53 protein-coding genes and 1 pseudogene (1 of these 54 cut by a window edge) are annotated in these 56,443 nt (G+C 71.8%); 25 read left to right on the top strand and 29 right to left on the bottom strand.

The window, feature by feature from the left end; genetic code table 11:
- The 3 genes in view from ACWF79_RS27410 to ACWF79_RS27400 are tightly spaced (at most 37 nt apart) and all read right to left on the bottom strand, a layout consistent with a single transcriptional unit that may run on beyond the window.
- On the bottom strand, positions 1-334 hold the 5' portion of the coding sequence (locus ACWF79_RS27410) for a dihydrofolate reductase family protein (protein WP_453730826.1). Its footprint begins 239 nt before the window's first position; the window shows 334 of its 573 coding nt (coding positions 1-334); the start codon lies at positions 332-334; the stop codon falls past the left edge of the window.
- 37 nt (positions 335-371) lie between these two features.
- On the bottom strand, positions 372-1,109 hold the full coding sequence (locus ACWF79_RS27405) for an SRPBCC family protein (protein ID WP_453730825.1): 738 nt from the start codon (positions 1,107-1,109) through the stop codon (positions 372-374).
- The gene (locus ACWF79_RS27400; protein ID WP_453730824.1) at positions 1,106-1,744 is read right to left on the bottom strand and encodes an ArsR/SmtB family transcription factor; all 639 of its coding nucleotides are present in this window, start codon (positions 1,742-1,744) and stop codon (positions 1,106-1,108) included. Before ACWF79_RS27400 ends, ACWF79_RS27405 begins: the two co-directional genes overlap by 4 nt.
- 228 nt (positions 1,745-1,972) lie before the next feature.
- Here ACWF79_RS27400 and ACWF79_RS27395 point away from each other — a divergent pair, with 228 nt between their 5' ends.
- Together ACWF79_RS27395 and ACWF79_RS27390 are read left to right on the top strand one after the other, a co-directional pair.
- On the top strand, positions 1,973-3,364 hold the full coding sequence (locus ACWF79_RS27395) for a (2,3-dihydroxybenzoyl)adenylate synthase (protein ID WP_453730823.1): 1,392 nt from the start codon (positions 1,973-1,975) through the stop codon (positions 3,362-3,364).
- Between the two features lie 92 nt (positions 3,365-3,456).
- Positions 3,457-3,657, top strand: coding sequence for a DUF5988 family protein (locus ACWF79_RS27390; RefSeq protein WP_453730822.1), 201 nt, complete (start codon positions 3,457-3,459; stop codon positions 3,655-3,657).
- 65 nt (positions 3,658-3,722) lie between these two features.
- Here the strand turns inward: ACWF79_RS27390 and ACWF79_RS27385 are convergent, their stop codons facing one another.
- A complete protein-coding gene (locus ACWF79_RS27385; RefSeq protein ID WP_453730821.1) occupies positions 3,723-4,019 on the bottom strand; it encodes a hypothetical protein in 297 nt (98 codons plus the stop codon).
- Between the two features lie 263 nt (positions 4,020-4,282).
- Between ACWF79_RS27385 and ACWF79_RS27380 the strand changes: the two genes are divergently transcribed.
- Positions 4,283-5,209, top strand: coding sequence for an ankyrin repeat domain-containing protein (locus tag ACWF79_RS27380; RefSeq protein WP_453730820.1), 927 nt, complete (start codon positions 4,283-4,285; stop codon positions 5,207-5,209).
- Positions 5,210-5,267: 58 nt separating this feature from the next.
- On the opposite strand, the gene ACWF79_RS27375 is transcribed toward ACWF79_RS27380, so the two are convergent.
- From ACWF79_RS27375 to ACWF79_RS27365, 3 genes are all read right to left on the bottom strand, one after another.
- Positions 5,268-6,674 (bottom strand): M1 family metallopeptidase, encoded by a 1,407-nt coding sequence (locus tag ACWF79_RS27375; protein ID WP_453730819.1) that lies wholly within the window; start codon positions 6,672-6,674, stop codon positions 5,268-5,270.
- Between the two features lie 44 nt (positions 6,675-6,718).
- Complete coding sequence (locus ACWF79_RS27370) at positions 6,719-10,624, bottom strand: Pls/PosA family non-ribosomal peptide synthetase (RefSeq protein ID WP_453730818.1); 3,906 nt, start codon at positions 10,622-10,624, stop codon at positions 6,719-6,721.
- A 187-nt stretch (positions 10,625-10,811) separates the two neighbouring features.
- Positions 10,812-12,650 carry a glycoside hydrolase family 15 protein gene (locus ACWF79_RS27365; RefSeq protein ID WP_453730830.1) on the bottom strand — a complete coding sequence of 613 codons (1,839 nt, stop codon included), beginning with the start codon at positions 12,648-12,650 and terminating at the stop codon, positions 10,812-10,814.
- 346 nt (positions 12,651-12,996) lie between these two features.
- On the opposite strand from ACWF79_RS27365, the gene ACWF79_RS27360 reads away from it, so the two are divergent.
- The 3 genes from ACWF79_RS27360 to ACWF79_RS27350 all read left to right on the top strand — a co-directional run bounded on the left by ACWF79_RS27360 (position 12,997) and on the right by ACWF79_RS27350 (position 16,927).
- Positions 12,997-14,181: a serine hydrolase domain-containing protein gene (locus ACWF79_RS27360; RefSeq protein WP_453730817.1), complete on the top strand. Its 1,185-nt coding sequence runs from the start codon at positions 12,997-12,999 to the stop codon at positions 14,179-14,181.
- Between the two features lie 203 nt (positions 14,182-14,384).
- Entirely contained in the window at positions 14,385-15,773 is a 1,389-nt protein-coding gene (locus ACWF79_RS27355) for an FAD-binding protein (protein WP_453730816.1), read from the top strand.
- An 80-nt stretch (positions 15,774-15,853) separates the two neighbouring features.
- On the top strand, positions 15,854-16,927 hold the full coding sequence (locus ACWF79_RS27350; protein ID WP_453730815.1) for a LacI family DNA-binding transcriptional regulator: 1,074 nt from the start codon (positions 15,854-15,856) through the stop codon (positions 16,925-16,927).
- A 77-nt stretch (positions 16,928-17,004) separates the two neighbouring features.
- On the opposite strand, the gene ACWF79_RS27345 is transcribed toward ACWF79_RS27350, so the two are convergent.
- From ACWF79_RS27345 to ACWF79_RS27335, 3 genes are read right to left on the bottom strand one after another with little or no spacing between them, the layout of a single operon-like run.
- Positions 17,005-17,715, bottom strand: a complete 711-nt coding sequence (locus tag ACWF79_RS27345) for a sulfite exporter TauE/SafE family protein (protein WP_453730814.1) — start codon at positions 17,713-17,715, stop codon at positions 17,005-17,007.
- Positions 17,712-19,103, bottom strand: a complete 1,392-nt coding sequence (locus ACWF79_RS27340) for an amidohydrolase family protein (protein WP_453730813.1) — start codon at positions 19,101-19,103, stop codon at positions 17,712-17,714. Before ACWF79_RS27340 ends, ACWF79_RS27345 begins: the two co-directional genes overlap by 4 nt.
- Positions 19,100-20,410 carry a uracil-xanthine permease family protein gene (locus ACWF79_RS27335; protein WP_453730829.1) on the bottom strand — a complete coding sequence of 437 codons (1,311 nt, stop codon included), beginning with the start codon at positions 20,408-20,410 and terminating at the stop codon, positions 19,100-19,102. Before ACWF79_RS27335 ends, ACWF79_RS27340 begins: the two co-directional genes overlap by 4 nt.
- A 351-nt stretch (positions 20,411-20,761) precedes the next feature.
- Between ACWF79_RS27335 and ACWF79_RS27330 the strand changes: the two genes are divergently transcribed.
- Positions 20,762-21,457: a 4'-phosphopantetheinyl transferase family protein gene (locus tag ACWF79_RS27330; protein WP_453730812.1), complete on the top strand. Its 696-nt coding sequence runs from the start codon at positions 20,762-20,764 to the stop codon at positions 21,455-21,457.
- Positions 21,458-21,504: 47 nt separating this feature from the next.
- On the opposite strand, the gene ACWF79_RS27325 is transcribed toward ACWF79_RS27330, so the two are convergent.
- The 3 genes from ACWF79_RS27325 to ACWF79_RS27315 all read right to left on the bottom strand — a co-directional run bounded on the left by ACWF79_RS27325 (position 21,505) and on the right by ACWF79_RS27315 (position 23,429).
- Positions 21,505-21,903 (bottom strand): VOC family protein, encoded by a 399-nt coding sequence (locus tag ACWF79_RS27325; protein ID WP_453730811.1) that lies wholly within the window; start codon positions 21,901-21,903, stop codon positions 21,505-21,507.
- Positions 21,900-22,421, bottom strand: coding sequence for a cupin domain-containing protein (locus tag ACWF79_RS27320; protein WP_453730810.1), 522 nt, complete (start codon positions 22,419-22,421; stop codon positions 21,900-21,902). The genes ACWF79_RS27325 and ACWF79_RS27320 overlap by 4 nt, the downstream gene beginning before the upstream one ends.
- Before the next feature lie 258 nt (positions 22,422-22,679).
- Positions 22,680-23,429 carry a helix-turn-helix domain-containing protein gene (locus ACWF79_RS27315; protein ID WP_453730809.1) on the bottom strand — a complete coding sequence of 250 codons (750 nt, stop codon included), beginning with the start codon at positions 23,427-23,429 and terminating at the stop codon, positions 22,680-22,682.
- Positions 23,430-23,435: 6 nt separating this feature from the next.
- On the opposite strand from ACWF79_RS27315, the gene ACWF79_RS27310 reads away from it, so the two are divergent.
- Entirely contained in the window at positions 23,436-23,807 is a 372-nt protein-coding gene (locus tag ACWF79_RS27310; protein ID WP_453730808.1) for a MauE/DoxX family redox-associated membrane protein, read from the top strand.
- Positions 23,808-23,881: 74 nt separating this feature from the next.
- A complete protein-coding gene (locus ACWF79_RS27305; protein WP_453730807.1) occupies positions 23,882-25,009 on the top strand; it encodes an NAD(P)/FAD-dependent oxidoreductase in 1,128 nt (375 codons plus the stop codon).
- Between the two features lie 135 nt (positions 25,010-25,144).
- Here ACWF79_RS27305 and ACWF79_RS27300 read toward each other — a convergent pair.
- Positions 25,145-25,300 (bottom strand): annotated as a pseudogene (locus ACWF79_RS27300) (e9imm peptide); the annotation flags it as partial.
- A gap of 323 nt (positions 25,301-25,623) precedes the next feature.
- Here ACWF79_RS27300 and ACWF79_RS27295 point away from each other — a divergent pair.
- From ACWF79_RS27295 to ACWF79_RS27270, 6 genes are all read left to right on the top strand, one after another.
- Entirely contained in the window at positions 25,624-26,793 is a 1,170-nt protein-coding gene (locus ACWF79_RS27295; RefSeq protein WP_453730806.1) for an ATP-binding protein, read from the top strand.
- The gene (locus ACWF79_RS27290; RefSeq protein WP_361955569.1) at positions 26,790-27,191 is read left to right on the top strand and encodes a roadblock/LC7 domain-containing protein; all 402 of its coding nucleotides are present in this window, start codon (positions 26,790-26,792) and stop codon (positions 27,189-27,191) included. Before ACWF79_RS27295 ends, ACWF79_RS27290 begins: the two co-directional genes overlap by 4 nt.
- Positions 27,188-27,565, top strand: a complete 378-nt coding sequence (locus tag ACWF79_RS27285) for a DUF742 domain-containing protein (RefSeq protein ID WP_453730805.1) — start codon at positions 27,188-27,190, stop codon at positions 27,563-27,565. Before ACWF79_RS27290 ends, ACWF79_RS27285 begins: the two co-directional genes overlap by 4 nt.
- Positions 27,540-28,133 (top strand): GTP-binding protein, encoded by a 594-nt coding sequence (locus ACWF79_RS27280; RefSeq protein ID WP_453730804.1) that lies wholly within the window; start codon positions 27,540-27,542, stop codon positions 28,131-28,133. The genes ACWF79_RS27285 and ACWF79_RS27280 overlap by 26 nt, the downstream gene beginning before the upstream one ends.
- 15 nt (positions 28,134-28,148) lie before the next feature.
- The gene (locus tag ACWF79_RS27275) at positions 28,149-29,483 is read left to right on the top strand and encodes a cytochrome P450 (protein WP_453730803.1); all 1,335 of its coding nucleotides are present in this window, start codon (positions 28,149-28,151) and stop codon (positions 29,481-29,483) included.
- A 104-nt stretch (positions 29,484-29,587) separates the two neighbouring features.
- Positions 29,588-30,808 (top strand): tryptophan dimethylallyltransferase family protein, encoded by a 1,221-nt coding sequence (locus tag ACWF79_RS27270; RefSeq protein ID WP_453730802.1) that lies wholly within the window; start codon positions 29,588-29,590, stop codon positions 30,806-30,808.
- Between the two features lie 36 nt (positions 30,809-30,844).
- On the opposite strand, the gene ACWF79_RS27265 is transcribed toward ACWF79_RS27270, so the two are convergent.
- Positions 30,845-32,182 carry a flavin-containing monooxygenase gene (locus ACWF79_RS27265; protein ID WP_453730801.1) on the bottom strand — a complete coding sequence of 446 codons (1,338 nt, stop codon included), beginning with the start codon at positions 32,180-32,182 and terminating at the stop codon, positions 30,845-30,847.
- Between the two features lie 307 nt (positions 32,183-32,489).
- On the opposite strand from ACWF79_RS27265, the gene ACWF79_RS27260 reads away from it, so the two are divergent.
- Both ACWF79_RS27260 and ACWF79_RS27255 read left to right on the top strand, forming a co-directional pair.
- A complete protein-coding gene (locus ACWF79_RS27260; protein ID WP_453730800.1) occupies positions 32,490-33,293 on the top strand; it encodes an endonuclease I family protein in 804 nt (267 codons plus the stop codon).
- A gap of 168 nt (positions 33,294-33,461) precedes the next feature.
- Positions 33,462-33,860, top strand: coding sequence for a hypothetical protein (locus ACWF79_RS27255; RefSeq protein ID WP_453730799.1), 399 nt, complete (start codon positions 33,462-33,464; stop codon positions 33,858-33,860).
- Here ACWF79_RS27255 and ACWF79_RS27250 read toward each other — a convergent pair.
- The 9 genes from ACWF79_RS27250 to hisD are packed head-to-tail and all read right to left on the bottom strand — an operon-like array spanning position 33,857 to position 40,833.
- Positions 33,857-35,047 (bottom strand): MFS transporter, encoded by a 1,191-nt coding sequence (locus ACWF79_RS27250; RefSeq protein WP_453730828.1) that lies wholly within the window; start codon positions 35,045-35,047, stop codon positions 33,857-33,859. The two genes, ACWF79_RS27255 and ACWF79_RS27250, sit on opposite strands and share 4 nt — an antisense overlap.
- A 43-nt stretch (positions 35,048-35,090) precedes the next feature.
- Complete coding sequence (gene hisF / locus ACWF79_RS27245; protein ID WP_453730798.1) at positions 35,091-35,846, bottom strand: imidazole glycerol phosphate synthase subunit HisF; 756 nt, start codon at positions 35,844-35,846, stop codon at positions 35,091-35,093.
- Entirely contained in the window at positions 35,843-36,241 is a 399-nt protein-coding gene (locus ACWF79_RS27240) for a RidA family protein (RefSeq protein ID WP_453730797.1), read from the bottom strand. The genes hisF and ACWF79_RS27240 overlap by 4 nt, the downstream gene beginning before the upstream one ends.
- Complete coding sequence (gene priA, locus ACWF79_RS27235) at positions 36,238-36,975, bottom strand: bifunctional 1-(5-phosphoribosyl)-5-((5-phosphoribosylamino)methylideneamino)imidazole-4-carboxamide isomerase/phosphoribosylanthranilate isomerase PriA (protein WP_453730796.1); 738 nt, start codon at positions 36,973-36,975, stop codon at positions 36,238-36,240. The genes ACWF79_RS27240 and priA overlap by 4 nt, the downstream gene beginning before the upstream one ends.
- Positions 36,976-36,977: 2 nt before the next feature.
- Positions 36,978-37,628: an imidazole glycerol phosphate synthase subunit HisH gene (gene hisH, locus ACWF79_RS27230; protein WP_453730795.1), complete on the bottom strand. Its 651-nt coding sequence runs from the start codon at positions 37,626-37,628 to the stop codon at positions 36,978-36,980.
- A gap of 5 nt (positions 37,629-37,633) precedes the next feature.
- Positions 37,634-37,801: a hypothetical protein gene (locus ACWF79_RS27225; RefSeq protein WP_260228758.1), complete on the bottom strand. Its 168-nt coding sequence runs from the start codon at positions 37,799-37,801 to the stop codon at positions 37,634-37,636.
- 4 nt (positions 37,802-37,805) lie between these two features.
- Positions 37,806-38,399: an imidazoleglycerol-phosphate dehydratase HisB gene (gene hisB / locus ACWF79_RS27220; RefSeq protein ID WP_158986436.1), complete on the bottom strand. Its 594-nt coding sequence runs from the start codon at positions 38,397-38,399 to the stop codon at positions 37,806-37,808.
- Positions 38,396-39,511 (bottom strand): histidinol-phosphate transaminase, encoded by a 1,116-nt coding sequence (locus tag ACWF79_RS27215; RefSeq protein WP_453730794.1) that lies wholly within the window; start codon positions 39,509-39,511, stop codon positions 38,396-38,398. The genes hisB and ACWF79_RS27215 overlap by 4 nt, the downstream gene beginning before the upstream one ends.
- Positions 39,508-40,833 (bottom strand): histidinol dehydrogenase, encoded by a 1,326-nt coding sequence (gene hisD, locus ACWF79_RS27210; protein ID WP_453730793.1) that lies wholly within the window; start codon positions 40,831-40,833, stop codon positions 39,508-39,510. The genes ACWF79_RS27215 and hisD overlap by 4 nt, the downstream gene beginning before the upstream one ends.
- A 174-nt stretch (positions 40,834-41,007) precedes the next feature.
- Between hisD and ACWF79_RS27205 the strand changes: the two genes are divergently transcribed.
- From ACWF79_RS27205 to ybaK, 4 genes are all read left to right on the top strand, one after another.
- Positions 41,008-42,609 carry an oxidoreductase gene (locus tag ACWF79_RS27205; protein WP_453730792.1) on the top strand — a complete coding sequence of 534 codons (1,602 nt, stop codon included), beginning with the start codon at positions 41,008-41,010 and terminating at the stop codon, positions 42,607-42,609.
- Positions 42,610-42,781: 172 nt separating this feature from the next.
- Positions 42,782-43,867: a hypothetical protein gene (locus ACWF79_RS27200; protein WP_453730791.1), complete on the top strand. Its 1,086-nt coding sequence runs from the start codon at positions 42,782-42,784 to the stop codon at positions 43,865-43,867.
- 5 nt (positions 43,868-43,872) lie between these two features.
- Entirely contained in the window at positions 43,873-44,610 is a 738-nt protein-coding gene (locus tag ACWF79_RS27195; RefSeq protein WP_453730790.1) for an LON peptidase substrate-binding domain-containing protein, read from the top strand.
- Between the two features lie 12 nt (positions 44,611-44,622).
- Positions 44,623-45,120 carry a Cys-tRNA(Pro) deacylase gene (gene ybaK, locus ACWF79_RS27190; protein WP_453730789.1) on the top strand — a complete coding sequence of 166 codons (498 nt, stop codon included), beginning with the start codon at positions 44,623-44,625 and terminating at the stop codon, positions 45,118-45,120.
- A 121-nt stretch (positions 45,121-45,241) separates the two neighbouring features.
- Here the strand turns inward: ybaK and ACWF79_RS27185 are convergent, their stop codons facing one another.
- The 4 genes from ACWF79_RS27185 to ACWF79_RS27170 all read right to left on the bottom strand — a co-directional run bounded on the left by ACWF79_RS27185 (position 45,242) and on the right by ACWF79_RS27170 (position 49,192).
- Positions 45,242-45,853: a DUF2567 domain-containing protein gene (locus ACWF79_RS27185; RefSeq protein WP_453730788.1), complete on the bottom strand. Its 612-nt coding sequence runs from the start codon at positions 45,851-45,853 to the stop codon at positions 45,242-45,244.
- An 88-nt stretch (positions 45,854-45,941) separates the two neighbouring features.
- Positions 45,942-46,754 (bottom strand): ABC transporter permease, encoded by an 813-nt coding sequence (locus ACWF79_RS27180; protein ID WP_453730787.1) that lies wholly within the window; start codon positions 46,752-46,754, stop codon positions 45,942-45,944.
- A gap of 97 nt (positions 46,755-46,851) precedes the next feature.
- Positions 46,852-47,817, bottom strand: coding sequence for an ABC transporter ATP-binding protein (locus ACWF79_RS27175; protein ID WP_453730827.1), 966 nt, complete (start codon positions 47,815-47,817; stop codon positions 46,852-46,854).
- A gap of 43 nt (positions 47,818-47,860) precedes the next feature.
- Positions 47,861-49,192 (bottom strand): NYN domain-containing protein, encoded by a 1,332-nt coding sequence (locus ACWF79_RS27170; protein ID WP_453730786.1) that lies wholly within the window; start codon positions 49,190-49,192, stop codon positions 47,861-47,863.
- 226 nt (positions 49,193-49,418) lie between these two features.
- Here ACWF79_RS27170 and ACWF79_RS27165 point away from each other — a divergent pair, with 226 nt between their 5' ends.
- Complete coding sequence (locus ACWF79_RS27165; protein ID WP_453730785.1) at positions 49,419-49,592, top strand: hypothetical protein; 174 nt, start codon at positions 49,419-49,421, stop codon at positions 49,590-49,592.
- Between the two features lie 85 nt (positions 49,593-49,677).
- On the opposite strand, the gene dnaE is transcribed toward ACWF79_RS27165, so the two are convergent.
- Complete coding sequence (gene dnaE / locus ACWF79_RS27160) at positions 49,678-53,220, bottom strand: DNA polymerase III subunit alpha (protein ID WP_453730784.1); 3,543 nt, start codon at positions 53,218-53,220, stop codon at positions 49,678-49,680.
- 177 nt (positions 53,221-53,397) lie between these two features.
- Between dnaE and ACWF79_RS27155 the strand changes: the two genes are divergently transcribed.
- The 3 genes from ACWF79_RS27155 to ACWF79_RS27145 all read left to right on the top strand — a co-directional run bounded on the left by ACWF79_RS27155 (position 53,398) and on the right by ACWF79_RS27145 (position 56,353).
- Positions 53,398-54,723 carry a DUF2252 domain-containing protein gene (locus ACWF79_RS27155; RefSeq protein WP_453730783.1) on the top strand — a complete coding sequence of 442 codons (1,326 nt, stop codon included), beginning with the start codon at positions 53,398-53,400 and terminating at the stop codon, positions 54,721-54,723.
- 62 nt (positions 54,724-54,785) lie between these two features.
- Entirely contained in the window at positions 54,786-55,472 is a 687-nt protein-coding gene (locus ACWF79_RS27150) for a hypothetical protein (protein WP_453730782.1), read from the top strand.
- 65 nt (positions 55,473-55,537) lie between these two features.
- Positions 55,538-56,353, top strand: coding sequence for a DsbA family protein (locus ACWF79_RS27145; RefSeq protein WP_453730781.1), 816 nt, complete (start codon positions 55,538-55,540; stop codon positions 56,351-56,353).
- Positions 56,354-56,443 lie beyond the last annotated feature (90 nt).

Raw genomic sequence — 56,443 nt, 5'->3', positions numbered from 1 at the left:
CCACGTCGTCGAGGGAGCGCAGGATCGTCGTCTCGCCCCAGTTGGAGACCAGCTGGTCGTCCGTGAGGGTGGTGGAGACGACGTACTTCGGCATCGTCTTGTAGTCGGCGAAGTCCTCCATGTCGGGCCACACCTGACTGAACGCCTCGTAGCTGACGCGTCCCAGCAGCATGGCCGCGGCTTCCTTCTGCTCGCGCCCCTTGATCTCGAAGGACTCGGGGACGAACTCGGTGTGCTTGAAGGTCCAGCCGGTGTTGCGGTAGCCGGGCTCGCCGCCCGGGCCTTCCACGACACCGTCGAGCGAGACGAAGGCCGTGCTGATCAGCGTACGCATGAGAGATCCCCTTGTGTGTGGCGTGTGCGGTCAGTGTTCAGGCGACGAGGCCGGTCAGCCAGCGTTGCCAGGCGGCTTGGGCTCCGTCGGTGTCCGGGGCGAAGAGGTGGTGGAACATCACCACCACACCGCGTCCGTGGTGGAAGGTGTAGATCCCGTCGGCGCCACGGACCTCGAAGCGCTCGTCGTCGGCCCAGGTCACCTCGCCGTCCATCGGCGGCAGCCCCGCCGGCTCGGCGTGCGCCCGGGCGCCCACGGAGACCGGTGTCTCCAGGGCGAGGCCACGGGCCAGGGCCTGACGGATCCGCTGCGCGGACAGCTCGCCCGACGGTGCCAGGGCGAAGACAGGGGCTCCGGTACGCCCCGGGAAGTGGGCCAGGTACTCGCGGAGCGTGTGGAGGTGGAAGGGCCAGCCGCGGCGCAGCGCGTCGTACTCGTCCTCCCAGTCGTCGCCGAGCAGGCCGCTGTGGACGACACGGAGCACCGTACTGCCGCCGTCGCGCCCCTCGACGAGGTACTCGATGGCCATGAACCGGCCGTCCTCGGCGTCCGGCGTGCGGACGGCGAAGCGCTTGCCGGGCTCGAAGGCGGTGATCACCGACTCCTCCCGGTGGCCGCCGGTGTCCATGGCGGCCGTACCGCCTTCGCGCGGCTCGACCTCGTTGCGGCCCATGAACCAGGAGTCGATTCCCGGGCCGGTGGCGATCGCGTCCCAGACCTGCTCCGGGCCGGCCGGGAGCACCGTCTCCAGCTCGATCTCGAAGGGGTGCGTCATGGCGCGTGCTCCTGTCGTGGTTCGGCTTCGGCCGTCTGCGCGGCCTCGTCCGCCTGCGCGGCGGGGATCTGGTGGAGCCCGACGACCACCCGGTGGCTGCGGCCCCCGGGCGCGAACTCGTCGTGGTAGCGGCCGACGAGAGTCGAGACGGCCTGGGCCAGTTCGTCGGCGAAGGCCGTACGGTCGGCCGCGGAGGCGAACCGCACCTCGGCGTCGATTCCGAAGGTGGCGAGCCCCTGCCGGGCCCGGGACGCGCCCGTCAGCAGGGTGCCGACCTCCTGCACCAGCCGGGACCCGAGGGCCAGCAGCCAGCGCGCGGAGAGCTGGTCCGGGGAGCGGGAGGGGTCCGGGCTGACGGCGGCCAGGGCGCTCGGGGAGATCACGTAGGACGCGGCGACGGCCTGGAAGATCCGCTCCGTGACGTTGCCCTTGCGCCGCTCCTCGGCCAGCTCGACGAGCCCGTGCCGCTCCAGCTCCTTCAGGTGGTAGTTCACCTTCTGCCGTGGCAGCCCGAGGCGGGCGGCCAGCATGGTGGCCGAGCCGGGCTCGGCGAGGGCGGCAAGGACCCGGGACCGGATCGGGTCCAAGGACGCCTCGGCCGCAGCGGGTTCTTCGATGACAGCTACGTCCAGCACCCCTCCAGGATTGCTCCGACGAATTTCCTTGTCAAGGAAATATTTCCTGTCGGTTCGAGGTCGGCGCATCCCTCCTGGTCAGTGGCGCCACTTTGGATCTTCCGCCGAGGGAGTGGGGCGTCCATGGTCGGGACGGCGCATTGCCCGCGCCGGGCTGCACCGTTTGGATGGCGGGATCAGGAGGGAACGCGCGAGTTCCGGTTCGGAAGTTGGCACGGAAAGAAGCGAATGGCATCCATGCTCGACGGCTGCACGCCCTGGCCCGAGGAGTTCGTCGACCGCTATTGGGCGGTCGGGCACTGGCGCGGCAACACGCTGGACAACCTCATGCGTGGTTGGGCCCTTCAGTACGGCCCTCGGACCGCGCTCGTCCACCGTGAAACCCGCCTCACGTACGCGGCCCTGAACCGGCGCGTGGACCGGATGGCCGCCGGTTTCCGGCTGCGGGGACTCAGGCCCGGGCAGCGGGTGGTCGTCCAGCTGCCGAACGTTCCCGAGTTCGTCACCACCGTCTTCGCGCTGATGCGCGCCGGCGCGGTCCCCGTGCTCTGCCCGCTCTCGCACCCCGCGTCCGGGGTGGCCGAGCTCGTACGGGTCACCCAGGCCGTCGGCTACGTCGCGTCCGCGACCCACCAGGGCTTCGACCCCACGGCGCTCGCGGCGGACATCGCGGCCCGATGGCCCTTCCTCCGGCGGGTGTTCACCCTTGAGGCGCCGGGGGCCGCGTCCCCGTACGGCGGGCTGACGACCGACCCGTCGGGCTGCCAGTACAGCCCGCTGGGCTCCATCGACGCCGCGCCCGAGCCGGCGCTCGCGCAGAGCGCCGACCAGGTGGCGTTCTTCCTGCTGTCCGGCGGCGGTCGCACCGCGGCGCCCCAGCTCGTTCCGCGCACCCACAACGACTTCGCCTATCAGGCGCGGGCCGCCGCCGAGCTGGTGTCGCTCACCGAGGACGACGTGTATCTCGCCGCGCTGCCCGCCGAGTCCGCCTTCGCCCTCGGCTCCCCCGGCATCGTCGGCACCCTTTCGGTCGGCGGCACCGTGGTCCTGGTCGAGGGCGCGGAGCCCTCCGAGTGCCTTCCGGTCGTCGAACAGGAGCGGGTCACCGTCACGTCGGTGTCGCCCGACGTCGCCCAGCTCTGGCTCGACGCCTCTCCCGCGGTCCAGGCCGACATGGGCTCACTGCGACTGCTGCAGATCGACGGCGCGCGCCTGAACCGGGAGACCGCCGAGCGGATCAGCTCCGCATGGGGCTGCCGTCCGCAGCGGGTCTTCGGCATGGCCGAAGGACTGCTCCTCCTCACCCGGCCCACCGATCCGGACGAGACCGTGCTCACCACGCAGGGCCGCCCGCTGTCGCCGGACGACCAGATCCGCGTCGTCGACGCCGACGGCAGGAACGTGCCCGACGGGGAGCCCGGGGAACTCCTCGTCCGTGGCCCGTACACCCCGCGTGGCTACTACCGTGCGCCCGAGCAGAACGCACGCTCCTTCACGCCCGACGGCTACTTCCGCACCGGCCACCTCGCGCGGCGCACGGCAGACGGCAACCTGGTGATGACGGGCCGCCTCACGGACGTACGGCAGCGGGCGGACGAGGAGGATCGGCCGGGCCGCTGAGGAGGCGGGACGGGCGCTCGGCCCTTCACCGACCGGCCCTGGGCGGCGCTCCCCGGCATGCGAGGCTCGGCGGAAGTCGGGAGACTGGTCCCATGGCGCACAAGGCACTCCTGGAGGGCGGCCCGGCCGACCTGTCGGCCCGGATCGTCCCGATCGAGACCCCCGGCGAGGACCTGAAGATCCGACACCGCGGCGGCTACGAACACTTCAAGGAGACCCCCCGCCGCGAGGACACGGCGGAGGGCACCCTACGGGTGTACGAGTGGTGGGAGCGCACGGAGATCGCCGAGTAGCGTTCCCTGCCGTGGTCGGCCGGGCAGACCCGTGAGCCGGCCTGCGGCGCCGATGTTCCAACGCCTCAGGCCACCGCGTGGAAAACCGCCAGGGTCAGGGTGACACCGGCCGCCCCGCCCAACAGCAGAGCGGTGATGGCCGCGGTCCGGCCGACACCCTGCTCGAACGGGACACTCGGCACGACCTTGTGCAGCACAGGCGCCACCACCGCGACGAGACCGAAGCCGATGCCAAGGCGCCAGAACGTGCCGCCCGCGCACGCGGCCTGGAAGCGACCTCCGCAACCGCCCGGTTCCACGGCGAAGCCCGTCACGACCAGGAACAACGCGCCGGCATACAGCGCGCCGAGCAGCATCGTCACGCCGAAGTCGACACGCCGCGCTCTGCCGGCGCTGTTGCCGCCAGCTGCCACGTCGCCCCCCAAGCGCGCTGAACCAAGAGAGTGGAGTCTACTGCGTCGGTGCCTTTTGCCCCGGGGGTCCTCCATCCCTCCCGCGATGACGACACTCAACTGCCGATCCGCACTGTCAGACCCGCGTGCGAGTGTGGGGTGTGGAGCTCGCCGGGGCTTCGGGGATCGGTCGTGGGGGCGTGGTGGTTGTGGGCAGTGGTGGGTGGGACGGTATGGGGTGGGACTGGACGGATGTGGACGACATCCGTCGGCGGCTGGAGCACGGGGCTGATCCGGAGGCGTGGAGCGGCGGGCGGCCGTTGCATCGGGCGGCGCTGTTCGGATCTCCGGAGGTGGTCGCGGAGTTGGCTCGGCGGGTCGCGGACGTGGACGCGTCGGAGGGCGGGGTGACGGCGTTGTGGGAGGCCGTCGTGTACCGCAAGCCGGAGAACGCACGGGCGCTCGTCGCCGCCGGAGCCGATCCCTGGCGGCCGTCGCTCGGTGGCTGGTCGCCGGGGCGGCTGAGTCTGGCCGGGCCGACACCGGAGCTGTTCACCGTGCCGGACGGCGTCGGGCTGTCCGAGGCCGAGCGCGCGGCCGCCGAGGAGGCCAGGCGGCTCGTCGAAGCGCTGGGCGGGTCTCACGACGAGGGCTTGGGCCTGGCGTGCGTGGCCGGCATCGGCGCGGCCGAAGCGGTACGGCGCCTGGAGGCGACGCCCGTGGGGGACGAGGTCATCGACGACGTGCTCGACGACCCGTACGCGTACGACGTGGACGAGACGCTGCTTCTCGTCGGCGTGACGTCGGTGCCCGGCGGCTGCATGGTGACCCAACCGTGGGGGTACGCGCCGCAGATGCCGGGTGTGCTGCGACGGCTCTCCCCCGGGACCGTGTGCTACGGCCTGTACGCCAACCCCAAGAGCGGGAACCAGGGGATGATCGCCCGCGACGGGTCCATCAAAGGCGGGGACCTGCACCCGGGCGGTGGCCCGTACGAGCACGACACCGCCGAGGAGATCCTGGCCTCCTACCTCTACCACGGCAACGCCGTGGCCTATTCGTGCGCCCACGTGGGGTTGCGCCCGTCCGACGCGCGCGGGGTCGTCGGGCCTCCCGACCGGTGGGTCCAGCTGCCGGAGCGTGACTACTGGCACGGGTGACGCACGCCGACCCCGGCTCGAGCCCTGCTGGGGCCGCACCCGCCGTGACGCCTGACCGCTACGCGGACGTCGTTCCCCGGGCCGCCGGGCCGCCGTTCGTCGGCGGGTAGCCGGGGCGGGCCGGGATCGGCGGCGCGCCGTGTGGGGAGGGCAGGGGCGGGAGGGACGGCTCGTACAGCCAGGCCTTCAGCAGGTCGTCCACCGGCTCGGTGGCGTACCGGGACACGTGGGCGGTGAAGCCGCTCGTGGTGACGACACCGTGGCGGTGGACGGTCGCCCAGTCGCGCAGCATCCGGAAGAACGCGCCCTCGCCCAGGGCGCAGCGGATCGCGTGCACGGCGAGACCGCCGCGTTCGTAGAGGCGGTCGTCGAACATCAGCTTGCGGCCCGGGTCGGCGAGTATCAGGTCCTGCGGGCGGCTGGAGAGCAGCCGGTGGGCGGCGGCGGCCAGGTCCTGCGCCGGCCGGCCGCCGGAGCGCTCCGACCAGAGCCACTCGGCGTACTTGGCCAGGCCCTCGTTCAGCCAGATGTGCCGCCAGTCGGCGATGGTCACGCTGTTGCCGAACCACTGGTGCGCCAGCTCGTGGGCGACGAGCCGCTCCGAACCCCGAACGCCGTCCACGTGGTTGGTGCCGAAGAGGGAGAGGCCCTGCGCCTCCACGGGGACGTCCAGCTCCTCGTCCGCGACGACGACCGCGTACTCGCCGAAGGGATACGGCCCGAACAGCTCCTCGAACAGCTGCATCATCGCGGGCTGCCGGGCGAAGTCCCGGGAGAAGGCCGGCAGGACGTGCGCCGGCACGTGCGCCGTCTGCGGAACACCGCCGAGCCCCGGGTCGCCGAGCAGCACCGTCTGGTGCATGCCGATGGCGAGGCCGACGAGGTAGCTGGGGGTCGGCGCGGACTGCTCGTACACCCAGGTGGTCGTGGAGGCCTTGGTGGTACGGGTGAGCAGCCGGCCGCCCGCCACCACGGTGTACGCGGACGGGGTGTTGACCGAGATCTGGTACGAGGCCTTGTCGGCCGGCCGGTCGTTGCAGGGGTACCAGGACGGCGCGCCGACGGGCTGGCTGGCCACCAGGGCGCCGTCGGTCAGCTCCTCCCAGCCGAGGCCGCCCCAGGGGCTGCGCACCGGCTTGGGGTTGCCCGCGTAGTGCACCTCGACGGTGAAGGCGGCGCCCGCGGGCAGCGGCTTGGCGGGCCGGAGGCGGAGCTTGCCGGCGCGGTGGGTGTAGTGCGGCGCGCGGCCGTCCACGAGGATCCGGCCGACCTTGAACTCGCCGAGGTTCAGGTGGAACTCGCTGAGGGGGGCCCGTCCCGCTATGGCGCTGATGCGGGCCGTCCCGGCCAGCCGGTTGGGGCCGGGACGGTATTCCAGCGCGAGTTCGTACCGGTGCACGCGGTACCGGGAGTCGCCGTTGGCCGGAAAGTACGGGTCCGACGCCGTTGTCTGCTGGCCGCTCACTGCCGCTTACGCTCCCTGCCCTGTGCTGTGCTGGTACTGCCCGTTCAGGGCCGCCACGCCTCGATCGGATTGCCCAGCCAGCGGGTGTCGGCAGGGACGGATTCCCCGGCCATCACGAGAGAGGCGGGGCCCAGGGTGCTGCGGGCCCCGACAGAACTGCCGGGCAGGACGATTCCGCCCGGGCCCAGGGTGGCGCCCTCGCGGAGGACCACAGTATCCGTCCTCAAGATCCGGTCGTGGAAGAGGTGGGTCTGCAATACGCAGCCCCGGTTCACGCTGACCGCGTCGCCGAGAACGACCAGGTCCGTCTCGGGCAGCCAGTAGCTCTCGCACCACACGCCCCGGCCGATCCGCGCACCGAGCCCGCGCAGCCACAGGGACATGACGGGCGTGCCGGGCACCGCGCCGACGAGCCACGGGACGGCCAGTACCTCGACGAAGGTGTCGGCCAGTTCGTTGCGCCAGACGAAGCCGCACCAGAGCGGGTGCTCGCCCGTGCGGTGCCGGCCGACCAGCAGCCACTTCGCCGTCACGGAGACCAGGCACGCGGCGACGCCCGCGGTGAGGAGGACCGCCCCGGAGAGCGGTGCGGCGCCCAGGATCCCGAGACCGCTCGCCGTCATCAGGGCGCAGAACGCCGCCACGGTGAGGACCGCGAGCGCGGCCGAGCAGAAGACCGGGAGGAGCCGGCACAGCTCCACCAGACCCCGCGCCCAGAGCAGCCGCGCGGGCGGGTCGTAGGTGCGGCTCTGGTCGGCGTCGGCGGCGGAGCGCGGCAGCTTGACCGGCGGCAGGCCCAGGTACGAGCTGCCCTTCTTGGCCTTCTTCGGGGTCGCGGACAACACGCCGACCAGGCCGTCGTCCGGCACGGTGCGGCCGGGCGCGGTCATGCCGGAGTTGCCGAGGAACGCCCGGCGGCCGATCTCGGAAGGGCCGATGCGCACCCAGCCGCCGCCCAGTTCGTACGGCGCGGTCAGGGTGTCGTCGGCGAGGAAGGCGCCCTCGCCGACAGTGGTCAGGCTCGGCAGGGCGAGCACCGTGGACACCTCGGCGCCCCGGCCGATCTTCATGCCGAGCAGGCGCAGCCAGACCGGGGTGATCAGCCCGGCGTAGAGCGGGAAGAGCGTCTCCCGCGCCAGGTCCATGAGCTGGGTGACGGTCCAGGCCTGCCAGGCGACCCGGCTGTGCGTCGGGTGGCTTCCGGTGCGCAGCCCGAGGCTGAGCAGCCGGACGGAGACCAGGACGAGCGCCGCGTACGCGAACCCGTAGGCGAGCGCGCCGGGCACCACGGCGAGCAGGGCGCCCTTCAGGGCCTCGGCGAGGCCGGCGTCGGCGGGCACGAAGAGGCTGACGACGAGCAGCGCGGGCAGGGCTGCGAGCACGGGCAGCGCGGTGAGGCAGAAGCCGGTCGCGCCGTATATGGCGCGCCAGGGGACGGCGCGCGGCGGTCGTTCCTTGGGCCAGTTGCGCTTGGCCTTGCCGAGCTTGACGGCCGGGGCTCCGGCCCAGCGCTGGCCGGTCGGGATGGTGCCCGCCACGGCGGAGCCGGGGGCCACCTCGGACCGCTTGCCGACCCGGGCGCCGGGGAAGAGCATGCTGCGGGTGCCGACGAGGGCGCCCGCGCCGACCTTGACCGGGCCGATCTCCAGCCGGTCGCCGTCCAGCCAGTATCCGGAGAGGTCCACCTCGGACTCGACGGCGCAGCCGCGGCCGAGCTTGAGCATGCCGGTGACCGGGGGCAGCGAGTGCAGGTCCACGTCGGGGCCGACCTTGGCGCCGAGGGCGCGGGCGTAACGTTCCAGCCAGGAGCCGGTGAGGGAGGTCGCGCCGACGCATTCGGCGAGCCGCTCGGCCGTCCAGAGCCGCAGGTGGACGCTGCCGCCGCGCGGGTGGCGCCCCGCCTTCACGCCGCGCAGCAGCAGCCGTGCGCCGCCCGCCGCGATCGCGAGCCGGCCGGGCGGGCTGAAGAGCAGGGCGGCTCCGGCGGCGACGAGCCACCAGGAGACGGTCGGCGCCCACGGATAGGCGCCGAACCAGTGCAGGACGTTCCCGAGCGCCAGCAGCGCGACCGTCCAGCGCAGACCGATGACGGTGAACAGCGGGAGCAGCAGGACCGTCTGCGTGATCTTGGCCCGGAGCGGGACCGGGGGGATGGTCCGGGCCGCGCCGTCGTCCTGGACGGACTTCTCCAGGCGCCGGGCCAGCTTGCGCAGGGTGGGCTGCTGGTAGATGTCGAGGACGGCGGCGCTCGGGTAGCGGGTGCGCAGCCGGGTGGTGAGCTGGGCGGCGGCGAGGCTGTTGCCGCCGATGGCGAAGAAGTCGTCGGTGGCGGCGGAGACGGCCACGCCGAGGGTCTCGCTCCACTGCTCGGCGAGCCAGGCCTCGGTGCCGTAGAGCTGCTCGGTCGGGCCGGGCGTCTCCAGCTCGGGCAGCGGCCAGGGCAGCGCGTCCCGGTCGACCTTGCCGGAGGTACGGGTCGGCAGCTCGGCGACGGGCGCGAGGAGGGGGACGAGTGCGGCGGGCAGCTCGGCGCGCAGCCGCTCGACGGCCGCCGCGTGGTCCCAGCCGTCCTGGGTGACGAGGTAGCCGACGAGCAGCTGGTTGCCGCTGCGCGCGGTGCGGACGGCGGCGGCCGCGCCGGCGACGCCGGGCAGGGCCTGCAGGGCGGCGTCGACCTCACCCAATTCGATCCGGCGTCCGCCGAGCTTGATCTGCTCGTCGCCACGGCCCAGGAAGACCAGACCCTCCGGTTCCGCGCGGACGAGGTCGCCGCTGCGGTAGGCGCGCTCCCAGCCGAGGGACTGCAGCGGGGCGTACTTCTCGGCGTCCTTCTCGGGGTCGAGGTAGCGGGCGAGGCCCACGCCGCCGATCACGAGCTGGCCGCTGCCGCCCATCGGCACCGGCTCGCCGGACTCGTCCACGACGGCCAGTTCCCAGCCGTTCAGCGGGAGGCCGATGCGAATCGGTTCTTCACCGGTCATGAGGGAGGCGCAGGCGACGACGGTGGCCTCGGTGGGGCCGTAGGTGTTCCAGACCTCGCGGCCCTCGGTGACGAGGCGCTGGGTCAGTTCGGGCGGGCAGGCCTCGCCGCCGAAGATCAGCAGCCGGACCTCGTCCAGGGTCTCCGGCTCCCAGAGCGCGGCGAGGGTCGGCACGGTCGAGACGACGGTGATCTCCTGCTCCACCAGCCAGGGGCCGAGGTCGGCGCCGCTGCGCACCTGGGAGCGCGGGACGGGCACGAGGCAGGCGCCGTAGCGCCAGGCCAGCCACATCTCCTCGCAGGAGGCGTCGAAGGCGACGGAGAGCCCGGCCATGACCCGGTCGCCGGGCCCGATCGGCTCCTCGACGAGGAAGAGCGCGGCCTCGGCGTCCACGAAGGCGGCGGCGCTGCGGTGGCTGACGGCGACGCCCTTGGGCTTGCCGGTGGAGCCGGAGGTGAAGATGATCCAGGCGTCCTGCTCGGGTCCGGGCCGCGCGGCGAGGGCACGCTCGTCGCCGCCACCGGTGACCTCGATGCGTCGGCCGGCACCGAGGATCGCCCGTACGCCCGCCTCGCCGAAGACGAGTTCGGCCCGCTCGTCCGGGTCCTCGGCGTCGACCGGCACATAGGCTGCGCCCGCGGCGAGGACGGCGAGGATCGCGGCGTACAGCTCGTTGGTCCCGGACGGCACGCGGACGCCGACCCGGTCGCCGAGGCCGACCCCGGCGGCCACCAGGTCCCGCCGCCTGCGCTCGACCTCCGTGGCCAGGGCCCGGTAGGTCAGCCGGGTCGCGCCGTCGTCCAGAGCCAGCTCGTCGGGGTGGGCCCGCACGGACTCCTCGAAGATGTCGATCAGGGTGCGCGGGGGCGCGGCGGGCCCGGCCGAGAACCGGGCGGCCTTGCCGGAATCGTCGCGCGTGTCCGCGTCGTCGAGGAGAGTGAGCTCACCGCTCTGAGGTGTGGCTGCCATCGGCCCTCGCGTCTCGTTCCCGGCGTCATCCGGGTCGTCGGCGGAGCCCGGGTCTGCCCGGGTTGTTCCGTTCCGACGCCAAACAGCCCGCCAGTCTAGTCCGTCAGGGAGGAATTTCTGGCCGACGCCTTGCGCGTGGCCGGGAAGGAGCGGTATTGGGGACGCGCCGTCATCCGCGTCGTGTCGGTCATCGCGGTGGGTTCCATGCGTCGGCGGCCTTGTCGAGTTCCTCGTCGAGGGCCATGGCCGCCGTGATCAGGGCGAGGTGGGTGAAGGCCTGCGGGAAGTTGCCCAGTTGCTCGCCGGACGGGCCGATCTCCTCGGCGAAGAGCCCGACATGGTTGGCGTACGTGAGCATCTTGTCCATCGCGTACCGGGCCTGGTCGAGGCGGCCCGCGCGGGCCAGCGCCTCGACGTAGAGGAAGCTGCAGAGGGAGAAGGTGCCCTCGGAGCCGCGCAGGCCGTCGGGAGAGGCTTCGGGGTTGTAGCGGTAGACCAGGCTGTCCGTGACAAGTTCGCGGTCCATCGCGTCGAGGGTGGTCAGCCATGAGGGAGCCTTCGGCGAGATGAAGCCGACCAGGGGCATGAGCAGCAGGGACGCGTCGAGGACGTCGCTGCCGTAATGCTGGACGAACGCCTGCCGCTCGGCGTTCCAGCCGCGTTCCATCACCTGGGTGAGGATCGCGTCCCGCTCCGCGGTCCAGCGTGGCAGGTCGGCGGGGCGGGCGTACTGGGTGGCGAGACGGACGCCCCGGTCGAGGGCGACCCAGCACATCATCCGGCTGTACGTGAAGTTTTTGCGGCCGCCGCGGGTCTCCCAGATGCCCTCGTCGGGTCGGTCCCAGTTGCCGGCGAGCCAGTCGAGGAGTGCGGCGAACCCCTTCCACGCCTCGTATCCGGCGAGTTCGGCGAGGTCCGGGGAGTGGGTCATCGCGTAGGCGAACTCGCCGTAGATGTCGAGCTGGAGCTGGTCGGCCGCCCCGTTCCCGGCCCGGACGGGGGCGGAGTCGCGGTAGCCGGAGAGGTGGTCCAGGATCTCCTCGGGCAGCCGGGGGTCGCCGTCGATCCGGTACATGATCTGCATCGGTTCGCCGCCGGGCGGCCGGGGCCCGCGGAAGCGGGCGCCGAGCCAGCGGCGGAAGGCGTCGGCCTCGTCGACGTAGCCGAGGTCGAGCAGGACGCGCACGGAGAGGGACGCGTCGCGGATCCAGGTGTAGCGGTAGTCCCAGTTCCGCTCGCCGCCGATCTGTTCCGGGAGGCCCATGGTGGCGGCGGCGACGGGGGCTCCGGTCGGGGCGTGGATGAGCAGTTTGAGGGTGATGGCCGAGCGGTTGACCATCTGCTGCCAGCGGCCCCGGTAGCGGCAGCGGCGGATCCACCGGTGCCAGAAGGTGTGGGTCTGCCGCAGCTCCTCCTGCAGCGTCGGCGCGGTGACGGGCCCGAGGCCGGCGGCACCCGTGGAGGAGGTCTCCAGGACGATCCCGGCGACCTCACCCTGCCGGAGGGTGACGGTGGCGCGGACGTCCTGGCCGTCGGCGTCCAGGGGGACGGAGCTGCGCAGGTGCACGTCGAGGCCGGGGCCGTGGAAGGTGGCGGCGTCGCCGTCGAGGGTGAGGGTGTGCGGGGCGCGGCCGTAGTCGAAGCGCGGTCGGCACTGGATGCCGAAGGTGAGGGTCCCCCGCACGACGCGCAGGGCGCGGACCAGGCGGTGTCGGTCGGTGGCCACGTCCGGCCGCTCGCCCACGGGCATGAAGTCGACCACCTCGCCGACCCCTTCCGGGGTGAGGAAGCGGGTGATCAGGATGGCGGTGTCGGAGAGGTAGAGCTGGCGGACGGTCATGTCGTCGAGCGCGGGAGCGATGGTGAAGTGCCCGCCGCGTTCCTGGTCGAGGAGGGCGGCGAAGATGCTCGGTGAGTCGAAGCGGGGCGTGCAGAACCAGTCGACCGCGCCGCCCGCGGAGACGAGGGCGGCGGTCTGGAGGTCGCCGATCAGCCCGTGGTCCGCGATCGGTGGGTAGCCCGGCACGAAGGACCTCGCTTCCACGGCCCGCCGGCTCCGGGACCGGAGCGGCTCGTCGTCTCCGCTCCACGCAACCCGCCGTCGTCCGCCTCGGCAACACGGGGCGACCGACCGGGCGAACGGGCGCGCCGGCGTGTGGCGGCGCGCGTCCCCTTCCCGAGCGCCGGCGCGGCGCGGCGTGCGCCCTTTCCTTGCGCCCTGCGCGCGACGTGCGTCCCCTTCCGGCGCACCAGTGCGGGGGTGCATGCGTTCCCTTCCCGTGCACCAGTACGGGGCGGCGTGCGCACCCTTCCCTCCAACCCGACCAGTCGGTATGTTGCGGGTGCCGCTGACGAGCTCTCCTGGAGGCCTCATGTCCGAGCCCGACCCCGCCGGTGCGCCGGTCCCCACCGTCGAAGGGCACTGCGACGCCCGCTTCGCCGCCGTACGGGACGCATTCGAGACCAACTTCCGTACGAGGGACGAACTCGGCGCCGCGGTGACGGTCCAGGTCCACGGCGAGACCCTGGTCGATCTGTGGGGCGGATGGGCGGACGCCGCCCGTACGCGCCCGTGGGAACGCGACACCGTGGCCAACGTCTGGTCGACCACCAAGGGCGTGACCGCGCTCTGTGCCCACCTCCTGGCGGACCGCGGACTGCTCGACCTGGACGCGCCGGTGGCCGCGTACTGGCCCGAGTTCGGCGCGGCGGGCAAGGAGACGCTCCCCGTCCGCTTCCTCCTCTCCCACCGCGCGGGGCTGTCAGGCCTGCGCGAGCCGCTCACCCTCGCGGAGTTCTACGACTGGGAGGTGACGACCTCGCGGCTCGCCGCGATGGAGCCGTGGTGGGAACCCGGCACGCGCTCCGGCTACCACGCGCTGACGTACGGCTTCCTGGTCGGCGAGGTGATCCGACGCGTCACCGGACAGCTGCCGGGAGCCTTCCTCCGCGAGGAGATCACCGGGCCGCTCGACATCGACTTCACCATCGGCCTGCCGGACAAGGAGGCGGCCCGGGCGGCCGAGCTGGTGCGCCCCCGGGTCTCCTCGTCGAGCGAACAGGCCGCGCTCTTCGCCCAGTTGGAGCCCGCCGCACAGGCCGCCCTGGCCAATCCGCCCGTCGGTGCCACCGAGGCCAACAGCTCCGCGTGGCGCGCGGCCGAACTGCCGGCGGCCAACGGCCACGGAACGGCCCGCGCGGTCGCCTCGCTGTACGGCGTGTTCGCCGGACGCGGCCGGTCCGAGGGGCGGGTGATCCTCTCGGAAACGGCCGCCGAACGGGCCCGCGAGGGCCAGGGGTCCTGCCGGGACCTGGTGCTCGGCGCGGGCTTCGCCCACGACACGGAGTGCGCCCTCGGCCTCTGGCTCAGCGGCCACAACGCCTCCTACGGCCCCAACCCGCGCGCCTTCGGACACGACGGCTTCGGTGGCTCCTGCGGCCTCGCGGACCCCGAGGCGGGGGTCTCCCTCGGCTACGTCATGAACCGCATGGGCCCGCACATCGCGGACGACCCACGCAAGATGGCTCTGGTCGAGGCGGTGTACGCGGCGCTGTGAACGCGCTCAGGGCGCCGGTGCGCGCCGGTGCCCGTGCTCCACGCGCCCCCGCACTCACCCCCGACCACCGCCTCGACCAGGCCTGATGCCGACGGGGTCGAAGTGTGGGACCAGGCGTCGACTTGCGGATTCCGTGCACCCTCCGGCGCGAAAACGATCACAATGTGGAGGAGACGTGTACACCGAGTCGATAGGAAGTCAGCGTGACGCCTCCTCAAGTTCCCGCCCCGCAGCCCGACCCGGCCGCCACCGACCCCGCCCTCGGCCCGGTCTTCGACGTGGTCCCCGCGTTGGACGGGGAGTTGTGCTTCGACGGCGACGCCCTGGAAGCCGCGTCCGGCGACTTCGGGCGCATGGTCCGCCAGGCGCCCGCCGCGGTTCTCAAGCCCGGCTCGGCCGAGGACGTCGCCACGATGGTCCGCCACTGCAGGGAGCGGGGACTGAAGGTCGCCGGCCGGGGGCAGGGGCACTCCACCCACGGGCAGGCCCAGGTACCGGCCGGACTGGTCGTCGACCTCGGTTCCCTCGACTCCGTCGAGATCCACGGCAACACCGCCGTCGTGCAGAGCGGGGCACGGTGGAGCACCGTGGTCCGGGCGTCCCTGCCCCTGGGCCTCACCCCGCCGGCCTTCACCGACTACCTGGAACTGTCCGTGGGCGGCACGCTGTCCGCCGGCGGCCTGGGCGGCCAGATAGGCCACCACGGCACACAGGTCGACAACGTCCTCGAACTCGAAGTGGTCACCGGTGAGGGCGAGCTCACGACATGCTCGCCCACCGTGCGCCCGGACCTGTTCCGGGCCGTGCTCGGCGGCCTCGGTCAGTGCGCGATCATCACCCGCGCCACCCTCGCGCTGGTCCCCGCGCCCCGCTTCGTACGGCAGTACACCCTGACGTATCCCAGCGTCGCCGCGCTCACCGCGCAGGAGGCGGAGCTGATCAGGGAGGGACGGTTCGACTACCTCATCGGCCAGGCGCGGCTCACCCCGGACGGCTGGACCTACTTCATCGAGGCCGCCTCCTACGACGCGACCGCCGCCGACGACGCCCGGCTCACCGACGGCCTGGAGCACACCTCGGCAGAGGCCCAGGACGTGGAGTACTTCGACTTCCTCGACCGGATCGCCCCGACGATGGACCTGTTCGAGTCCCTGGGCGAGTGGGCACGGCCCCACCCCTGGTACGACAGCCTGCTCCCCGCGTCCACGGTGAACGACGTCGTCACGGAGACGCTCTCCGGTCTGAAGGCCGGTTCGATCGGCGCGAGCGCGGTCATCCTGCTGTACCCCGTGCTCACCGCCAAGTGCCGGACCCCGCTCCCGGTCATGCCGGACGAGGATCTCGTCTACCTCTTCTCCCTCCTCAAGACCGCCTCCCCCGGAGCGGACTCCGCCGAGGAGATGGTCGCCGCCAACCGCGTCCAGTACGACGCCACCGTCGAGGCGGGCGGCTGCTGGTACCCGATCGGTTCCGTCCCGCTCACCAGGGACGACTGGGTCCGCCACTTCGGCCCCTTCTGGGACGAGTTCCGGACCACGCGCCACCGCTACGACCCCGACGGCATCCTCACCCCCGGCCAGCGCATCTTCTGAGCCCGGCCCGGCACGGCGGCACGCCGGTCGGCGAAGATGGTGGGGTCACCCGCCGCAGCACGCGAGGAGCGTCCGCCCTGATGTCCACCACCGGTTCCGGTCCCGGTACGAGGCCGCCGACGATCGCCGACGTCGCCAAGGCCGCCGGTGTGTCGCGTACGACGGTCTCGCACGCCCTCAACGGGCTCGGCAAGGTCGATCCCCGGACCCGGGAACGGATCAAGCAGGTCGCCGCGGACCTCGGGTACCGGCCCAACCTGCGGGCCCAGCGGCTGCGGCGCGGGGAGGCGAAGGCGATCGCGCTCGCCTCCTCCATGCCGTTCGCGGTGGCGGGAGGACCCTCCCGGCTCGGGTTCTACATGGAGGTCGCGGCCGCGGCCGCCGAGAGCGCCCTGCTGCACGACTACGCGCTGGTGCTCGTGCCACCCGTGCAGTCCGGGTCGGCGCTGTACGCCGTCGACATCGACGGGGCGATCGTGGTGGAACCCGACGCCGAGGATCCGGCGGTCGCCGCCCTGAAGGAACGCGGGCTGCCGTACGTGACCCTCGGCAGGCCCGTGTCGCCCGCCGGGGACGCTCCGTCGGGGGACGTGCCGTACGTCGATCTGCGTGGCGGGCTCGTCGCCGAGCTGCTGCTCGCCCATCTGCACGAACAGGGGGCCCGCCGGCCCGCCCTGCTCGTCGGCTCCGGCCGTCGGCACTCGGCCGTGGACGCCCGTGCCGCATACGAGCGGCTCGCGGAGGAGCACGGCTGGGCTCCCCTCGTGGCGACCGCTCCCGAGGCGGGCGGTGAGCAGGCCGGGTACGAACGGTGTGCGGCCCTGCTCGCCGAGCATCCCGAGATCGACGCCGTCTGCGCGCTGGTGGACGCCTTCGCGGTGGGCGCGGTCCGTGCGGTCCGGGACAGCGGGCGCGCCGTACCGGACGACGTCATGGTCGTCACCCGGTACGACGGCCTGCGGGCCCGGACCTGCGAACCGCCCCTGACCGCCGTCGACCTGCACCTGGACCGGGCGGCGGCCGACGCGGTGACGCTGCTCCTGGGCCGGCTGCGCGGCGGCGCCGACGCGGGCGCGGCCACGCTCGTGACGACGGTTCCGGAACCGCGGGTCATCCCCCGCGCCTCGTCGCTGCGGAGCACGGCGGAGACGTGAGCGTCCGTAGCGGTACACCAGGGGCGTGAGCGTCCGTAGCGGTACACCGGGGGCGTGAGCGTCCGTAGCGGTACGGGTCACAGACCCAGCATCAGCAGCGCCCCCGAGACGAGGGCGAAGCCGAGCACGAAGAGCCGCATCCGCCGCGCGTCGATCCGCTGGTGCACCAGCTGGCTCAGCCACGCCCCCACGGCGATCGCGGGTACCAGGGCGAGCGCCCAGCCGAGGTCGGCCGGCCGCCCCTCCCCCGTCGCGAACAGCAGGAGCAGCGAGGCGACTTCACCGACGAGGAAGCACAGGGCGACGGTGGACCGCAGTTCCGCCGGTGGCCGGTGCTGGTAGACGAGCGCGAGCGGCGGGCCGCCCACCCCCGTCGCCGTCTCCGTCAGTCCCGTCACCGCGCCCGCGCCCACATAGGCGGCCCGGCCCGGCGTGAACGCGGGCGCGGCCAGGCTCACGACGGCCGCGAGCACGGTGGCGACGCCCACGAACAGACCGAGGCTGCGCTCCGGTATGAGCCACAACAGCGCCAGTCCGCCGGGGGTGGCCGCGAGGCGTGCGGCGGTGATCCAGCCCGCGCCCCGCAGGTCGAGCGAGGACCGCTCGCGCCAGGCGACGTACAGGTTGAGCGGGATCATCGACGCCAGGACGAACACGGGGAGCAGGAGGGGATCGAGGATTCCGGCCACCGGGGCGACGATGAGCGCGAAACCGAGCCCGCTGCTGCCCTGGACGAACGCGGCAGCCGCCACGGTGACGGCGAGGACCGCCAGTGTCGCGGCGGTCACCTCGCCGTCCTCTCCGCCCGCGCCGCCGTCGACGTGGGATGGACGCGGGTGACGGCGGCGCCTCCCACGGCCCTGCGGGACAACTCGGATGCCCGGCGTACGAGGGCGGCCCCGTCCCAGTCGACGGGCCGGCCGCCCCACAGGCGCAGCCGGCCGGCGACGAACACACCGGTGATCTGGTCGCGGTTGCCGCGCCGTACCAACTCCCAGGGCAGGTCCCAGGAGAGCGCGAGTTCCGGGTTGGTGACGTCGACGAGGAGGAAGTCGGCGGCCAGGCCCTCGGCGATCGTGCCGGTCCGTGTGCCGAGGCCGACGACGTCGGCTCCGCCGCGCGTGGCGGCCTCCAGCCAGGTCCAGCCGGCGCCGCAGGACGAGTCGCCGGTGGCGAGCCCGTACGCGAGTCGCTGGGCGAACTCGGCGGCCTCGGCGAGCCGGAATCCGTCGCCGCGCGTGCCGTCGGTGCCGAGCCCGAAGCGGATGCCGCGTTCGGCCATGGCGGTGGCGGGCGCGACGGCGTTGCCCTTCCAGGCACTGGCCACGGGGTTGTAGCTGACGGCGGTGCCGGTCTCCGCGAGGAGGGTGAGTTCGCGCGGGGTGAGGAGGGTGGCGTGCGCGGCGAGCAGGTGCGGCCCCAACACGCCGATCTTGTGGAGGTGTTCCAGCGGCCGCAGTCCATGGCGTACCAGGGAGCGTTCGACCCCCGCCAGGTGCTCGTTGACGTGGATCTGGAGGACCGCTCCGGACTCCGCAGCCAGACGGGCGGTGAGCCGGAGGGTCTCCTCGGTGGCGGCCTCGGGGATGGAGACCGCGAGGGAGGAGTGGATCAGCGGGTCCCCGTCGTAGCGCGCGAGGTGCTTCTCGGCATCGTCCGGGACGGACTGGGTCTCGTTGTCGGCGTCGTTGCAGACCAGGGCCAGGACGCAGCGGATTCCGGCGTCCCGTGCGGCCGAGGCCACGACGTCCACGTCGACATCGGCGCGGGTGCCCGCGTCGGCGACGGTGGTGAACCCGCCGCGCAGGGCTTCGAGCGCGGCCAACTTGGCCGCCACGTACGCCGATTCCTCGTCCAGCGCGCCTTCCAGCGGCACCCACACCCTACGGAAGATCTCCGACGGCTCCCCGAAGGCGAGCGCGGCGCCGAAGCTCTGGGTGAGGTGGTGGTGTGCGTCGACGAAGCCCGGCATCAGGACATGTCCCGGGAGGCGGATCGGATCGAGGTGTGCGTGGGTCCGTGTCAGTTCCTCGACGGGTGCCACACGGTGGAAGGACCCGGCGGCGACGACGACCGCGTGGCCGTGGGCAGGGCCCTCGGGCAGCAGAACGGCATCCGGTACGAGGAGGAGGGGACGGCCTGAGCGGGTCAGGGCGTCACGGGTGAGCTGGTTCATCGATCGCTTTCCGTACGAGGGGTGCCCGGGCGGGTTCCGCCGAGGCGCGCGGTGGCCAGGCGGGGCCTGACGTGGTGGAAGAGGACGTTGAGGACGGCGGCGACGAACGCGCCGACGGCGACGCCGCTTTCGAGGAGGATGCGGAGGTTCGGCGGGAAGCCGCCGTACACGCCGGGCACGAGGATCGGGAGAAGCCCGAGCGCGAGGGCGACGGCGCAGATGAACGTGCTGGTGTGCTTGTCGAGGTCCGAGCGGCCGAGCATCTGGACGCCGAGCACGGTGATCACGGCGAAGACGACCATCGCGGTGCCGCCGACGACAGCGGACGGGATGACGCTGATCGCCCGGGTCACGGGACCGAGGAAGCCGATGAGGATGAGGACCACTCCGGCCGCGGCGGTCACGAACCGGCTGCGGACGCCGGTGACACGGACGATGCCGATGTTCTCGCCGCTGGTGACCATGAGCGGCAGCCCGAAGAGTCCGCCGAAGAGCGAGGTGAGCGCATCGCCCCGGACGGTCTTGGGGACCTCGGAGCGGGTGTCGATCTCCTTGCCGACGGCTTCCGCGTTGATGACGGTCTGGCCGGTGGCCTCCGCCATGGAGGCGAGGCAGTAGAGCATCAGGGGCAGCGCGGCGACCAGGTTGAACTGGGGCGAGCCGAACGGCATCAGCTGCGGCAGGGTGAGCAGGCCGCCGTCGGCGGCGCGGCCGAGATCGATGGTGCCGAGGACGGCGGCGAGGGCGGTGCCGGCGAGGAGGCCGAGCATGACGGCGAGTTGGCGCAGGATGCCGCTGAAGAGCAGGTAGAAGCCGACGGTGAAGCCGATGGTGGCCAGGCCCAGGCCGAGGTTGACGGGATCGGCGAAGCCGTGCGTCCCGGGGCGTCCGGTGACGAGGACCGCACCGACCTTCACCAGGTTGATGCCGACGATGACGATCATCGTGCCGATGACGAGCGCCGGGAAGAAGGCCAACAGCCGTGAGAAGACGGGCAGTACGACGAAGTAGAAGCCGGCGGTGAGGATCACCGCGCCCGCGGCCGTGCGCAGACCGTGCTGCTCGGCGATGGCGAGGAAGAGGATGAGCGGCGCGCCTCCCGGCAGCATCACGAACGGCAGCCGGGGCCCGAACTTCCAGGGGCCGAGGGACTGGATCAGGGATCCGACCCCCGAGAGCACGAACGCCGCCGAGAGCAGATTGACGGTCAGGCCGGGGTCGAGGCGGAGGGTCGCGCTCATCAGGAAGATCGCCGAGATGGGGGTGGCGGCCATGACGAGCACGTGCTGGACCCCGAAGAGCAGGATCTTGCCCAGGGGGCGGGACTGGTCGACGGGGTGGGTCGTGGCGGGGACGTCGGCGGCGCGGGGCGGCGCGTCGGCGTCGAGGGCGCGGGGCGCCTCAGGGACGTCGGCGGCGTGGGACGCCTCGGCGGCGTCGGCCGGGTCGGGCGTCCGGGGGGCGGGGGCTGGGTGGTGCGTGCCGGGAAGGTGCTGGTGGGGACTGGACACGTTCGGGCTCCGTTCGGGCGTCGCTGCACGCTCGGATTTCAGCCGCGATCCGGCCCCGGACGGAGGGCCAAATCGATTTGGCCAAATCGATTTGGCCGCCAGTATCCGAGCGGCTGGGCCCAGCGTCAAGGCCTCTAGACTGCCCTCATGAAGATCGTGCCGCGCCTGCTCCCCCGCGCCCTCGGGCAGGAGCCGATGTCGCCACCCGCTTCCGACGCGGCGCCGCACGTGTGGCTCGTCAGGGCGCCCGAGGCGGACGAGCCCGCCCAGCGGACGGACGTGCTCGACGCCGGGGAGCGGGAGACCGCGCGCGGTTTCCGCAGCGGCGCGGACCGGCGTACGTACACCGAGGTGCACGTGGGACTGCGGGTGCTGCTGGGCGCCTATCTCGGGATGAAGCCCGGTGACGTACCGCTCGTACGGCGGCCGTGCCCCCAGTGCCAAGAGCCGCACGGGCGGCCCGCCGTCGAGGGGGATCCGATCCACTTCTCCCTGTCGCACAGCGGCGGCCTCGGGCTGCTCGCCTTCGCGGCGAGCCCGGTCGGGGTGGACGTCGAGAAGCTCCCGACACCGGAGACGGTCGCGGAGGTCGCGCCGATGCTGCATCCTCGCGAGACGGAGGAGCTGGCCGCGTGCCCCGCGGCCGACCGGGCTCGCGCCTTCGCGCGGACCTGGGCGCGCAAGGAGGCCTACCTCAAAGGGCTCGGCACGGGGCTCGGGCGCGGGCTCGCCCTCGACCACGTGGGCGCGGCCGAGCCCTGCGAGGCCCGGCTGCCGGGATGGCGGATCACCGACGTCCCCGTCGACCCGACGCACGTGGGGGCCGTGGCCGTACGAGCCTGACCACCGCCCCCGGCCCCCACGGACACGCGGTCATCCTCGTGCCGTCGTCAGCCCCACGTACGGGAGCAGAGCACCAGGCGGTAGCCGTCCGGGTCGGCGATCGTCACGCCGTGCACGTCCCAGTAAGGGTTGTGCGCGGGTACGCGCGTACCGCCGGACGCCGTCAGGCGGTCGATGAGCGACTCGTCCGCCGGCGCGCCGAGGTAGAGAACGAACAGGTCGTCCACCGTCGGAGTCGGCTCCAGCGGATTCTCCGGGTCGTGCGTCAGCTCGAAGTGCCAGGTGCCGCCCTTCGGGCCGACCATCAGCAGGTCGTGCTCGCCCGGGACGCGTTCGGTGGTCCGCCACAGGACGTCGAGGCCGAGGCCGTCCACGTAGAAGCGCTCGACGGCGGCGAGGTCCCGCGAGGGCCGGGCGACGCGGACGTGCGTGGTGGTGTCGATCATGCGGAGGCCTCCAGGGCGGCGCGCCAGGCCGGGCTGTCGACATAGTGGTTGTCGTACTGCTCGGCGGACGCGGCGATCTCCTTCGGATCGGCCTCGCCCCGCATCACGCGGCCGAGCAGGCGCAGGTAGTCGAAGCGGCCCATGCCCGGTGTGAAGACGAACAGGACGTCCGCCTCGCAGCCGGGTGCGGCGGCGAAGGCGTGCGGGGTGTGGGGCGGCACGGCGAGGAAGTCGCCCGCCTGAAGGACCGTGATCTCCTCCCCCACCAGCACCTGGAGGGAGCCGCTGATCACGAAGAACAGCTCGGTCGCCTTGGTGTGGAAATGCGCGGGTGCGCCCACGGCGCCCTTGGCGAAGGTGGACCGGTAGGTGGTGAAGCCGTCCGCCGTGCTGCCCGAGTCGGCGAGCAGCGTCATCACGCTGCTGGGGTCGGCGCAGGTCTCCGCCTCGGCGTGACGGGTCAGCACCGGCGGGAAGGGTGCCGCGGAGGGAGCGTCGTGGGGCGCGTTCTGAGTCATGAAGCGGACCTTATGATCATGGACTCGCTTCTGACCAGCGTTTTCTTGGCCGCAGGCGGCGCCGCGCCCGCCCTCACCACGCCCGGCCACAGGGGGCGGTTGGGTCTATGCACCGTTGCTCTTCTGGGGTCCGCTGCTGGGCGCGGTCACAGTGCACTACTACCGGGGCCGCATGGCTGCCTCTCCCGCACCGGCGTGAAGGCCGGATGCTGTCGAGTGCCGGCGCACGTCTTACGTCTGGACGCGGCGAGTCACCCCCTAGGCTTCAGCGCGCCGCAGAGAGGCAGGCGTACGCCCGATGAAATCCCGCGCAGTACGGGTGAGGTGGGCCTGGTCGGCGAAGCCTGCGGTGGCTGCGGCCAGTGCGGCGGTCGAGTCCGGCAGGTCGTTGATCGCGGTGCGGAGCCGGCCCCATCGGCGTAAGCGCGCAAGCGTGATGCCCAGGTCCTGCCGGGCCAGGGCGCGCAGCCGGGGGGCGGACAGACCGACCTCCATGGCGATGGAGGTGATGGAGATGTCCGGATCGTGCCACGTGCACAGATGGACGGCGTGGGCGACTCTCGGGTCGAGCGGGGAGGGGCGCCCGGCGAGTGTCCGTAGCTCGGCGTATCCGGCGGCCAGGTCCACGCAGGTGCCGGGGCCGTCGGAATCAGGGGTGCCGAGCGCGGCGAGCAGGCGGCGGACCTCGCCTGCACCGAGCCGTATCGGCCCCGGTCGGGAGGGCAGCAGCCAGGAGTCGACGAACAGGGCGATGTAGGGAGAGGTCGCCCCACAGGTGTGGGCCAGCTGGGGCGGAACGACGAGCCCGGGCGCCGCCACCATGGGCCGCCCCGGCCGTAGGAGTTCGGCGTGGCCGCCGATCGGCAGCACGGCTTTCCACGCGGGCAGCCGGTGCTGGGCGACACGGAACGGGCGGGACTCGGCGAACATCGTCGCCTCGGGGCCGGAGGCGAAGACGATGCGGCGATCGTTTTGTTCAAGTGCCCAGGCACGAGGTGAACGGATCATCGTGCCATGCACGTTATCGCTTCGGTTGCCTTGGCGATGTTCCTGGCCGGCACCGGGGTCGCGCACTTTCTGGCCCCCGGTTACTTCCGCATGCTGGTACCCGCATGGCTCGGCCGGGCGCGGCTCATCGTCGCCGCCAGTGGCGCGGCGGAGGTCGTGGTGGGTGCGCTGGTGCTGGTTCCGAGCGGCCGGCAGGTGGGGGCCTGGTCCGCCGCCGCCCTGATCACCTGTTACTTGGTGTCCCACGTGGACGCGCTGCGCCGCGCGCGCCCGGACCGGCCCAAGCTGCTGGAGCGGCCGGTCGGTGCGGTGGCTCGGCTGGCGGTGAACGTCCTGTACATCGCCTGGGCGGTCGCCGTAGCCACATCCGCGGCCTGACGCCGATGCGCGGCAACCGATCGTCCGAGGCGCCGAAGCCGCCCGCAGTCCGAAGTCTCGAAGGAAGTCATGCCATGAGTCATCGCATCGTCGTCGTGGGCGCCGGTTACGCCGGTCTGCTGGCGGCCAAGCGCCTCGCCCGCACGCTGCACCGCAGCGATGTCACCATCACCCTGGTCAACGCCTCGGACAGGTTCATCGAACGGGTCCGGCTCCACCAGCTGGCCACCGGGCAGCGACTGGCGGCCCTGCCGCTGCGGCAACAGCTCGGCGGCGCATCGGTCCAGCTGGTCGTCGGACGCGTGACCGCGATCGACACCACTGGCCGGACCGTGTGTATGGACGTAGAGCCCCGCGTGATCGGCTACGACACCCTGGTGTACGCGGTGGGCAGCCAGGCACGGCTCGACGATGTCCCGGGGGCGGTTGAGCACGCGTACGCTGTCGCCGATCTCGATCAGGCGACACGATTGCGGCACAGGATTGCCGCGATCGCGTCAGGCGGCACTGTCGCGGTAGTCGGCGCAGGGCTGACCGGACTGGAAACCGCCTCGGAACTGGCCGAGAGTTACCCCGCGCTGCGAGTTCGGCTGTTCACCGGTGCCGATGATGTGGGGTCGGGTCTCGCGCCGCGCTCCCAGACCCACCTGCGGCGCGCTCTCAACCGGCTGGGCGTCTCGGTTCATCCGAAGACCCTGGTCCGAGCGGTGCGGGAGGACGGCTTGGACACCCGCTACAACGCGCCGTTCGCCGCTGACGCAGTCGTGTGGACCACCGGATTCAAGGCACCGGAGCTGGCGCGCGCGGCGGGAATCGCGACGGATGAGAGCGGCCGGATGCTCGTCGACGCCACCCTGCGCTCGGTCTCGCACCCTGACGTGCACGCCGTCGGCGACGCGGCGGCCGCGGTGTCGGTGGGCGGAGCACCAAGCCGAATGTCCTGCCAGGCAGCCCTGCCCATGGGCCGTGGTGTAGCCGACGTCATTGCAGCTCGGCTGACAGGCCGGGAACCCGGGCCCGTCCGGATCGGTTACACCTTCACCAACATCAGCCTTGGCCGGCGTGACGGTGTCGTCCAGTTCACACACGCCGACGACCGTCCGCGCAGGTGCGTCCTGACAGGACGCGCCGCGGCGACCTTCAAGGAGGCTGTGGTGCGAAGCACCGTACGGTCCGGGCCGCGTGGAGAGCCGGGGCAGTGACGAGTCGGATTCCGCACGAGCTGCCAGTGACCAGTTGAAACCCCAAAGGGTGGCCAGTTGGCAGGGATCCAACTGGCCATAGGCCGCGACCTGATCGACCACCTCATCGGCAGAGAGCTCTCGCTCTGGCGGCTAGAAGATCAGGCCGCTGACGTGGCCGGATGGACAGGCCAGGGCTCTGTCCAGCCTGTCCATCCACCCGTCCGCCTCGTCCTCGGACGCCCAGTCCGCATCCATGATCCGCTGCACGAGCGCGACCGCTTCAGTCCGGCTCATCCCCACGGCACCCATCACGCCATCCCTCGGCGCCAGCCTGACGAGCAGCATGATCGACCGGACAAGTCGCCGCGTCGGCCGACGAGATGGCGGCTCGGCGGTGCAATTCAGATGAACAGCCGCATACAAACGCGCTGCGCGTGGACGGACCCTGACGCTCGGTCACCTGTTCGTGCCCGATGCTAAGATCACTACGCTTGCGGAGCGGTGGATGGGTGCAAGACGACCTCTCCGACCACGGCGACCCTCCGGACGGTACCCCGGACGCGGAAGGCCAGCCGGTCCACCCGCATTGACGGAATTCAGCAACTGACCGTCAGTCGCCTGAAGAGAGCCTTATGACGTATTACGTACAGAACCCAGTCCTCTGGGTCCTCCTGGCTGCCACGCTGGGCGCCGTAGCCGTAATTGTTCGCCAGCGCAAAGCTGTTCGGACTTTACGGCAGGAGACCGAGGAGCTCAAGGCCCACTACTCCGAGTTGGAGAACAGTTACTCGAAATCCGTCGAGGACGAGAAGGACCGAGCCCAGGAATCGACGAAGTCGGTCCTCAAGTCCGCCATGCGCACGCTCCAAGGCCTTGCCGCCGAGCAGCAGTTGGTCATTTCCGGACTGCAGAACAAGTACGGTGACTCGGTCATTCTCCGGGATCTCCTGGAGATCGACCACACCAACTCGCAGTTCGGACGGCGTGCACAGTCCATCGCCGTACTGTGCGACGGCTGGCTCGGGCGGCACCGCGAGATCGCCTCGGTCTACGACGTGGTCCGCAGCGCCCAGGGCCGGATCCGCCACTTCCGGCGCGTCGAGATCCTCTCCCAGGTCGACTTCGGCATCACCAGCCGTGCCGTCGAACCGGTGGCCCTCGCGCTGGCCGAGCTTCTCGACAACGCCACGAGCTATTCCAGCCCGGACACCGTGGTCGAGATCAACATTCGCACCGTGCCCAAGGGTATTTGCATCGTCGTCGACGACGCCGGTGTCGGTATGAACGACGAGGAGCGGGTCAGGGCGGAGAAGCTCCTCTCCACCGAGCGGGTCTCCGGTGTTTCCGGCCTCGGCAGCCCGCCGCAGTTCGGCTTCGCCGTGATCGGCGTGCTCTGTGAGCGCTTCGGATTCGAGGTGTCCGTGGATTCCAGTTCGCCCTACGGAGGCGTCCGCGCCGTCCTCCTGCTGCCGCACGACCTGCTCACCGGCATGCCGGAGAAGAAGGCCCCCGCGCCGGTCGTCCCCGCCGCCGCGGCGACGGAGCCGAGCGGCCCCGCGCCCGTCGTGGCCACCGCCACCACCGACGACGGTCTGCCGCGACGCCGCCGCAAGCGGCCGATGACCATCGTGACCGGCGGCGAACAGTCCGCGCCCGCTCCGGTGCGCTCCGGCGCGGAGACCGCCGCGATCATGGGCGCCTTCCAGCGCGGCACGCAGTCCGGGCGGGCCGCCCGCTCGGACGGGGCGGACCAATCGAGCAGCACACGTGATGCGAGCAGCGAAGGGCATGAGGTCTCGTGAACGACGATCTGTCATGGATGCTTGACAGCGCCTTGGAGATACCCGGGGCGCTGCATGCGGTCCTGGTCTCCGCGGACGGTCTGCTGATGGCCCGGACGAAGGAGTTCGGGAAGGACAACGCGGACACGGTCGCCGCCGCGATGAGCGGCATGCAGTCGCTCAGCCGCTCGCTCGGCTTCTTCGTGGAGCCGGGGCGCCTGCAGTGGCGCCAGACGCTGGTCGAGTTCGACGGCGGCTGGGTCTTCCTCATCTCCGCGGGCGAGGGTGCCTACCTCGGCGTCTCGGCCTCGCCGGACGTCGACATGCAGGACATCACCTTCCGGATGCAGCAGCTCGTCGGCCAGCTGGGCAAGGCCCTGACGACGCCGCCGCGCGAGAACCTCGGCGTCCGCTCATGAGCCGTTTCGACGAACGGGAGCCGGAGTCGGCGGAGTTAGTCCGCCCGTACGTCATCACCAAGGGACGCGGACTGCCCGACGAGGAGCAGCTGTCCCTGGTCACCCTCGTCACGGCGTCGGCCGACCACCAGCAGCGTCCGACCAGGCTCTCTCCGGAGGAGCAGAGCCTGTTGGACCTGTGCACCGCCGGCTATCTCTCGGTCGCCGAGGTCGCGGGGCACACCCGGCTCCCCATCGGCGTGGTGAGGATCCTCCTCTCCGCCCTCACCGAGGGCGGCTACCTCATCACCCGCCCTCCCGTGCAGCGTGCCGCGCTCGCGGACCGAGACATCCTCGAGGAGGTACTGAATGGTCTCCGCGCCAAGTTTGGGTGAGCAGGCGTACGTGCGCGACGGCGCCACGCAGACCGCCGTAAAGATCCTCGTCGTCGGCCACTTCGCCGTCGGCAAGACCACGTTCATCGGTGCGATCTCGGAGATCCCTCCGCTGACCACCGAGGAGACGATGACCCGCGCGGGCGAGTCGTTCGACGACCTCAAGGGAGTCCGGAGCAAGACCACCACCACGGTGGCCATGGACTTCGGTCGGCTGACGATCAGCGAGCGGGTCGTGCTGTACCTGTTCGGAACGCCCGGTCAGCAGCGCTTCGTCCAGATGTGGGAGGACATGGCGCGCGGCGCGCTCGGCGCGCTGGTCCTCGTCGACCCCGAGCGGCTGGCGGACTCGTTCGGCGTGATCGACCTGATCGAGCAGTACGGCCTCGACTACGCGATCGCCGTCAACCACTTCGACGGCACGCAGGACCGCGAGGAACGGGCCCTGCGCGAGGCGCTGGACCTGCTCGACGACACGCCGATCGTCACCTGCGACGCGCGGGACGAGAAGTCGTCCGCCGACGCGCTGATCACCCTCGTCCGCTACCTGCTGGACCGCGCTCACTAGGAGCAGAGAAAAACCATGGACGCTCGATCCACCGCACCCGTCCCCCCGCCCGGGTGCCCCGCCCACGCCGACGGCGCCCGGGTGCCTTTGTACGGACCGGAGTTCCAGTCGGACCCGCAGGCGTACTACGACTACCTCCGCCACTTCGGCCCGACCGCACCCGTGGAGCTCTCCCCGGGCGTGGACGCCACCCTCGTGACGGACTACGCGACGGCGCTGCAGCTCCTGCAGGACCCCGGCTCCTTCCGCAAGGACGCGCGCCGCTGGCGCGACCTCAAGGACGGGCTGATCAGCCCGGACAACCCGGTCGTGCCGGTGCTCGCGTACCGCCCCAACGCCATGTTCAGCGACGGCGCGGAGCATCTGCGGCTGCGGCAGGCGGTCACGGACAGCATGGCCCGTGTCGACGCGCGCAAGCTCAGCCGGACCACGGAGCAGGTCTCCGAGTACCTCATCTCGCGGTTCGGCACGCGTGGTTCGGCCGACCTGCTCGGTGACTACGCACGGCAGTTGCCGCTCTTCGTCTTCAACGAACTCTTCGGCTGCCCGGCCGACATCGGCGACCGCGTGCTCTTCGGCATCACCGGCATGTTCGACGGTGTGAACGCCGAGCGGGCGGTCGAGGTGCTGTTCGGCGCCGTCGGCGAGCTGGTGGCGCTGAAGCGTGCCAAGCCCGGCGAGGACGTCACGACCTGGCTGTTGCAGCATCAGGCGCGCCTGACCGACGAGGAGATGGTCCACCAGGTCGCCCTGCTGCTCGGTGCGGGCACCGACCCCCTGGGCAATCTGATCGGCAACACCCTGCACCGGTTGCTCACCCACGACCGGTACGCCGACGGCGGTGGCCTGATCGACGAGGCCCTCGACGACACCCTGTGGGACAACCCGCCCATGCCCAACTACGCGCCGCACTACCCGGCAAGCGACATGGAGTTCGCCGGGACGACGTTCCGAGCGGGCGACCTGGTGCTCGTCAGCTTCGCGGCCGCCAACACGGGGCCGAAGCTGTCGGCCGCGCGCGAGGCCGGCAGCAACCGGTCCCATCTGGCCTGGAGCGCGGGCCCGCACGCGTGTCCGTCGAAGGAGCCCGCCCGGCAGATCACCGTCGCCGCCATCGAGAACCTGCTCAACCAGCTTCCCGATGTCGACCTGGCCGTGCCGGAGGAGAGCCTGGTCTGGCGTCCGGGGCCGTTCAACCGGGGCCTCACCACGCTGCCTGCCCGGTTCACGCCGGTCGAGGTGGTCCGCCGTACCGTTCCGCAGGATCGCCCGGAGCCCGCGGACGCGGCGGAGCCCGGCCGCAAGCGCGGCGGTATGTGGAGTCAGTTCCTCAACTGGCTGGCCAAGTGATCGACGTTACACCCGCCGAATTCGCCGCCACCGCATGAACGTTGAACCGCGGGGGTAGTGAGCATCGCGTTGTTCAGGCGTGCTCATGAGGTTAAGGAGGTGTCGTGGAACAGATATCCACCGACCCCGATGTCATGCGTCACCTCACGGCGTTCGGCCCCTTCGATACCCGCCCCTCGGGGCGGGTATCTTCTTGGGTGCCCTCACCCGGGGAGACGCTCGGCGGTCACACGGCGAGACAGGTCCTGCGGCTGTGCGAGGCCGCGGGACTGAGCGGCGCCGACTCGGCGGAGTACGCGCGGACGTTACTCACCGCCCTGGGTCCCGTCGCCGAGCGGCCGCTCGAACTGCCGCCGCCCTACGACTCCTTCCTATCCGACGACCACACGCCGGTGGAGTACTCGCTCGCCTTCACGCCCGACGCGAAGCCGACCCTGCGGGTGCTGCTGGAGCCGGGGTGCGGAGCGGACAGTCTGGCGGAGAACGGGCGCGTCGGCCTGCGGGCCGTCCGCGCGATGGCGCGGCGCTGGGGTTTCGACACCCAGCGGCTCGACGAGCTGGAGGACCTGTTCTTCCCTCCGGACCCGCAGGGTCCGCTGGCGCTCTGGTGCGCACTGGAGCTGCTCCCCGGCGGAGTGCCCAAGGTCAAGGTGTATCTGAATCCGGCGGCGTCCGGGGCGAAACGTTCCGTCGCGACGGTACGCGAGGCCCTGGGCCGGCTCGGCCACGGCCGGGCGTTCGCGTCGCTCCCACCGAGCGACCGCCCGCTGTTCTTCGCCCTGGACCTGGGTGACTGGGAGGAGCCGCGGGCGAAGGTCTACCTCGTGCACCGCGACCTGTCCGCCCGGGAGGCGGCCGGCCTGTCCCGTACGGCCGGTGGCCCCGCGCAGGCGGAGATCGCGGGGTTCTTCCGTACGGCAGCCGGGCACGACATGGACGGCCTCGGCTCGCCGGACGGCCTCGACCTCCCGCTCGACCGGCGGCCGGGCCTGAGCTGCCACGCCTTCACCGAGACCGGAACCGCCCGGCCCAGCGGCTTCACCCTGCACGTCCCCGTCCGCGACTACGCCCGCCACGACGGGGAGGCCCTGGACAGGGCGGTGACCCTGCTCCGCCGCCACGGCATCGACCCCGCCCCCCTCGCCCAGGCCCTGAGCGCCGTCACGGCGCGGCGGCCCGAGGACGGCGTCGGGCTCATCGCGTACCTCGCGCTGGCCCACCAGCAGGGCAGGCCGGTGCGGGTGACCGCCTACATCTCCTCGGAGGCGTACGAGGTCAGGCCACCGGCGCCCGTCCCGTTCGCGCGGGCCGAAGCCGTCCACTGACGTCGACGGCGATCGGCCCGGCCCGGAAGACACCCGCTAGGCGTCCTGCAGCTCCCGCAGTTCCCTCAGGTAGGGACCGACGTCCACCTGGATGGAGGCTCCTTCGGTCCGTCCGTAGCGTTCCTCGATGCCCTTCAGGTAGGTGCCGATCTCCTCGCGCATGACGTCCGCGGGCGGCAGGGTCACGTCGCCCTCGACGATCCCTGCCACCCATCGGGACTGAGCCTCCACGAGGCGGGTGATCGAGCCCACGGGACGGATCAGGCCGACGAAGTACAGGCCGGGCAGGTCGGGGGCGACCACGCGCCTGTACAGCTCGACCACCCCCTCCCGGTCGCCCGCCGGGCATCCGGCCGGCAGGAAGGGGAAGTCCATCCGGAACCCGGTGCAGTAGACGATCGCGTCGGCCTCCTCGACGGTGCCGTCGGTGAAGGTCACCTGGGCGCCGTCCAGGGATTCGATCGCGGGCCTGGGGACCACCGCGCCGTGCCGTATCCGGCTGAGTATCTCGTCGGAGAGAGTCACGGCGGAGGAGAAGACCGCGTGGTCGGGCTCGGGCAGGCCGTAGTCCGAGAGCTTGCCCCGGGCCACGAACAGCGCCTGCTCGACGAAGCGCCGTTGCTCGGTGAAGGACATGTCGTTCCACCACGGCGCGTCGGCGATCAGGTCGACGGACATGCCGAAGAGCTGCTTCGGCACGACGTGCAGCCCCCGGCGGACGGAGAGCATCGTGCGGGCGGCGTGCCGGGAGAGGTCCGAGGCGATGTCCACGCCCGACGCGCCCATCCCCACGACGACGACCCGCTGCCCGGCGAAGTCGGCGCCGTCGCGGAAGTCCATCGAGTGCAGGATCGTTCCGGCGAAGGATTCGGCGCCACGTGGCAGCGGATTCGGCAGCGTCGGCTCCGAGTTGTGGCCGGAGGCGACGATCACCTGCTCGAAGCGCCGCTGCGTCACCTCTCCGTGGGCGTCCCGGCTGGTGACCGTCCACGAGCCGTCGCCGCTCTGCCGTACGGAGAGCACCTCGGTGCGCAGTTCGACCCGCGGCAGCAGTCCGGCCCACTCCGCGAACTCACGCAGATACAGGGCGACATCGGCATGCCCCGGGTACAGGGGCAGGTCGGCCGGCATGGGGAAGTCGGCGTATCCGGTGAGCTGTTTGGCGGTGTTCAGGTGCAGGGAGAGATACCCCGGGCCCCGCTCGCCGGCCCCCGGCCGGCGCCAGATCCCGCCGACGTCCGGTGCCTTCTCCAGGCAGACGAAGTCGATTCCCCGGGCCGACAGGGCATGCGCGGCCGCCAGCCCCGAGAGGCCCGCGCCGATGACGCACACGGTCGCCGTACGAGGTGCGCCGCCTGCTCGCGAGCCGTCCAAGGATCCCTCCACAGAACACCATCCGTCCTCGCACCGGTCGGCGGTCACGGCCGCCGACCCCGGGCGGGCGCCCGGCGAGATCACGATACCGACCAGGCACACAGGGCGAGTTGCCGAGGTGACGGAGAGCGGGCGCCGGCGTTCGCGCGCGTATGCGAGAACGTCATGGAAAAGCCTTCTCCGGGTTACACAGTCGCTCCCTCGCTCGTGCGACGCTCCCGCTTGCACATGTCAACACGCGTAGATCGCGGCGGCGTCGAGCTGCCCGCCCGATCCCGCGCGTGCCGCCCCCCGCGAAAGGTCCCCCATGTCCGTTGTGCACATCGGCAGATGGAAGTCCGTGGCCGCGACGATATCCGCCGTCCTCCTCGCCCTCACGCTTCCCACCGTCGCCGCGACCCCGGCGAGCGCCACCACGACCGCGTACGACAGCACGTACTACAAGGACGCGATCGGCAAGACCGGTCCGAGCCTGAAGTCCTCGCTGCACACGATCATCAAGAGCCAGACGAGGATCTCGTACGACGCCGTCTGGAACGCGCTCAAGACCACGGACCAGGACCCCAACAACAGCGCCAACGTGATCCTGCTGTACAGCGGCACCTCGCGCAGCAAGAGCCTCAACGGCGGCGACGCGGGCGACTGGAACCGTGAGCACGTCTGGGCCCAGTCCCACGGCAACTTCGGCACCTCGGCCGGCCCCGGCACCGATCTGCACCACCTGCGCCCGGCGGACGTCCAGGTCAACAGCATCCGCGGCAACAAGGACTTCGACAACGGCGGCAGCGCGGTCAGCGGCGCGCCCGGCAGCTACACCGACTCCAACTCCTTCGAGCCGCGCAACGCCGACAAGGGCGACGTGGCCCGCATGATCCTCTACATGGCCGTCCGCTACGAGGGCGACGACGCCTGGGCCGACCTGGAGCCGAACGAGTCGACCTCCAACGGCAGCGTCCCCTGGCACGGCCGGCTCTCGGTCCTGAAGCAGTGGAACGAGCAGGACCCGCCGAGCGCCTTCGAGGAGCGCCGCAACGACATCATCTTCGGGACCTACCAGGGCAATCGGAACCCCTTCATCGACCACCCGGAGTGGGTCGAGGCGATCTGGTAGAGCGCGCCTGGGCAGGTGGGGCCCGGCTCACCGACGGGCCGGACCTCACTCCTCGGCAGGCCGGGCCCCCCCCCACCGGGGGGGGGGGGGCCCCCGGGGGGGCCCGGCACACCCCGGGGCCGGGCCCCGCCGCCCCCTCCGAACAGCCCCCTCCCGAAGGCGACAACGATGTCCCATCACCGCACTCCGGTCAGCAGCGACTGGCCCTACTCGGTCACGACCCCGGGCAACCGCGACTGGGAAGCCACGGCCGTCCGGTGGCTGCGCGAACTCCTCCCGGCCCGCTACGGCGGCTACACCACCCTCACGCGTCATCCCGTTCTGCTGGCGCGCCACGCCCAGCTGCAGATCGAGCACGAGATCCGTGCGGTGCGGGTGGCGATGCAGACCTGCCGCGCGGAGCTGCCCACACTGGGCGTGTCCGGTCCCACGATCGAGAGCACGATCCGGCTGTACGCCTTCGAACTGGAGCAGCTGAGCCGCCTGGCCCGGGGAGTCCGCCTCGTGACGGACGCCCTCCTCAGAAGCGAACAGGCCCCTCGACGACAGGCACGGGTCAGGCCCTAGGGCCGCCCGCCCGTCGGCAGTTCCGCGCCGCGCAGGGCCGGGATCAGGAGCCCGTACACCCCGCCCAGCGCGCAGATCGCCGCACTCGCCACGAACACCGGGCCGAGGCCCCACAGGCCGACCGCCGCGCCGGTGAGGGGGAAGCTCAGGGGGGCGATGCCGAGGCTGACGAAGCCGGAGACGGCGGTGACCCGGCCCAGGTACGCGGGGTCGCACTCGGTCTGGATGAGGGCGCCGCACAGGGCGCCGCTGAGACCGGCGAGCAGGCCCACGGAAAGGGCCACGGCCACGGCGAGCGGGAGCGACGGTACGTACGCGAGGGCTGCGATCGAGACGGCGCCGACGGCGATCGTCGCGCCCATGACCGCCCCGGCGCGCGGAACGCGGCCGCGCACGGCAAGGAGCAGGGACGCGGCGGCCGCACCCGCACCGCAGCCGGCCAGGATCCAGCCGATGCCCGCCGCGCCCCAGCCGCGCTCGTCGGCGAGGAGGGCGAGGCCGATGTTGAGGGGGCCGACGAAGCCGAGGTCGCTGAGCGCGATGACGATCATCAGGGGGCCCAGGACGCGGTGCCGGCGGAGGTAGCGCAGGCCGTCGACGAGGTCGCGGAACGCCGTGGAGCTCTTCACCCCCGTGTCCTCGGGCAGTGGGGTGAGCCGGAGCGCCAGGAGCAGGGGCAGGGAGACCGCGAAGAGGAGCCCGGCGACTCCGAACGCCCCCGCCTGGCCGCCGAGCACGACGGCGAGGCCGCCGAGCGGCGCGCCGAGCACGAGGGCGGCCCGCTGGGCGAGGCCGCGCATGCCCTGGACGCGGGCGAGCTGGTCGTGGGGGGCTATGCGGGGCGGCAGGGCGCCGACGGCGAGCAGGAAGAGGGCGTCGACGGCGCCGAAGACGAGGGCGAGGACGGCGAGGACCCAGAGGGGCGGGCTGCTGACGAACAGGAAGGCGGCGACGGCCATGACCACCAGGCAGCGCACCGCGTCCGAGAGGACGACGACCCTGCGCGGGCCGAAGCGGTCGGCCACCACTCCCCCGCCGAGCATGAGCACCGCGCGGGGTACGGCGCTGACGGCCATCACGAGACCGGCCTCGGCGGGCGTGCCGTTGCGCACGGCGGTCCAGGAGAGCGCGAGGTGGTACACGCTGTCGCCGAGGGTCGAGGCGGAGTACGCCCCGAGCCAGCGCAGGACGTTGCCGTCGCGATGGGCGGGGCCGCCGCCCGAGCGCTCCTCAGCGGACCGGGTGGCCCGCCCCCCGCAGCGCGTCCTTGACCTCGGAGATCCGCAGGTCGCCGAAGTGGAAGACCGACGCCGCGAGCACCGCGTCCGCGCCCGCCTCGATCGCCGGCGGGAAGTCGGACAGCTTGCCCGCGCCACCGGAGGCGATCACCGGCACGGTCACGTGCTTGCGGACCGCCGCGATCATCTCGGTGTCGTAGCCGTCCTTCGTTCCGTCCGCGTCCATGGAGTTGAGCAGGATCTCGCCCGCGCCCAGCTCCGCGGCCCGGTGCGCCCACTCGACCGCGTCGATGCCGGTGCCCTGGCGGCCACCGTGCGTCGTCACCTCGAAGGAGCCCGAGGCCGTACGGCGGGCGTCCACGGACAGCACGAGCACCTGGCGGCCGAAACGCTCCGCGATCTCGCGGATCAGCTCGGGCCGGGCGATCGCGGCCGTGTTGACGCCGACCTTGTCGGCCCCGGCGCGCAGCAGCTTGTCGACGTCCTCCGCCGAGCGCACTCCACCGCCCACGGTCAGCGGGATGAAGACCTGCTCCGCGGTGCGGCGCACCACGTCGTAGGTCGTCTCCCGGTTGCCGGAGGAGGCGGTGATGTCGAGGAAGGTCAGCTCGTCGGCGCCCTCGGCGTCGTACAGCTTGGCCATCTCGACGGGGTCGCCCGCGTCCCGCAGGTTCTGGAAGTTGACGCCCTTGACGACCCGGCCGTTGTCCACGTCCAGGCAGGGGATCACTCGTACGGCGAGGCTCATGCCTTCTCCCCCTGGTACGCCTCGACCTCGACCTCGACGACCAGGCTCGGGTCGACGAAGCCGGAGACGATGATCATCGAAGCCGCCGGACGGACGGCGTCGAACAGCTCCTTGTGGGCGCGGCCGACCTCGTCCACGTCCCGCGCGTGGGTCAGGTACATCCGCGTCCGTACGACGTCCTCCGGACCCAGGCCGAGCTTCTTGAGCGCGTCGAAGGCCACGTTGAAGGAGTTGATCGCCTGCTCGTACGGGCCTCCGCCGGCGATCTGGCCGCCGACCACCGACGTGCAGCCGGAGACGAGGACCGTGCCGTTCGGCAGCTCGACCGCGCGGGAGTAGCCGAACTGCTCCTCCCACGGGGCTCCGGTGACGACCTTCTTCACGCCGCCGCTCATACGGAAGCCACCGCCTCCAGCGCCTCCTCCAGCGTGAACGCCTTGGCGTACAGCGCCTTGCCGACGATCGCGCCCTCGACGCCCAGCGGGACGAGCCCGGACAGGGCGCGCAGGTCGTCCAGGGACGACACGCCGCCGGAAGCCACGACGGGCTTGTCGGTGGCCGCGCAGACGTTCTTCAGGAGCTCCAGGTTGGGGCCCTGCAGGGTGCCGTCCTTGGCGATGTCGGTGACGACGTAGCGGGAGCAGCCCTCGGAGTCGAGACGGGCGAGCGTCTCGTAGAGGTCGCCGCCGTCGCGGGTCCAGCCGCGGCCGCGGAGCGTGGTGCCGCGCACGTCGAGGCCGACGGCGATCTTGTCGCCGTGCTCGGCGATGACCTTGGCGACCCACTCGGGGGCCTCCAGGGCGGCGGTGCCCAGGTTGACGCGGGTGCAGCCGGTGGCGAGGGCGGCGGCGAGCGAGGCGTCGTCGCGGATGCCGCCGGAGAGCTCGACCTTGATGTCCATCGCCTTGGCTACCTCGGCGATCAGCTCACGGTTGTCGCCGGTGCCGAAGGCGGCGTCGAGGTCGACCAGGTGCAGCCACTCGGCGCCGGAGCGCTGCCACGCGAGGGCGGCCTCCAGCGGGGAGCCGTAGGAGGTCTCCGTACCGGACTCGCCGTGCACGAGGCGGACGGCCTGGCCGTCGCGGACGTCGACGGCGGGGAGGAGTTCGAGCACGTTTCCAGAAGACACAGTCACAGCGTTCCGATCCAGTTCTTCAGCAGCTGGGCTCCGGCGTCGCCGGACTTCTCGGGGTGGAACTGGGTGGCCCACAGGGCGCCGTTCTCGACGGCGGCGACGAAGGGCTCGCCGTGGGTGGCCCAGGTGACCTTGGGGGCGCGCATGTTCGGGTTGCCCACCTCCAGGGTCCACTCCCGCACTCCGTAGGAGTGCACGAAGTAGTACCGGGCGTCGGCGTCGAGACCGGCGAACAGCTCGCTGTCCTCGGGCGCGTCGACGGTGTTCCAGCCCATGTGGGGCACGACCGGGGCCTTCAGCGGCTCGACCGTACCGGGCCACTCGTCGAGGCCCTCGGTCTCCACGCCGTGCTCGATGCCCCGGGCGAAGAGGATCTGCATGCCGACGCAGATGCCCATCACGGGGCGTCCGCCGGAGAGCCGGCGGTCGACGATCCACTCGCCGCGCGCCTCCCTGAGGCCCTTCATGCAGGCGGAGAAGGCGCCGACGCCGGGGACGAGGAGCCCGTCGGCGTTCATGGCCTTGTCGTAGTCGCGGGTGATCTCGACGTCCGCGCCGACGTGCGCGAGGGCGCGCTCGGCGGAGCGGACGTTGCCGAAGCCGTAGTCGAAGACGACGACCTTCTTCGGCGTACTCACAGTGGTCATGCCGCTCATTCCCAGATTCCCTGAATCCTCAGGACGCCCGCGACCAGGCACATCACGGAGGCGATGGCGAGGACGACGATCACGCCCTTGGGCAGCTTCTGCTTGGAGAAGGAGTACACACCGCCGGCGAGGAAGAGCCCGACGACGATGAGGATGGTGGAGAGGCCGGTCATGGAGTTAGAGCGCGCCCTTCGTGGAAGGCAGGATGCCGGCCGCGCGCGGGTCGCGCTCGGAGGCGTAGCGCAGGGCCCGGGCCAGCGCCTTGAACTGGCACTCCACGATGTGGTGGGCGTTGCGCCCGTACGGGACGTGGATGTGCAGGGCGATCTGGGCCTGGGCGACGAAGGACTCGAAGATGTGGCGGGTCATCGTCGTGTCGTAGGAGCCGATCATCGGCGCCATGTTCTCGGGCTCGGTGTGCACCAGGTAGGGGCGGCCGGAGAGGTCGACGGTGACCTGGGCGAGGGACTCGTCCAGCGGGACGGTGCAGTTGCCGAACCGGTAGATGCCGACCTTGTCGCCGAGCGCCTGCTTGAAGGCGGCGCCGAGGGCGAGGGCGGTGTCCTCGATGGTGTGGTGCGAGTCGATGTGCAGGTCGCCGTCGGTCTTGACGGTGAGGTCGAAGAGCCCGTGGCGGCCGAGCTGGTCGAGCATGTGGTCGTAGAAGCCCACACCGGTCGCCACGTCGACCTTCCCGGTGCCGTCGAGGTCGATCTCGACGACGACGGAGGTCTCCTTGGTGGTGCGCTCGACTCTTCCTACGCGGCTCATGCGCTCTGCTCCTTCTTGACTTCACGGACCGCGTCGAGGAACGCGTCGTTCTCTTCAGGGGTGCCGGCGGTGACCCGAAGCCAGCCCGGTACGCCGTTGTCCCGGACCAGGACGCCTCGGTCGAGGATCCGCTGCCATGCCTCGTGGGAGCCGGCGGCTCCGTCGAAGCGGCCGAACTGGACGAAGTTGGCGTCCGACTCGGTGACCTCGTAGCCGATCGCGCGCAGCTCGGTGACCAGGCGGTCCCGCTCGGTCTTGAGCTGTTCGACGTACCCGAGGAGCGTATCGGTGTGCTCCAGGGCGGCGAGCGCGGTGGCCTGCGTGACGGCGGACAGGTGGTACGGCAGGCGTACGAGCTGCACGGCGTCGACCACGGCCGGATGGGCGGCCAGGTAGCCCAGGCGCAGGCCGGCCGCGCCGAAGGCCTTGGACATGGTGCGGGAGACGACCAGGTTCGGGCGGCCCTCGATCAGCGGCAGGAGCGAGTCCCGGTGGCTGAACTCGACGTAGGCCTCGTCGACGACCACCAGCGAGGGCTTGGCGGCCTGGGCGGCCTCGTACAGGGCGAGGACCGTCTCGGCCTCGACCGCCGTGCCGGTGGGGTTGTTGGGCGAGGTGATGAAGACGACGTCCGGCCGGTGCTCGGAGATCGCCTGCTCGGCCGCCTCGACGTCGATGGTGAAGTCCTCGTTGCGCGGGCCGGAGATCCAGCCGGTGCCGGTGCCGCGCGCGATGAGCGCGTGCATCGAGTACGAGGGTTCGAAGCCGATGGCCGTACGTCCGGGGCCGCCGAAGGTCTGCAGCAGCTGCTGGAGGACCTCGTTGGAGCCGTTGGCGGCCCAGACGTTCTCGACGGCGACGGGGTGCTTTCCGGTACGGGTGAGGTAGCGGGCGAGCTCGGTGCGGAGCTCGATCGCGTCCCGGTCCGGGTAGCGGTTGAGGCCGCGGGCGGCCTCGGCGACCCGCTCCGCGATCCGCGCCACCAGGGGCTCGGGCAGCGGGTAGGGGTTCTCGTTGGTGTTCAGCTGGACGGGGACGTCGAGCTGGGGCGCGCCGTACGGGGACTTGCCGCGCAGCTCGTCGCGGATGGGGAGATCGTCGATGCCGGTCACTTGCTCTCAGGCACCTTCCATCCGAACCGGGCCTTGAGCGCGGCGCCGTGGGCGGGCAGGTCCTCGGCCTCGGCGAGGGTCACGACGTGGTGGGTGACGTCGGCGAGGGCGTCGCGGGTGTAGTCCACGATGTGGACGCCGCGCAGGAAGGACTGGACGGACAGGCCGGAGGAGTGGCAGGCGCAGCCGCCGGTGGGCAGCACGTGGTTGGACCCGGCGCAGTAGTCGCCGAGGGAGACCGGCGCCCAGGGGCCGACGAAGATCGCGCCCGCGTTGCGGACGCGCTCGGCGCGGGCGGCGGCGTCGGCGGTCTGGATCTCCAGGTGCTCGGCGCCGTACGCGTCGACGACCTTGAGGCCGTCCTCCAGGTCGCTGACGAGGACGATCGCGGACTGCTTGCCGGCCAGGGCCGGGACGATCCGGTCGTCGACGTGCTTGGTGGCGGCGACCTGCGTCTTCAGCTCGGCCTCGGTGGCGGCGGCCAGCTCCTCGGAGTCGGTGACGAGGACGGCCGCGGCCATCGGGTCGTGCTCGGCCTGGCTGATGAGGTCGGCGGCGACGTGCACGGGGTCGGCGGTGGAGTCCGCGAGGATCGCGATCTCGGTCGGGCCGGCCTCGGCGTCGATGCCGATGCGGCCGGTGAAGTACCGCTTGGCGGCGGCGACCCAGATGTTGCCGGGTCCGGTGACCATGTTGGCGGGGGCGCAGGACTCGGTGCCGTACGCGAACATCGCGACGGCCTGGGCGCCGCCGACCGCGTACACCTCGTCGACGCCGAGCAGCGCGCACGCGGCCAGGATCGTCGGGTGCGGCAGGCCGCCGAACTCCTTCTGCGGCGGGGACGCGAGCGCGAGGGACTCGACGCCCGCCTCCTGGGCCGGGACCGCGTTCATGATCACGGAGGAGGGGTAGACGGAGCGGCCGCCGGGCACGTAGAGGCCGACGCGCTGGACGGGGATCCACTTCTCGGTCACCGTGCCCCCGGGCACGACCTGGGTGGTGTGCGGGGTGCGGCGCTGCGCGCGGTGGACGATCCGGGCCCGGCGGATGGACTCCTCCAGGGCCGCACGGACGGCGGGGTCGAGCTGCTCCAGGGCCTCGGCGAGCGCCTCCACGGGCACGCGCACGTGCTCCAGGGTCACGCCGTCGAACTTCTCCGCGTACTCGACCAGTGCCGCGTCGCCCCGATGATGGACGTCCTCGCAGATGGGCCGCACCTTCTCCAGGGCGGCTTCCACGTCGAACTCGGCACGGGGCAGCAGGTCGCGCAGAGCGCCACCCTCGGGGAGGGCGTCGCCGCGCAGGTCGATACGAGAGATCACGGGTCAATTCTCGCAGACGCCCCACGGGCGCCGGTCGTCCGTATCACTGGCTGATACGAGCCACAGTGGCGTCTAGTCGCCACAGCTGACCGTTAGCGTTCACTCCGTCACTCAGCGGGAAGAACGGCTGTACGAATCCAGGGAAGCGGGTTCGTGGAAAGCGAGGGGGCGGCAGTGACCGAGCCGCACGAGGACGGAATGCCGGACGGTCTGACGGGCCCGGAGCGCGTCATGTGGCGGGCCTTCCGGATCGGCAGGACCTGCGATCTGAGCGACGGGGACGCGACGCGGGACGACCCCTTCGGGACGCACGTCTGGGGCGAGGAACGCAGTGTGCGCGCCGAGGTGGTGGCGCTGCTGCTGCTCGACGGCCCGCCGCCGCGCTCCGGGCGGGTCGCGGCGCTGAAGATGCGCGGCGTGCGGATCACGGGCGTGCTCAATCTGGCCGGCGGCACGGTCGATCCGTACGTGGAGTGGAACCGCTGCCGTTTCGACCAGGAGATCGTGCTGCCGGAGGCGCGCTTCGGCACGGTGCGGATGGTGGAGTGCGCGATACCGCGGATCGAGGCGGCGCGGCTGCACACCCAGGGCGATCTGCATCTGCCCCGGTGCCGGGTGCAGCGCGGCATCCGGCTGACGGACGCCCAGATAGGCACGGACCTGCTGATCAACCAGATCCAGGTGTGGCCGGACCGGCGCGGCCGGGCGATCACGGCGGACGGTCTCGTGGTGGCGCAGGACCTCCAGGCCGAGCTGATCGAGACGTACGGCGAGCTGAGCCTGCGCGGGGCGAAGGTGGGGGTGTCGCTGAGCCTGCGGGGCAGCGTGCTGCGCGGGGCACAGCAGCGCCGCGCGCTGAACGCGCCGCAGCTGACGGTGGAGCGCTCGCTCTATCTGAACGCGGCGTGGGTGTACGAGGGCTCGGGGAACGCCACGGCCACTCCCCCGTACGGCATCGGGTACACCCCGGTGCGCGGCGCGCGGCGCAAGCCGGTGGAGTGCCATGGCGGGGTGCGCCTGGACGACGGGCGGTTCGGCGACGCGGTGGACCTGCACTACGCGCGGTTCGTGCTGGACGGGGCGAAGCGGGAGGAGGTCTCGCTGCGCCGGATCGCGACGCCGGAGCTGCGGTTCAACGGGGAGCAGCCGGAGGAGGGGCGGGTGGTGCTCAACGGCGCCCGCGTGGTGACGCTGATCGACCTCTCCACGAGCTGGCCGGGGCCGGGCGGCCTGTCGATGAACGGCTTCGTCTACGAGAACCTCGTGCCGTACGGCCACTTCCCGCTCACCCGCCGCCTGGAGTGGGTGGCGGCGGCGACCCCGGAGTACGCCCCGGAGCCGTACGAACGGCTGGCGACGGTGCTGCGCAACAGCGGGGAGGACGCGGACGCCCGGGAGGTGCTGCTCGCCAAGCAGCGCAGGCGCCGGGAGACGTTGCCGGTGGCCGGGAAGGTGTGGGGCTACATCCAGGACCTGACGGTGGCGTACGGGTACCGGCCGGGCCGGGCGGCGCTGTGGATGGGGGTGCTGTGGGCGGCGGGCGCGCTGGCGTTCTCGCGCAACGATCCGGCGCCGCTGAAGCCGGAGGAGTCGCCGAACTGGAACGCCGCGCTGTACGCGCTGGATCTGCTGGTGCCGGTGATCAATCTCGGCCAGGAGGGCTACTGGCGGCTCGAAGGCGTGTGGCAGTGGGCCGCGACGGCGCTGATCCTGCTGGGCTGGGTGCTGGCGACGACGGTGGCGGCGGGGGCGTCGAGACTGCTGCGGCGGGGATGAGACGAGACGGGTGAGACTCCTGAGGTACGTGGGGAGAATGGGTCTGAGGGGACAGTTTCCGCCAACCCCCACCCCTTTCTTTACGCTGTCTTGACCAACGACAGGACAACTTTCCCGCCGCTACCAAAGCTTCACAGTCCCCCACTGGCGCCGCTCCCACCTGCGGTTTTCAATGGTCCGCACCATGTCTTTGCTCCGTGCCCTGATCGGCACCGCCCGTCTGGTCCGGCACGCACCGCGGCTCACCGCCGCCCTGCCGCCGGACGACGACGTGCTGCTCGACGTGCCGGACGAGCGGCTCGCCCCCGCGCTGATCGCGGCCGCGCTCGCCGACCCCGAGCCCGCTGCCAAGCTGCTCGCGACGACCCGGGACGGCGCCGAGTGGGAGGCGCGGGACCGGTACGTGGCGCGTCTGGCCACGTTCGCGTACAGCCGTGACGAGTGGCTGAGCCGCTGGCTGGAAGCGACGCCGCGCGACCCGGACGCGCTGCTCGTGAAGGCCGAACTCGCGGTGCGCAGGGCCTGGGAGTCCCCGGCCCGCGCGGAGCGGCTGCGGGAACTGGGGCCGCTGATCGACGCGGCGGCGGAGGCCGCACCCGGTGACCCGGTGCCCTGGCGGCTCGCCCTGGACCACGCGCGCGGCACCCACGCGGGGCACGCGGCCTTCGAGTCGCTGTGGGAGCAGGCCGTACGCCGCTCCCCGCACCACTACGGCTGCCACGTCGCCGCGCTGCGGTACTTCTCCGCCCAGTGGTACGGCTCGCACCGCGAGTGCTTCGACTTCGCGGAGCAGGCCGCCGAGGACGCGCCGGCCGGCTCGCTGGCACGGGCGCTCCCGGTCAACGCGGCCTTCGCCCAGTACCTCACGGGCACCGGGCCGATCCCCGAGGACCGGATCGACGCGGCGGCGGACCGGGGGCTCGCGCTGTCGGCGGCGTACCCGGAGGGCGATCCGTGGCCGGCCGAGGTCCGCAATCTGCTGGTGTACGTGCTGTTCCGGCGCGGGCGCTGGGAGGAGGCGCTGGAGGAGTTCCGGAAGATCGGCCCGTACGCCACCTCGTTCCCCTGGGCGCTGGTCGGCGACGATCCGCTGAGCGGTTTCCTGGAGACCCGGGACGCCGTACGGGGTGAGGTGGCGCGGACGATTCCGCTCCGCGGGAAGGGCCTCGGAACCGACCGTGGACCCGGGCGGGGCGCAGAGCTGCGGACCGGACATGGACGGGCCGGACGAAGCGGCCCCGGCGGCCATTACGCTTAGCCGCTGTGACCACCGCTCGCCTGCCTCTCTTCCCGCTCAACGCGGTGCTGTTCCCGGGCCTCGTGCTGCCCCTGAACGTGTTCGAGGAGCGGTATCGCGCCATGATGCGCGAGCTGCTCGAGACCGACGAGTCGGAGCCGCGCCGCTTCGCCGTCGTCGCGATCCGCGACGGCCGTGAGGTCGCGCCGACGGCGCCGGGGATGCCGGACCCGACGGCGATGCCGGAGAAGGGGCCCGCCGCGGGCTTCGGCCCGGACCCGATCCAGGCGTTCCACCGGGTGGGCTGCATCGCCGACGCGGCGACGATCCGGGAGCGGGCGAACGGGAGCTTCGAGGTGATGGCCACGGGGACGACCCGGGTGAAGCTGCTGTCGGTGGACGCGACCGGTCCGTTCCTGGTGGCCGAGGTCGAGGAGATCCCGGAGGAGCAGGGCGACGAGGCGGGCACGCTCGCGGAGGGCGTGCTGCGGGCGTTCCGGAGCTACCAGAAGCGGCTGGCGGGCGCGCGGGAGCGGTCGCTGACGACCAGTGACCTGCCGGACGACCCGTCGGTTGTGTCGTACCTGGTGGCGGCGGCCGCGGTGCTGGACACCCCGGCGAAGCAGCGGCTGCTGCAGGCGCCGGACACGGCGACGCGGCTGCGGGAGGAGCTGACGCTGCTGCGGTCGGAGACGGCGGTGCTGCGGCACCTGCCGTCACTGCCGGCGGTGGAGCTGACCCGCGCGCCGACGAGTCCGAACTGACGGAGGAGCCGAGTGGCGAAGAAGCAGAAGAAGCAGACGGGCGGCACTCCGGCGACGGTGGCTCTGGCGACGGCGGGGGTGGAGTACACCCTCCACTCGTACGCCCACGACCCGGCGTCACCGTCGTACGGCGAGGAGGCGGCGGAGGCGCTGGGCATCTCCCCCGACCGGGTCTTCAAGACGCTGGTCGCGGACGTCGACGGCGAACTCACGGTCGCGATCGTCCCGGTCGCCGGCCAGCTGGACCTGAAGGCCCTGGCCTCGGCGGTCGGCGGCAAGCGCGCGACGATGGCGGACCCGACCCTGGCGGAACGCACGACGGGCTACGTCCGAGGCGGCATCTCCCCCCTGGGCCAACGCAAACGCCTCCGCACGGTCCTGGACGCCTCGGCATCCACCCACGAAACGATCTGCATCTCAGCAGGCCGCCGGGGCCTGGAGGTAGAACTCACCCCCGAGTCCCTGACCGCTCTGACCTCAGCGGTCCTCTCTCCCATCGGCCGGAGCTAGGGCGGGGGCAGACGAAGCCCCCGCCCCGGCACCGCTCAGGGGGCGCGCCCCGTGCCCTGCGCGGCGCGAAGCGCGTCTCGGCGGCGGCCTCAGACGTCCGTGCGCGTCGGCGCCGGGGCGGTCATCGAGGGGGCCACGGGGTTTCGGGGTCCCTGGGGCCGAAGAGGGTCGTCAGGGCCAGGTGGGCGATCATGGCCGCCAAGGGCCACGCCAGCAACGCCCCCGCCCACATCTCCAGCTTCAGCGGCGCGTCGAAGACCACGTTCGCGCCCACCTCACGCGCGTGCGCGACCACGTCGTGCGTCGGGCCGAGGAACGTACCCACGCCCCACCCGAGCAGCGAGCCCAGCACACCGCCCGCCGCCAGCCCGAGCACCAGCGCCACGCCCCCGTGCCGGTGGACCAGGAAGACGAGCGTCGCCGCCACCACACCGAAGCCGAACGCCAGCAGCACGAACGTTCCGTCCGCCCCGACCGCCGCCTCCCCCTCGCTGTCCCGCAGGAACACCGCCTTGCCGTCCGAGATGAGCGGAACCCTCGGCGCCAGCCACAGCCACAGCAGCCCCAGCACCACACCCGCCACCGTCGAGACCGCGGCCACCACGGCGGCCTGCCGCAGCTCCGTGGCCGGGCTCGGGGACCCGTCGTCCGCGGGCAGCGGCGGGTAGGGCGCCGACCAGCCATACGGCGGCACCGCATCGTTCGGCTCGGGGTTCTCGTTCGGAGGTGTCATGGGCTCGTTCGGCGGCTCGTGAGGCTGGTGAGGCGGTGTCAGAGGTGCGGTCACCCCGCCATCGTGCCAGGTACGGAACCGACCCGCCTCAGCGGACCGCCGCCCGGCGATACGCCCAGGTGGCCACCGCGAGCGACAGCACGCCCACCGCGCCGCACACCGCGAGGTCCAGACCGACCGCCGCCCAGTCCGGACGCGCGTCGAAGGTCCGGGCCAGCGCCTCCACCCCGTACGTCGACGGCAGCAGGTCCCGCGCCCAGCCGATCGGCCCCGGCAGCCGGTCCGCCGGCAGTACGCCGAGGAGCAGCGCGGCCGACATGCCCAGCTGCCCGAGCAGCGTCGCGAGTTCCTGGCGCGGCGCGAGCAGCCCGAGCGCCGCGCCCAGACCGGCGAGCGCGGCCCCGGCCAGCGGCACGACCGCCGCGAGGATCCAGAGGTGGCCGAGCGGCAGCCCGAAGAGCAGCGACCCGATCACCGCGGTCACCACCGTCCCCGGCACCGTGAAGGACGCGTACGCCCCCGCCGCCCCGAGCACCACGGCCGCCGGCGGCACCGGCAGGGTGGCGTAGTGGTCGAGGCCGCCGGTCGCCCGCAGCTGTCCGAAGTACTGGGCGAGCAGGTTGAGCGCGACGAACGCGACGACGAGTACCGCCGAACCCGCCACGACGGCCCGCGCCTCCGCCCCGCCGTCGACGACGCCCCGCATCAGGACCATGATCCCGACGGACTGGAACGTCGCCACGAAGAGCAGGGGGATGCGGGAGACCCGGGCCCGCGAGAGCTGCGCGCGGTACACGGCGCCGAGCGCGGGCAGCAGCCGGGCGCGCGGAGCCAACGGCGCCGGCGGCGCCGGCAGCGTCCCCGAGGCACCGGAGGCCCCGGCCGACACCGAGGCGGACACCGACCCGGACGCCGAAGCAGACCCCGACGCCGACCCCGGCCCCGGCGCCGACCCCGACGCAGCCTGGGCGGGCACGATACTCACTCCGTACAGCTCCTCACGCCTTGACCAACCCCTGCGTCTCCCCGCCCAGCGCCAGATACACGTCCTCCAGGCTCGGCGTCGCCAGAGTGAAGTCGTCCAGGGCCGCGAACGCCGCCCCGCCCGTCACCGCCGCGACCGCCGCCCGGGCCTCGTCCGGGGCGAGCCGGAGGGTCCAGCGGCGGCCCGCCTCCTGCGCGAGCCCGCGCAGCGCGGCGACCTCGGGCACGTCCAGCGGGGCGCTCTCGCGCCACACCAGGTCGACCCGGACCTCGCCCGCGACCTGCTCCTTGAGCCCGGCCGGGGTGTCGCAGGCGATGACCCGGCCCCGCTCCAGCACGGCGACCCGGTCCAGTACGGTCTCGGCCTCGATCACGTTGTGGGTGACGAGCAGCACGGTGGTGCCGTGCTCGGCGCGCCGCCGGTCGACGGCAGCCCAGACGGCCCGCCGCGCGACGGGGTCCATCCCGGTGGTGGGCTCGTCCAGGACGAGGACCGGCCGCTCGCCGACCAGCGCGGCCGCCACACACGCGAGGCGCCGTTGTCCGCCCGACAGCTTCTTCAGCGGACGCCCGGCGAGCTCACCCAGACCCAGCTCGTCCAGAACGGCGTCCTTCTCGGCCCGCGCGTCCCGGGCCGAGAGCCCCCGCAACCGCGCGGTGGTCTCGGCGGCGAGCGCGACCGTCAGTTCGTCGAGCGCGGTGGACTCCTGGCCGAGGTACGCGAGCAGGCGCGCGGCGCGCTCCGGGTGGCGTACGAGGTCGTGGCCGAGCAGTTCGACCGTGCCGGAGTCGGGGCGCATCAGTCCGGTCAGCTGGCGGACGAGCGTGGACTTGCCGGCGCCGTTGGGGCCGAGCAGCCCGAAGATCTCGCCGCCCCGGACATCGAGGCTGATGCCGTCGGTGGCGCGGATCTCCGGCGTCGCGGGCGTACCCCGCCGGGCGCGCACGGCGGGGTACGTCTTGACCAGATCCCGCACCACGCACACCGTACTCACGGGGGAAGAGCCTACGGGGTCCCTCGGCCTACTCCCCCGCGGGGGCGCGTTCCGCGGCGGCCCGGACATCGATCTCGCGCCAGAACCCTGCCCGGATCGCGTACCGGTCGTGCTCGTCGATCTGGTCGTCCTTGTGGGCGAGCAGGCCGAACCTGGCCGCGTACCGGAGCAGTTCGCCGTCGATGCGGTGCGGGATCCGCGGGTACATCAGGGAGAGCTTCTGGACGTGGCTCTGCTCGGGGAGCCGTTCCATCCACCGGCGCGCGAACACCTGCCCGACCTCGAAGGGGTCGCCTCCGACCGTGGTGATGTCCTCCTCGCGGTCCGCCCAGCGCTGTTCGGCGCTGGTGAGCTGGGCGAGGGTGGGCAGGGACGCGGTCTCGGGCGGCTCGCCGAGAGCGGCTGGTGGGCGGTCGATCCACCCTTTGTCGGACGACCAGCGGAGGGTGGCGGCGGGCTGGTGCGCGCCGTGCCCCCCTGGGCCGCCAGGCCCTCCGGGACCGCCAGGTGCGCCCGGACCACCGGGTCCGCGCAGCCCGGCCAGGTCCTTGGGCGTGGGGACGCCCTTCCCGGGGGACGGGGCGGGCACCCCGGCCGCCGCCACTCCGTTCTCGGAGGTCGCCGACGCGGGCGCGGCGGTGTCGGAGGCCGCGGATCCGTTGCGTACGGAGGCGGCGGCCGCGGCCGCCGCCTCGGCGGCCCGCTCGGCGGAGGCGGCGAGCGCCGACTCGGGCAGCGGGGCGGAGAGGATGGCGGCGATCTCGGGGCGCGGGGCCGGCGGGGGCGCGCAGATGCCGGTGAGGTCCTTGGCGCGGACGGCCCGGGTGATCCAGGCCCGGTCGAGGACCCGGCGTTCGTCGGCCTCGGCAACGAGGTCCTCGGACTGGTTGTAGTCGCCGTCGGCGGCCTGGACGGCCCAGAGGTGGACGGCGACGCCGTGCTCCTTGGCGGACATCAGGCCGGGCAGCAGGTCGCCGTCGCCGGTCACCAGGACCACGTCGGAGCAGGCCCGGTTCCTTGCCAGCTCGGTCAGTTCGGCGTGCATGGCCGCGTCGACGCCCTTCTGCGCCCAGCGGCCGTCGCTGCGGGTCAGGGCCCCGAGCCGGACGGTCACCCGGGGCATCACGCGGAGCCTGCGGTGCTCGGGCTGGGGCACGCGGTCGGGCGCGCCGTCGAACCAGTAGATGCGGAGCAGGGGCTGCTCGGTGTCCGCCTCGGCCCGTTCCCGCAGGTTCTGGATGAGCGCGGCGTGGTCGACGGTGATCCGGGAGCGGGCCGGTTCCCCGGCGAGGAGACTCGCGGCCGCGCCCAGCAGATAGCCGGCGTCCACCAGAACGACGCAGCGGTCCACGTGTTCCACCCTCTTTCGGGAACCTCGGGATCGGAAGTTGCTTCGGATTTCCTTCGAGTCTGCCCGAACGTCGGGAGGTTGACGGCCGGAACTGGATCATCGGCGTGGCGAATGTCACTCCGTGGCCGACAGGCACCCCCTTCACTGTCGGTAATGATCCAAAATGCGGCGGTTCACCCCGTGTGTGAGTCTGGCAGCGGCCCTGGCCCCGAGTTCCCCTTGAGGAGGCATCACCATGGCCAAGAATCGCAAGCAGAACCGCAGTCAGCAGCAGTCCTCACCGGCCGAGCGCGGCGCCCAGCAGGCGCAGCAGTCGTCGATGGAGTCGCAGGCCGAGCAGCGCGCCCACCAGGTGACTCCCGGCGACATGGCACGCAAGGGCCGGCAGAAGCGCTTCGGTCACAACTGACCGCGCGTAACCCCGGAAGGGGCGCACCCGTGACGACGGGCGCGCCCCTTCCGCGCGTGGGTGGCCGGAGCCGGCGGCCGAAGCCCTATCCCGCCAGGCAGGACGGCCCGAGCAGGACCTTCAGGTCGCCGAAGAGCGCGGGATCGGGCTGGACCCGGTGCCGGTCGAGCCGCAGGACTGTCGTCTTGCGGGGGCCCTGGAGCTTGATCCGTACCTCGGTGTTGCCCTTGTGGTGCCCCAGGATCTCGCCGAGGCGGCTGACCATCGGCGGGGTGACCTTCACCGTCGGGATGGTGAGGATGACGGGTGCGTTGGTCCCGGCGTTCGACAGGTCGGGGACCATCAGCTCCATGGCGACCAGCCGGGGCACGTCCTCGCGCTTGTCGAGGCGGCCCTTGACGAAGACGACCGTGTCCTCGACGAGCTGGGTGGAGACCAGCTGGTACGTGGCCGGGAAGAACATGCACTCGATGGAGCCGGCCAGGTCCTCCACGGTGGCGATGGCCCAGGCGTTGCCCTGCTTGGTCATCTTGCGCTGGAGGCCGGAGATGATGCCGCCGATGGTGACGACCGCGCCGTCGCTGTGCTCGCCGCCGGTGAGCTGGGAGATCGCCGCGTCCGTCTTGTCGGAGAGGACGTGCTCGATGCCGAAGAGCGGGTGGTCGGAGACGTAGAGGCCGAGCATCTCGCGCTCCTGGGCGAGCAGGTAGGACTTCTCCCACTCGACATCGGAGAACTCCACGTCCAGGCCGAAGCCGGGCTCGTCGCTCGTCTCGTCGCCCATGCCGCCGAAGAGGTCGAACTGCCCCTCGGCCTCCTTGCGCTTGACCGCGACCACGTTGTCGATCATCGGCTCGTGGTGGGCGACCAGGCTCTTGCGGGTGTGGCCCATCTCGTCGAAGGCGCCGGCCTTGATCAGCGACTCGATGGTCCGCTTGTTGCAGACGACGGCCTCGACCTTGTCGAGGAAGTCGGGGAAGGTCGCGTACTTCCCCTTCGCCTTGCGCGTCTTGATGATCGACTCGACGACGTTGGTGCCGACGTTACGGACGGCGGAGAGGCCGAAGAGGATCACGTCGTCGCCCTGGGCGGCGAAGTTCGACTCCGACTCGTTGACGTTCGGCGGCAGGACCTTGATGCCCATGCGCCGGCACTCGTTCAGATAGACGGCGGACTTGTCCTTGTCGTCCTTGACCGAGGTCAGCAGTCCGGCCATGTACTCGGCGGGGTAGTTCGCCTTGAGGTACGCCGTCCAGTACGTGACCAGGCCGTACGCGGAGGAGTGCGCCTTGTTGAAGGCGTAGCCGGCGAAGGGCACCAGGACGTCCCAGAGGGCCTGGATGGCCTCGTCGCTGTAGCCCCGGCCGCGGGCGCCCTCCTGGAAGATGGTGAAGTTCTTCGCCAGCTCCTCGGGCTTCTTCTTGCCCATCACTCGACGGAGGATGTCGGCCTCGCCGAGGGAGTACCCGGCGATGATCTGGGCGGCCTTCTGCACCTGCTCCTGGTAGACGATCAGGCCGTAGGTGACGTCGAGGACCTCCCTGAGGGGCTCCTCCAGCTCCGGGTGGATCGGAGTGATCTCCTGCTGCTTGTTCTTGCGCAGGGCGTAGTTCGTGTGCGAGTTCATGCCCATCGGGCCCGGCCGGTACAGGGCCGAGACGGCGGAGATGTCCTCGAAGTTGTCGGGCTTCATCAGCCGCAGCAGCGACCGCATGGGGCCGCCGTCGAACTGGAAGACGCCGAGCGTGTCACCGCGGCAGAGCAGTTCGTACGTCTTGGGGTCGTCCAGCGGGATGGCCAGGAGGTCGAGGTCGATGCCCTTGTTGGCCTTCACCATCTTGACGGCGTCGTCCATGATCGTGAGGTTGCGCAGGCCCAGGAAGTCCATCTTGATCAGGCCGAGGGACTCGCACTGCGGGTAGTCCCACTGCGTGATCGTGACGCCGTCGGTGTGCCGCACCCAGATCGGGGCGTGGTCGACGATGGGCTCGCTGGACATGATCACGCCGGCCGCGTGCACGCCCATCTGCCGGACCAGGCCCTCCACACCCTTGGCGGTGTCGATGACCTTCTTCACGTCCGGCTCGTTCTCGTACATCGCCCGGATCTCGCCGGCCTCGCTGTAGCGCGGGTGCGAGGGGTCGGTGATGCCGTTGAGGTCGATGCCCTTGCCGAGGACGTCGGCGGGCATGGCCTTGGTGAGCCGGTCGCCCATGGCGTACGGGTAGCCGAGGACGCGGGCGGAGTCCTTGATGGCGTTCTTCGCCTTGATCTTTCCGTACGTACCGATCATGGCGACCTTGTCCTCGCCGTACTTCTCGGTCACGTACCGGATCACCTCGACGCGCCGACGCTCGTCGAAGTCGATGTCGACATCGGGCATGGAGACGCGCTCGGGGTTGAGGAACCGCTCGAAGATCAGTCCGTGCTCGATCGGGTCGAGGTCGGTGATGCCCATGGCGTACGCGACGATCGAGCCGGCGGCGGAGCCTCGGCCGGGGCCCACGGCGATGCCGTTCTTCTTCGCCCACATGATGAAGTCGGCGACGACGAGGAAGTAGCCCGGGAACCCCATCTGGATGATGACGTCCATCTCGTACTCGGCCTGCTTCTGCCGGTCCTCGGGGACGCCGCCGGGGTAGCGGCGGGCCATGCCGCGCCGCACCTCCTCCTTGAACCAGGTGACGTTGGTGTAGCCCTCTTCCGGGATGTCGAACTTCGGCATGAGGTTCTTGGCCTCGAACATGCCGGTGGTGTCGATCTGCTCGGCGACCAGCAGGGTGTTGCGGCAGCCCTCCTGCCAGGCGTCCGAGGAGTCGATGGCGTACATCTCGTCCGTGGACTTGAGGTAGTAGCCGGTGCCGTCGAAGCGGAAGCGGTCCGGGTCCGAGAGGTTCTTGCCGGTCTGGATGCAGAGCAGGGCGTCGTGCGCGGCCGACTCGTGCGCGTACGTGTAGTGCGAGTCGTTGGTGACCAGCGGCGGGATGCCGAGCTTCTTGCCGATCTCCAGGAGCCCGTCACGGACCCGGCGCTCGATCTCGATGCCGTGGTCCATCAGCTCCAGGAAGTACCGGTCCTTGCCGAAGATGTCCTGGTACTCGGAGGCGGCCTTCAGGGCCTCGTCGAACTGGCCGAGGCGCAGCCGGGTCTGCAGCTCTCCCGACGGGCAGCCGGTGGAGGCGATCAGGCCCTCGGACCACTGGGAGATGGTCTCCTTGTCCATCCGGGGCCACTTCTGGAGCCAGCCCTCGGCGTAGGCGTCGGAGGAGAGCCGGAAGAGGTTGTGCAGTCCGGTGTTGTTCGCCGCCCAGATCGTCTTGTGGGTGTAGCCACCGGAACCGGAGACGTCGTCCCGCTTCTGGTGCGGCTGGCCCCACTGGATCTTCCGCTTGTTCCGCCGGGACTCCGGGGCGACGTACGCCTCGATGCCGATGATCGGCGTGACCCCGGCCTTCTTGGCCGAATGGAAGAAGTCGTACGCCCCGTGCAGGTTGCCGTGGTCGGACATGGCGATATGGGTCATGCCCATCTCGTTGCACGCGTTGAACATGTCCTTGAGCCGCGCGGCACCGTCCAGCAGCGAGTACTGGGTGTGTACGTGAAGGTGCGTGAAGGGCGGCTTGGTCACGGCGGGAGGCCTCCGGAAACGCTGGGCGACAGGCTGCGAACAGTCTGGGGGGACAGCGTGGAAGTCTACGTCTCTCCACTGACACTCGCGGGGCACTCGGGGGTACGGTCGCGCGTTGGAAGACTCGGAACACCCGTCCCAATTGTCATGAACAGTCTTGCACCAGGAGGCATCTCGATGTCGGTCCCCCAGCCCACCGCCGCGGAGCGCGGTGAGCAGATCCTCACCGTCTTCGACACCGCCTTCGGAGAGCTCCTCGCCGCCGACCCGTCCGCCTTCCGCGTCAAGTTCCGCAAGATGGCCGGCTCCGCCTTCGCCTTCTACCGGGGTACGGCGTGCCTCTTCTACGCGGACCTGGAGCAGGAGCAGCAGGGCGGTCCGTACCTGGACGAGCGGACCGGCCGGGTCTGGATCCACGGCGATCTGCACGCCGAGAACTTCGGCACGTACATGGACGCCAACGGCCGGCTGATCTTCAACGTGAACGACTTCGACGAGGCGTACGTCGGCCCCTTCACCTGGGACCTGAAGCGGCTCTCCGCCTCGCTCGCGCTGATCGGGTACGCGAAGGCGCTCAGTGACGAGCAGATCACGGAGCTCGTACGGATCTACGCGGCGGCCTACCGGGAGCGCATCCACGCCCTGGCCACCGGCGCCAAGGACGACGAGGTGCCGCCCTTCACGCTGGACACCGCCGAGGGCCCGCTCCTGGACGCCCTGCGCGTCGCCCGCTCGCTCACGCGCTTCGGGCTGCTCGACTCGATGACGGAGATCCGCGAGTTCGAGCGCCGGTTCTCCTCCGGCGCCGGCTCCATCGAGCTGGACGCGGCGACCCGCTACAAGGTGCTCGCGGCCTTCGACGGCTATCTGGAGACCCTGCCGGAGTCCTCGCTCACGCGCCCCGACTCGTACCGCGTCAAGGACGTCGTCGGGCGGCGCGGGATCGGCATCGGCTCGGCCGGTCTGCCGTCGTACAACATCCTCCTGGAGGGCAACAGCGACGCCCTGGAGAACGACGTCGTGATCTACGTGAAGCAGGCCCAGACGCCCGCCGTGTCGCGCCATGTCACGGACGCGGCGGTACGGGAGTACTTCCAGCACGAGGGCCACCGCACGGTCATCTCGCAGCGGGCCCTGCAGGCGCACGCGGACCCGTGGCTGGGCTGGACGGAGCTGGACGGCTCCGGGCAGCTGGTCGCGGAGGTCTCCCCGTACGCGGTGGACCTGGACTGGTCGGACATCGACGACCCGGCGGAGATCGCGGCGACCGTGGCCGACCTCGGCCGGGCGACGGCGACGATGCACGCGGCGGCCGACGACTCCAGCGGGCACTCCCTGGTGCCGTTCTCCACGGAGCGGGCCATCGACGCGGCGATCGCGGCCGACGAGGAGGGCTTCGCGGACCTTCTGGTCGACTTCGCCCACGGCTACGGGGCACGCGCGCGTGCGGACCACCAGATCTTCGTGGACCTGTTCCGCAACGGCCGGATCCCGGGCCTGTAGCCCGTTCACAGCTCGCCCTTAGCGGCGTCTTACAGCACGGCGTGGCACACTCTCCAGCGGCTATGGACATATCAGGGAAGCGGCTCAGGGGGCTGCGGGCGGCGCTCTTCACGGCACTGGTCGTGACGCTGTCCGCCGGTTCCCATGTCCTGCTCTCCCAGGTGCCGCTCCCCCTGCTGACGGTGGGACTGCTGTCGGCCGGCGTCTTCGCCGTCGCGTACGCGCTGGCCGGCCGCGAGCGCGGCTTCGGCCCCATCGCCGGGCTGCTCGTCCCGCTTGAGCTCGCCGCCGACACGATCTTCACCACCGGCCAGGCGGTCTGTTACGGCCCCGCCGGCGGCCCGGTCGCCGGTTCGCTGCGCGCGGTGGGCGTGGACGTGCTGTGCGGCGGCGCCGTCGGCACCCCGCTGCCGGGCGTCGCCGCGCCGGAGAGCGGGACCGCCGCCGCCCTGCTCAGCTCCCCCGCCCCGGCCCTGCCGTGGCTGCTGCTCGCCGCCCATGTGTCGGTCGGGCTCTTCGCGGCGGCCTGGCTGCGGCACGGCGAGCGGGCGCTCGCCCGGCTGGTCGGCGCCGTCGCGGCCTTCGCCTTCCGGCCCCTGATGGTCGTCGCCGCGCTCCTCGGCGCGCCCCGCCCGGTGCGCGGGCGGGCGGGCCGCCCCACGGACCGGCCGCGCCCCTCCCGTACACGCCTTCTCGTGCACTCCGTCGGACGGAGGGGACCGCCGCGCTCGGGCTTCGCCCTCGCCTGAGCACCGCAGTCCCCTTTCCTTCCCTTTCGCCCTTCCGGGCTTTCGACTTCACGGAGATCACGATCATGAGCGCACGCAACAGCCACGCCAACAAGGCGGCCGCCCGCGAGCGGCTGCGCGTCGAGCGCGAACGCCAGGCCAAGAAGGAGAAGGTGCGCCGCCAGGTGACCGTCGCCGTCTCGGCGGTCGCCGTCCTGGCGGTCGCCGGTGGCGTCGGCTACGCCGTCGTCCAGGCCAACAAGCCCTCGCACTGGGAGGCGGCGGCCAAGGAGTCGACGGTCACCGCGCCCAAGAACACCGAGGGCACGGACGGTACGACGGTCGTCGTGGGCAAGCCGACGGCGAAGAAGACTCTGGAGATCTACGAGGACTCGCGCTGCCCGGTGTGCGCGCAGTTCGAGCAGCAGGTCGGCCCGACCGTCGACAAGGACGTGGAGGCCGGCAAGTACAAGCTGAAGTACGTCGGCGCCACCTTCATCGACAACGCCGACCAGGGTGAGGGTTCGAAGAACGCCCTGTCGGCCCTGGGCGCGGCCCTCGACGTGAGCCCCGAGGCGTTCCTGAAGTACAAGGCGGCGCTCTACTCCGCGGAGTTCCACCCGGAGGAGAGCAAGGACGAGTTCGCCAAGGACTCCTACCTCCTGAAGGTCGCGGACTCGGTCCCGGCGCTGAAGGGGAACGCCGCGTTCAAGAAGAACGTGGAGGACGGCACCTTCGACACGTGGGCGATGAGGATGTCGGCGGCCTTCGACAAGAGCGGTGTGAAGGGGACGCCGACGCTGAAGATGGACGGCAAGGCGCTGACGGTCGCGGGCAGCCAGAACCCGCCGCTGACGGTGGAGGAGTTCAACGCGGCGCTCGCCCCCGCGCTGAAGGGCTAGGGCCTTTCGTTTGGATCAGGCCGGATCAGGGAGCGGGGTCTGGTGCCGTGGATCGCAAGGCGGAGGAGGGCGCCAGGGCGGAGCCATGGC

Source organism: Streptomyces sp. NPDC054975 (assembly GCF_053609105.1).
The sequence above is the reverse complement of the archived record's forward strand: the minus strand, read 5'-3'. Positions and strand labels throughout refer to the sequence as shown.

Coding starts and splice junctions, on each gene's coding strand:
- ACWF79_RS27390 (WP_453730822.1), top strand. CDS start 3,457: ATGGCGCACAAGGCACTCCTGGAGGGCGGCCCGGCCGACCTGTCGGCC.
- ACWF79_RS27165 (WP_453730785.1), top strand. CDS start 49,419: ATGGCCAAGAATCGCAAGCAGAACCGCAGTCAGCAGCAGTCCTCACCG.
- ACWF79_RS27315 (WP_453730809.1), bottom strand. CDS start 23,429: ATGATCCGTTCACCTCGTGCCTGGGCACTTGAACAAAACGATCGCCGC.
- ACWF79_RS27330 (WP_453730812.1), top strand. CDS start 20,762: ATGAAGATCGTGCCGCGCCTGCTCCCCCGCGCCCTCGGGCAGGAGCCG.
- ACWF79_RS27260 (WP_453730800.1), top strand. CDS start 32,490: ATGTCCGTTGTGCACATCGGCAGATGGAAGTCCGTGGCCGCGACGATA.
- ACWF79_RS27200 (WP_453730791.1), top strand. CDS start 42,782: ATGGTCCGCACCATGTCTTTGCTCCGTGCCCTGATCGGCACCGCCCGT.
- ACWF79_RS27340 (WP_453730813.1), bottom strand. CDS start 19,103: ATGAACCAGCTCACCCGTGACGCCCTGACCCGCTCAGGCCGTCCCCTC.
- ACWF79_RS27325 (WP_453730811.1), bottom strand. CDS start 21,903: ATGATCGACACCACCACGCACGTCCGCGTCGCCCGGCCCTCGCGGGAC.
- ACWF79_RS27225 (WP_260228758.1), bottom strand. CDS start 37,801: ATGACCGGCCTCTCCACCATCCTCATCGTCGTCGGGCTCTTCCTCGCC.
- ACWF79_RS27370 (WP_453730818.1), bottom strand. CDS start 10,624: ATGGCAGCCACACCTCAGAGCGGTGAGCTCACTCTCCTCGACGACGCG.
- ACWF79_RS27310 (WP_453730808.1), top strand. CDS start 23,436: ATGCACGTTATCGCTTCGGTTGCCTTGGCGATGTTCCTGGCCGGCACC.
- ACWF79_RS27255 (WP_453730799.1), top strand. CDS start 33,462: ATGTCCCATCACCGCACTCCGGTCAGCAGCGACTGGCCCTACTCGGTC.
- ACWF79_RS27155 (WP_453730783.1), top strand. CDS start 53,398: ATGTCGGTCCCCCAGCCCACCGCCGCGGAGCGCGGTGAGCAGATCCTC.
- ACWF79_RS27185 (WP_453730788.1), bottom strand. CDS start 45,853: ATGACACCTCCGAACGAGAACCCCGAGCCGAACGATGCGGTGCCGCCG.
- ACWF79_RS27360 (WP_453730817.1), top strand. CDS start 12,997: ATGTCCGAGCCCGACCCCGCCGGTGCGCCGGTCCCCACCGTCGAAGGG.
- ACWF79_RS27150 (WP_453730782.1), top strand. CDS start 54,786: ATGGACATATCAGGGAAGCGGCTCAGGGGGCTGCGGGCGGCGCTCTTC.
- hisB (WP_158986436.1), bottom strand. CDS start 38,399: ATGAGCCGCGTAGGAAGAGTCGAGCGCACCACCAAGGAGACCTCCGTC.
- hisF (WP_453730798.1), bottom strand. CDS start 35,846: ATGAGCCTCGCCGTACGAGTGATCCCCTGCCTGGACGTGGACAACGGC.
- ACWF79_RS27350 (WP_453730815.1), top strand. CDS start 15,854: ATGTCCACCACCGGTTCCGGTCCCGGTACGAGGCCGCCGACGATCGCC.
- hisH (WP_453730795.1), bottom strand. CDS start 37,628: ATGACCACTGTGAGTACGCCGAAGAAGGTCGTCGTCTTCGACTACGGC.
- ACWF79_RS27275 (WP_453730803.1), top strand. CDS start 28,149: ATGGACGCTCGATCCACCGCACCCGTCCCCCCGCCCGGGTGCCCCGCC.
- ACWF79_RS27145 (WP_453730781.1), top strand. CDS start 55,538: ATGAGCGCACGCAACAGCCACGCCAACAAGGCGGCCGCCCGCGAGCGG.
- ACWF79_RS27320 (WP_453730810.1), bottom strand. CDS start 22,421: ATGACTCAGAACGCGCCCCACGACGCTCCCTCCGCGGCACCCTTCCCG.
- ACWF79_RS27280 (WP_453730804.1), top strand. CDS start 27,540: ATGGTCTCCGCGCCAAGTTTGGGTGAGCAGGCGTACGTGCGCGACGGC.
- ACWF79_RS27380 (WP_453730820.1), top strand. CDS start 4,283: ATGGGGTGGGACTGGACGGATGTGGACGACATCCGTCGGCGGCTGGAG.
- ACWF79_RS27395 (WP_453730823.1), top strand. CDS start 1,973: ATGGCATCCATGCTCGACGGCTGCACGCCCTGGCCCGAGGAGTTCGTC.
- ACWF79_RS27405 (WP_453730825.1), bottom strand. CDS start 1,109: ATGACGCACCCCTTCGAGATCGAGCTGGAGACGGTGCTCCCGGCCGGC.
- ACWF79_RS27295 (WP_453730806.1), top strand. CDS start 25,624: ATGACGTATTACGTACAGAACCCAGTCCTCTGGGTCCTCCTGGCTGCC.
- ACWF79_RS27305 (WP_453730807.1), top strand. CDS start 23,882: ATGAGTCATCGCATCGTCGTCGTGGGCGCCGGTTACGCCGGTCTGCTG.
- ACWF79_RS27240 (WP_453730797.1), bottom strand. CDS start 36,241: ATGAGCGGCGGCGTGAAGAAGGTCGTCACCGGAGCCCCGTGGGAGGAG.
- ACWF79_RS27285 (WP_453730805.1), top strand. CDS start 27,188: ATGAGCCGTTTCGACGAACGGGAGCCGGAGTCGGCGGAGTTAGTCCGC.